At 40.6% G+C, this 57,671-nt stretch carries 48 protein-coding genes, 1 tRNA gene and 1 pseudogene (2 of these 50 running past the window's edge); 20 read left to right on the top strand and 30 right to left on the bottom strand.

The window, feature by feature from the left end:
• On the bottom strand, positions 1 to 58 hold the 5' portion of the coding sequence (locus tag ACAM37_RS10430) for an ATP-binding protein (protein WP_369626177.1). It extends 3,269 nt beyond the left edge of the window; 58 of the gene's 3,327 nt are visible here — the first part of the coding sequence; it begins with the start codon at positions 56 to 58; the stop codon falls past the left edge of the window.
• A gap of 378 nt (positions 59 to 436) precedes the next feature.
• Between ACAM37_RS10430 and cysM the strand changes: the two genes are divergently transcribed.
• From cysM to ACAM37_RS10415, 3 genes are read left to right on the top strand one after another with little or no spacing between them, the layout of a single operon-like run.
• Positions 437 to 1,360, top strand: coding sequence for a cysteine synthase CysM (gene cysM, locus ACAM37_RS10425; RefSeq protein WP_369626176.1), 924 nt, complete (start codon positions 437 to 439; stop codon positions 1,358 to 1,360).
• Between the two features lie 46 nt (positions 1,361 to 1,406).
• Complete coding sequence (locus tag ACAM37_RS10420; protein ID WP_369626175.1) at positions 1,407 to 2,276, top strand: 3'-5' exonuclease; 870 nt, start codon at positions 1,407 to 1,409, stop codon at positions 2,274 to 2,276.
• Positions 2,273 to 2,977 carry a fumarylacetoacetate hydrolase family protein gene (locus ACAM37_RS10415; protein WP_369626174.1) on the top strand — a complete coding sequence of 235 codons (705 nt, stop codon included), beginning with the start codon at positions 2,273 to 2,275 and terminating at the stop codon, positions 2,975 to 2,977. The genes ACAM37_RS10420 and ACAM37_RS10415 overlap by 4 nt, the downstream gene beginning before the upstream one ends.
• A 76-nt stretch (positions 2,978 to 3,053) precedes the next feature.
• On the opposite strand, the gene ACAM37_RS10410 is transcribed toward ACAM37_RS10415, so the two are convergent.
• Positions 3,054 to 6,020, bottom strand: coding sequence for an insulinase family protein (locus ACAM37_RS10410; protein ID WP_369626173.1), 2,967 nt, complete (start codon positions 6,018 to 6,020; stop codon positions 3,054 to 3,056).
• A 295-nt stretch (positions 6,021 to 6,315) separates the two neighbouring features.
• On the opposite strand from ACAM37_RS10410, the gene ACAM37_RS10405 reads away from it, so the two are divergent.
• Positions 6,316 to 7,329, top strand: coding sequence for an adenosine kinase (locus ACAM37_RS10405; protein ID WP_369626172.1), 1,014 nt, complete (start codon positions 6,316 to 6,318; stop codon positions 7,327 to 7,329).
• A gap of 96 nt (positions 7,330 to 7,425) precedes the next feature.
• On the opposite strand, the gene ACAM37_RS10400 is transcribed toward ACAM37_RS10405, so the two are convergent.
• From ACAM37_RS10400 to ACAM37_RS10350, 11 genes are all read right to left on the bottom strand, one after another.
• Positions 7,426 to 8,601: an isovaleryl-CoA dehydrogenase gene (locus tag ACAM37_RS10400; RefSeq protein WP_050325266.1), complete on the bottom strand. Its 1,176-nt coding sequence runs from the start codon at positions 8,599 to 8,601 to the stop codon at positions 7,426 to 7,428.
• 16 nt (positions 8,602 to 8,617) lie between these two features.
• A complete protein-coding gene (locus ACAM37_RS10395) occupies positions 8,618 to 9,550 on the bottom strand; it encodes a hydroxymethylglutaryl-CoA lyase (protein ID WP_369626171.1) in 933 nt (310 codons plus the stop codon).
• Positions 9,547 to 11,643 (bottom strand): acetyl/propionyl/methylcrotonyl-CoA carboxylase subunit alpha, encoded by a 2,097-nt coding sequence (locus ACAM37_RS10390; RefSeq protein WP_369626170.1) that lies wholly within the window; start codon positions 11,641 to 11,643, stop codon positions 9,547 to 9,549. Before ACAM37_RS10390 ends, ACAM37_RS10395 begins: the two co-directional genes overlap by 4 nt.
• Before the next feature lie 110 nt (positions 11,644 to 11,753).
• Positions 11,754 to 12,548 carry an enoyl-CoA hydratase/isomerase family protein gene (locus ACAM37_RS10385; protein WP_369626169.1) on the bottom strand — a complete coding sequence of 265 codons (795 nt, stop codon included), beginning with the start codon at positions 12,546 to 12,548 and terminating at the stop codon, positions 11,754 to 11,756.
• 103 nt (positions 12,549 to 12,651) lie between these two features.
• On the bottom strand, positions 12,652 to 14,268 hold the full coding sequence (locus tag ACAM37_RS10380; RefSeq protein WP_369626168.1) for a carboxyl transferase domain-containing protein: 1,617 nt from the start codon (positions 14,266 to 14,268) through the stop codon (positions 12,652 to 12,654).
• Positions 14,269 to 14,356: 88 nt separating this feature from the next.
• Positions 14,357 to 16,093 (bottom strand): AMP-binding protein, encoded by a 1,737-nt coding sequence (locus ACAM37_RS10375; RefSeq protein ID WP_369626167.1) that lies wholly within the window; start codon positions 16,091 to 16,093, stop codon positions 14,357 to 14,359.
• A 442-nt stretch (positions 16,094 to 16,535) separates the two neighbouring features.
• Positions 16,536 to 16,928 (bottom strand): hypothetical protein, encoded by a 393-nt coding sequence (locus ACAM37_RS10370; RefSeq protein WP_312534232.1) that lies wholly within the window; start codon positions 16,926 to 16,928, stop codon positions 16,536 to 16,538.
• Positions 16,929 to 16,960: 32 nt separating this feature from the next.
• Complete coding sequence (locus ACAM37_RS10365) at positions 16,961 to 17,326, bottom strand: SirB2 family protein (RefSeq protein WP_076775523.1); 366 nt, start codon at positions 17,324 to 17,326, stop codon at positions 16,961 to 16,963.
• A gap of 89 nt (positions 17,327 to 17,415) precedes the next feature.
• Positions 17,416 to 17,751 (bottom strand): BolA family protein, encoded by a 336-nt coding sequence (locus ACAM37_RS10360; protein ID WP_369626166.1) that lies wholly within the window; start codon positions 17,749 to 17,751, stop codon positions 17,416 to 17,418.
• A 203-nt stretch (positions 17,752 to 17,954) separates the two neighbouring features.
• On the bottom strand, positions 17,955 to 18,410 hold the full coding sequence (locus ACAM37_RS10355) for a DUF441 domain-containing protein (RefSeq protein WP_007116215.1): 456 nt from the start codon (positions 18,408 to 18,410) through the stop codon (positions 17,955 to 17,957).
• Between the two features lie 245 nt (positions 18,411 to 18,655).
• On the bottom strand, positions 18,656 to 19,459 hold the full coding sequence (locus ACAM37_RS10350) for a M48 family metallopeptidase (protein ID WP_227522705.1): 804 nt from the start codon (positions 19,457 to 19,459) through the stop codon (positions 18,656 to 18,658).
• Positions 19,460 to 19,838: 379 nt separating this feature from the next.
• On the opposite strand from ACAM37_RS10350, the gene ACAM37_RS10345 reads away from it, so the two are divergent.
• The 3 genes from ACAM37_RS10345 to ACAM37_RS10335 all read left to right on the top strand — a co-directional run bounded on the left by ACAM37_RS10345 (position 19,839) and on the right by ACAM37_RS10335 (position 22,927).
• Positions 19,839 to 19,914, top strand: a tRNA-Gly gene (locus tag ACAM37_RS10345).
• Between the two features lie 406 nt (positions 19,915 to 20,320).
• The gene (locus tag ACAM37_RS10340) at positions 20,321 to 22,399 is read left to right on the top strand and encodes an ATP-dependent helicase (protein ID WP_454800011.1); all 2,079 of its coding nucleotides are present in this window, start codon (positions 20,321 to 20,323) and stop codon (positions 22,397 to 22,399) included.
• 129 nt (positions 22,400 to 22,528) lie between these two features.
• Positions 22,529 to 22,927, top strand: a complete 399-nt coding sequence (locus ACAM37_RS10335; protein ID WP_369626165.1) for a hypothetical protein — start codon at positions 22,529 to 22,531, stop codon at positions 22,925 to 22,927.
• Between the two features lie 78 nt (positions 22,928 to 23,005).
• Here ACAM37_RS10335 and ACAM37_RS10330 read toward each other — a convergent pair whose 3' ends face one another.
• From ACAM37_RS10330 to ACAM37_RS10310, 5 genes are all read right to left on the bottom strand, one after another.
• Entirely contained in the window at positions 23,006 to 23,737 is a 732-nt protein-coding gene (locus ACAM37_RS10330; protein WP_369626164.1) for a phosphoesterase, read from the bottom strand.
• A 12-nt stretch (positions 23,738 to 23,749) separates the two neighbouring features.
• Complete coding sequence (locus tag ACAM37_RS10325; protein WP_257619685.1) at positions 23,750 to 25,231, bottom strand: RNA ligase; 1,482 nt, start codon at positions 25,229 to 25,231, stop codon at positions 23,750 to 23,752.
• Positions 25,232 to 25,760: 529 nt separating this feature from the next.
• Positions 25,761 to 27,062: a VWA domain-containing protein gene (locus ACAM37_RS10320; RefSeq protein WP_369626163.1), complete on the bottom strand. Its 1,302-nt coding sequence runs from the start codon at positions 27,060 to 27,062 to the stop codon at positions 25,761 to 25,763.
• A 465-nt stretch (positions 27,063 to 27,527) separates the two neighbouring features.
• Positions 27,528 to 29,366: an FtsK/SpoIIIE domain-containing protein gene (locus tag ACAM37_RS10315; protein ID WP_369626162.1), complete on the bottom strand. Its 1,839-nt coding sequence runs from the start codon at positions 29,364 to 29,366 to the stop codon at positions 27,528 to 27,530.
• A 52-nt stretch (positions 29,367 to 29,418) separates the two neighbouring features.
• Positions 29,419 to 29,736 carry a hypothetical protein gene (locus tag ACAM37_RS10310; protein ID WP_219331810.1) on the bottom strand — a complete coding sequence of 106 codons (318 nt, stop codon included), beginning with the start codon at positions 29,734 to 29,736 and terminating at the stop codon, positions 29,419 to 29,421.
• A 193-nt stretch (positions 29,737 to 29,929) separates the two neighbouring features.
• On the opposite strand from ACAM37_RS10310, the gene ACAM37_RS10305 reads away from it, so the two are divergent.
• Genes ACAM37_RS10305 through ACAM37_RS10295 form a run of 3 tightly spaced genes read left to right on the top strand, consistent with a single transcriptional unit; the run spans position 29,930 to position 33,175 of the window.
• On the top strand, positions 29,930 to 30,982 hold the full coding sequence (locus ACAM37_RS10305; RefSeq protein WP_219331811.1) for a helix-turn-helix transcriptional regulator: 1,053 nt from the start codon (positions 29,930 to 29,932) through the stop codon (positions 30,980 to 30,982).
• Positions 30,983 to 32,608: a PD-(D/E)XK nuclease family protein gene (locus ACAM37_RS10300; protein ID WP_219331812.1), complete on the top strand. Its 1,626-nt coding sequence runs from the start codon at positions 30,983 to 30,985 to the stop codon at positions 32,606 to 32,608.
• A 21-nt stretch (positions 32,609 to 32,629) separates the two neighbouring features.
• Positions 32,630 to 33,175, top strand: coding sequence for a hypothetical protein (locus tag ACAM37_RS10295; RefSeq protein WP_219331813.1), 546 nt, complete (start codon positions 32,630 to 32,632; stop codon positions 33,173 to 33,175).
• Positions 33,176 to 33,218: 43 nt separating this feature from the next.
• Here ACAM37_RS10295 and ACAM37_RS10290 read toward each other — a convergent pair whose 3' ends face one another.
• Both ACAM37_RS10290 and ACAM37_RS10285 read right to left on the bottom strand, forming a co-directional pair.
• Positions 33,219 to 33,464, bottom strand: coding sequence for a ribbon-helix-helix domain-containing protein (locus ACAM37_RS10290; RefSeq protein WP_219331814.1), 246 nt, complete (start codon positions 33,462 to 33,464; stop codon positions 33,219 to 33,221).
• On the bottom strand, positions 33,461 to 34,090 hold the full coding sequence (locus tag ACAM37_RS10285) for an AAA family ATPase (protein WP_219331815.1): 630 nt from the start codon (positions 34,088 to 34,090) through the stop codon (positions 33,461 to 33,463). Before ACAM37_RS10285 ends, ACAM37_RS10290 begins: the two co-directional genes overlap by 4 nt.
• Before the next feature lie 287 nt (positions 34,091 to 34,377).
• On the opposite strand from ACAM37_RS10285, the gene ACAM37_RS10280 reads away from it, so the two are divergent.
• The 9 genes from ACAM37_RS10280 to ACAM37_RS10240 all read left to right on the top strand — a co-directional run bounded on the left by ACAM37_RS10280 (position 34,378) and on the right by ACAM37_RS10240 (position 44,998).
• Positions 34,378 to 35,223: a PP2C family protein-serine/threonine phosphatase gene (locus ACAM37_RS10280; protein ID WP_369626161.1), complete on the top strand. Its 846-nt coding sequence runs from the start codon at positions 34,378 to 34,380 to the stop codon at positions 35,221 to 35,223.
• Between the two features lie 20 nt (positions 35,224 to 35,243).
• Positions 35,244 to 35,924: a hypothetical protein gene (locus ACAM37_RS10275; RefSeq protein WP_369626160.1), complete on the top strand. Its 681-nt coding sequence runs from the start codon at positions 35,244 to 35,246 to the stop codon at positions 35,922 to 35,924.
• A 68-nt stretch (positions 35,925 to 35,992) separates the two neighbouring features.
• Complete coding sequence (locus tag ACAM37_RS10270) at positions 35,993 to 36,790, top strand: hypothetical protein (protein WP_219331818.1); 798 nt, start codon at positions 35,993 to 35,995, stop codon at positions 36,788 to 36,790.
• Entirely contained in the window at positions 36,783 to 37,640 is an 858-nt protein-coding gene (locus ACAM37_RS10265) for an SIR2 family NAD-dependent protein deacylase (protein ID WP_100285274.1), read from the top strand. The genes ACAM37_RS10270 and ACAM37_RS10265 overlap by 8 nt, the downstream gene beginning before the upstream one ends.
• A gap of 56 nt (positions 37,641 to 37,696) precedes the next feature.
• Entirely contained in the window at positions 37,697 to 39,022 is a 1,326-nt protein-coding gene (locus ACAM37_RS10260; protein WP_100285273.1) for a DUF262 domain-containing protein, read from the top strand.
• Positions 39,012 to 40,994 carry a GmrSD restriction endonuclease domain-containing protein gene (locus tag ACAM37_RS10255; protein ID WP_100285272.1) on the top strand — a complete coding sequence of 661 codons (1,983 nt, stop codon included), beginning with the start codon at positions 39,012 to 39,014 and terminating at the stop codon, positions 40,992 to 40,994. The genes ACAM37_RS10260 and ACAM37_RS10255 overlap by 11 nt, the downstream gene beginning before the upstream one ends.
• 3 nt (positions 40,995 to 40,997) lie before the next feature.
• The gene (locus tag ACAM37_RS10250; protein ID WP_219332559.1) at positions 40,998 to 41,681 is read left to right on the top strand and encodes a metallophosphoesterase family protein; all 684 of its coding nucleotides are present in this window, start codon (positions 40,998 to 41,000) and stop codon (positions 41,679 to 41,681) included.
• A 16-nt stretch (positions 41,682 to 41,697) separates the two neighbouring features.
• Positions 41,698 to 42,780: a helix-turn-helix transcriptional regulator gene (locus tag ACAM37_RS10245; protein ID WP_219332560.1), complete on the top strand. Its 1,083-nt coding sequence runs from the start codon at positions 41,698 to 41,700 to the stop codon at positions 42,778 to 42,780.
• Between the two features lie 286 nt (positions 42,781 to 43,066).
• Entirely contained in the window at positions 43,067 to 44,998 is a 1,932-nt protein-coding gene (locus ACAM37_RS10240) for an acyl-CoA synthetase (RefSeq protein ID WP_369626159.1), read from the top strand.
• Between the two features lie 119 nt (positions 44,999 to 45,117).
• Here ACAM37_RS10240 and ACAM37_RS10235 read toward each other — a convergent pair whose 3' ends face one another.
• From ACAM37_RS10235 to ACAM37_RS10205, 7 genes are all read right to left on the bottom strand, one after another.
• Positions 45,118 to 45,423 (bottom strand): helix-turn-helix transcriptional regulator, encoded by a 306-nt coding sequence (locus tag ACAM37_RS10235; RefSeq protein ID WP_050325020.1) that lies wholly within the window; start codon positions 45,421 to 45,423, stop codon positions 45,118 to 45,120.
• On the bottom strand, positions 45,420 to 46,769 hold the full coding sequence (locus ACAM37_RS10230) for a type II toxin-antitoxin system HipA family toxin (RefSeq protein WP_219332439.1): 1,350 nt from the start codon (positions 46,767 to 46,769) through the stop codon (positions 45,420 to 45,422). Before ACAM37_RS10230 ends, ACAM37_RS10235 begins: the two co-directional genes overlap by 4 nt.
• 304 nt (positions 46,770 to 47,073) lie before the next feature.
• Entirely contained in the window at positions 47,074 to 48,138 is a 1,065-nt protein-coding gene (locus ACAM37_RS10225; RefSeq protein WP_472826315.1) for an IS701 family transposase, read from the bottom strand.
• 129 nt (positions 48,139 to 48,267) lie between these two features.
• Complete coding sequence (locus tag ACAM37_RS10220) at positions 48,268 to 49,557, bottom strand: type II toxin-antitoxin system HipA family toxin (protein ID WP_219332440.1); 1,290 nt, start codon at positions 49,555 to 49,557, stop codon at positions 48,268 to 48,270.
• Positions 49,554 to 49,850: a helix-turn-helix domain-containing protein gene (locus tag ACAM37_RS10215; protein WP_050326089.1), complete on the bottom strand. Its 297-nt coding sequence runs from the start codon at positions 49,848 to 49,850 to the stop codon at positions 49,554 to 49,556. The genes ACAM37_RS10220 and ACAM37_RS10215 overlap by 4 nt, the downstream gene beginning before the upstream one ends.
• Positions 49,851 to 49,931: 81 nt before the next feature.
• The gene (locus ACAM37_RS10210) at positions 49,932 to 53,513 is read right to left on the bottom strand and encodes a DEAD/DEAH box helicase (RefSeq protein WP_257619780.1); all 3,582 of its coding nucleotides are present in this window, start codon (positions 53,511 to 53,513) and stop codon (positions 49,932 to 49,934) included.
• Positions 53,514 to 53,860: 347 nt separating this feature from the next.
• A complete protein-coding gene (locus tag ACAM37_RS10205; RefSeq protein WP_219332442.1) occupies positions 53,861 to 54,811 on the bottom strand; it encodes an ATP-binding protein in 951 nt (316 codons plus the stop codon).
• Positions 54,812 to 54,841: 30 nt separating this feature from the next.
• Between ACAM37_RS10205 and ACAM37_RS10200 the strand changes: the two are divergent.
• A pseudogene (locus ACAM37_RS10200) lies at positions 54,842 to 54,946 on the top strand (IS5/IS1182 family transposase); the annotation flags it as partial.
• A 72-nt stretch (positions 54,947 to 55,018) separates the two neighbouring features.
• On the opposite strand, the gene ACAM37_RS10195 reads toward ACAM37_RS10200, so the two are convergent.
• The 3 genes from ACAM37_RS10195 to ACAM37_RS10185 all read right to left on the bottom strand — a co-directional run.
• Entirely contained in the window at positions 55,019 to 55,930 is a 912-nt protein-coding gene (locus tag ACAM37_RS10195; protein ID WP_219332443.1) for a hypothetical protein, read from the bottom strand.
• A gap of 190 nt (positions 55,931 to 56,120) precedes the next feature.
• Positions 56,121 to 57,152, bottom strand: coding sequence for an ImmA/IrrE family metallo-endopeptidase (locus ACAM37_RS10190; RefSeq protein WP_219332444.1), 1,032 nt, complete (start codon positions 57,150 to 57,152; stop codon positions 56,121 to 56,123).
• Positions 57,153 to 57,247: 95 nt separating this feature from the next.
• Positions 57,248 to 57,671 carry the 3' end of a UvrD-helicase domain-containing protein gene (locus ACAM37_RS10185; protein WP_369626157.1) on the bottom strand. The gene runs 5,054 nt beyond the window's last position, so 424 of the gene's 5,478 nt are visible here — the last part of the coding sequence; its start codon lies off the right edge, out of view; the stop codon is at positions 57,248 to 57,250.

Raw genomic sequence — 57,671 nt, 5'->3', positions numbered from 1 at the left:
CCAACAGTATCAACTGTCCATAAGCGGTGGAAAAATCCAAGTGAAATCGTTTGCTCACATTGCTAGCCTTGCATCAGCCTAATTTAGGCATCAGATTTTTTATCAGGGTTTTGGAGTATAGTATTTCATTTTATAGGATTTTAGCCAATTTTGCTTGTATAGCTAGGGTTTTTGTCGCAAGTAAATTTTTGACAAGTCTATACCCCAGCAAAAAATCGAGATAAAATCAGATGGGGTAGCGGTGGAAAAATGACTTGCGCAATAATCATGATTCGCCACTGACGGGTGATACGAATTTTGCTAAACTACGCGCGCAATCCAAAAAATTTACTGTTAAAAAAACTAATCAACGCTAGCTAATCTATAAGCTAGACTAAATGCGTCTGCGCAAAACTCGTATCATCAAAAGTTCATGGCCAAAAACTAAGGTTGTCTTATGACCCATAATAATTTCATCACTGAAAACAGCACGCTCAATGACTGCATTGGACATACCCCACTGGTCAAGCTGGCGCGATTTGCACCGCAAACCGACCAAGGCACAGCCACGCTGCTTGCCAAACTTGAAGGCAACAATCCAGCGGGCTCAGTGAAAGACCGCCCTGCCTATAACATGTTTTATCAAGCGGAACTGCGTGGCACTATCAAGCCAGGCGACACCATCATTGAGGCCACCAGTGGCAATACAGGCATCGCCCTTGCCATGGTCGCAGCAATGCGCGGCTATGCCATGACGCTGATTATGCCTAGCAACTCTACCCAAGAGCGTAAAGACGCTATGGCAGCGTATGGGGCGACACTGATTGAAGTCGATAACATGGAGTCGGCACGCGACCTTGCCCAGCAAATGCAGGCAGAAGGCAAAGGCATCGTACTCGACCAATTTAACAACCCTGACAACAAACAAGCGCATTATCTGACCACAGGTCCTGAGATTTGGCAGCAAACCAATGGCACGATTACCCACTTTATTAGCTCAATGGGGACCACAGGCACCATCATGGGCGTATCCAAATACCTAAAAGAACAAAACCCAAATGTGCAAATTGTCGGTTTACAACCCGCTGAAGGTGCTAATATCGCAGGGATTCGCCGATGGCCAGCCGCCTATTTGCCAAAGATTTTTGAGCCAAGTTTGGTGGATAGGGTGATGGACATCGAGCAGCACGATGCGGAAGTGTTTATGCGTAAGCTTGCCCGCGAAGAAGGGATTTTTGCGGGGGTATCATCAGGTGGTGCGGCGTGGGCAGCGTACCAAATCGCTAAAGAACACCCGGATGCGGTGATTGCATTTATCGTCTGTGACCGTGGCGATCGTTATCTATCAACAGGGTTGTTTGGGATTAAAGATGACGCTTAATACCCGATAACCTAAAGCATAAAGCAGAAACTAACAAGGAAGTATTATGGCTACGCCAGCGCCCATTTTAGTATTTGATATCGAAACCATACCGGATGTTGCCACAGGCAAGCGGCTATACCCTGAATTAGCTGGGTTATCGGATAACGATGCCATGACCAAGCTTATGGCACTGCGTGAGCAAGATGTTGGGCATCCTTTTATGCCCCTGCCTTTGCACCAAATCGCATGTCTTTCGGTGTTGTGGGTGGCGGGCGGCAAAATGACACTCAAATCGCTGTCGCTGGCTGACCATAGCGAAGCGCAAATGATTCAAACCTTTTTTAATGCCATTGAAAAAAATCCGTTGTTGGTGAGCTGGAATGGCAAGGGCTTTGATATACCCGTCATGGTGTATCGGGCATTGCAGCATGGCTTGACTGCCCCCAAGCTGTTTAGCCAAACCGGTGAGATGAGATACAACAACTATATTAACCGCTATCATGACCGTCATACCGATTTGATGGTAAAACTTGCCATGAATAGCACGTCGCAAAAACTCGATGTCGTCGCATCCTTATGCGGCTTTGCAGGCAAGCAAGCGTTGGACGGCTATGATGTGGTGCCTATGGTGCAAGCAGAAGCATGGGATAAGCTCACCACTTATTGCGAGAGCGATGTGCTCAATACTTGGCTGATTTTTTTGCGCTACCAACGACTGACGGGACAATTTTCAGCTGAGCAAAGTGAGCAATGGGAATCCACCACCCGAGACTATCTGCAATCGTTCACCAATCAAGACAATAGCCTGCGCCATGATAAGTTTTTGCAAGCGTGGCAACCTGCTAGCAATTTAGCCGCCGACCAACATGTTACTGATATCGCCATCACCCAGCCGCCATCTGATACCCCAACCACCCAAGTAGAATCACCATGAATACCATTTTTCCACCCAGACAAGCGGTGGCACTGCCCATCCATCAATCCGAGCAAACCTTTCCTGTCCGCCGCGTGTATTGCGTGGGGCGCAACTATGCCGACCACGCCCGAGAAATGGGCAGTGACCCAGACCGTGAGCCGCCATTTTTCTTTTGTAAAGCCAGTGACAGCGAGTCGATTATTGCGGTTCGACCCGATAGCGTTGCCCAATTGCCTTATCCGACTAAAACGCAAGCGCTACATTATGAAGTAGAATTGGTGGTTGCGATTGGCAAAGCGGGTGCCAATGTGAGTGTAGCACAGGCACATGAGCTGATTTTTGGCTATGCCGTGGGGCTCGACATGACGCGCCGCGACTTGCAAAACGCCATGAAACAAAACGGTCGCCCGTGGGAGATTGGCAAGGCGTTTGACTATTCGGCACCCATTGGCGAAATTTATCCCGTTGCTAGCGTTGCTCGGATACAACAAGCGAATATTTCACTAGCGGTGAATGGCGCGCCCAAACAACAAGGCAATATCAATCAGTTAATCTGGAATGTGGCAGAGACCATTGCCAATTTATCTGAGTTTTTTGAGCTCAAAGCAGGGGATTTGATTTTTACAGGCACGCCAGCGGGCGTCGGTGCGGTGGTCAAAGGCGATACCATCCTCGCGCAAATTGACGGACTGGGTAAAATTGAGTTGCTGGTTGTGTAAAACAGGTAGTGTAAAAGATGAAAAAAGGCGCTAATAATAGCGCCTTTTTTATTAAGATGATTAATTATTATGTTTGTTATAGCACTTTTTCAATCTGAAAACCCATGTTTTGCATGAGTTCAGCTTTATCAAACGGCGCAAGGCTTGCGCGTGTGTAAGGCTTGTCTTTAAGATAAGTTCTTGTCACCCGCTGTAAGTCATCAAGGCTGACCGCCAAGATTTTGGCACGCATCGCTTGTTGCCAGTCTTTGCCGCGACCATGCAACTCAGCAAACAGCGCCTTGACCGCTTCACCCGCAGGACTTGCGGGCTTATCCATGCCTGCCATCAATCCTAAAATCGCTTCTTCAATCCAAGCATCAGTTTTTTCGCCTGTAGTTTGCGCGAGTAACCAATCAATACTACCCAAGAAGTCATCAAACGTGGCTTGGTCACGCGGGTCACGGTAGCTATAAAACTTGAAAGAGCAAGCATTGCTATCATAGCTCGCGCCGCCGCCATACGCCCCGCCTTGCTCACGAATGGTACGATGCAGATAGTTGTTGCGTAGCACGCTTGAGAGTACCATCAAGGCAGGGGCATCGGGATGGTTGGTCGGCACGGCATCAAAGACAAGCGCATGATGAAACACATTGGTTTGCGCAAGCCACGCGATATCGCTACCGTCAGTGGTAATGGGCGATTCGATTAAGGTAGCGGTAGGCTCGTCAACAGGCGCTTGCCAGCTCTCGCTAATCGCTTGTTGCAGCGTCGGTAATATCTCTGCTTCGGCGATGATAAGCGCTTGTTTTGGTAGGGCTTTGATGTAGCGATGTAAATTGGCTAAGCGCTCTCCGAGCTTTTGCCACGCACTGCTATCTTGCTCCGCTTGCTGCAAAAATTCAGTTAAGCTATTTAATGCAGGCAAACCACCGCGCACATATTCAAGACGGGCGATTTTACTGGTGTTACGGCTCGCTGTTTGCATGGCATACGCATGACCTGCATTGGCAAGGCGCGATTGCCAGCCCATTTGTTTTTGGGTCAGTAGCTCTTCCATCCGCGCATATTCAGTAAAAATAGTGTCGTTGAGCACTTCTTTAAGCAGCTCAATCGCTTCAAATTTACGTGACAATGAGCGGGTAGCGACCACCAAGAAGCTATCCATTTTTTCGGGGTTGTCTGGCGATGTGCGCTGGCTGATTCTGACAGTCACACCGCTTGAATGACGTGCTTGCCGCGCTTGAAATGCCAAAGCATCGTGTTTGCGCGTGCCCACTTCGCTGATCAAGCTCAGATACGTTGGTAAATCTGGGTGATTGATGAGCGCTTCATGACCCTCTAGGGGTATAATCACTTGATAATAGTACAGACCGTTGGTGCCTGCTTCATATTCATACAACGTACTTGGCAGACCACTTAAAGTGATATCGCGCTTTTTACCTGTTTTAAATTGAATTTGGGCAGGAATATCCGCCAATCCCACTTTAGGTAGCAAATCCACATCATCAGGCGTAGCTTGGCGTTCGGCAAGGGCTTTGGCTTGGCTGATGAGCGCATTACGGGTGTCATCGGTCAGTGCCGCTGCGATGGTATCAAGTTTGGCTTGCTCATCCTTGGCTTGTTGCTCAGATTTGCTCGCATCAGGGATGAGTGTCAAACGCACGCGATGCGGATTGTCGAGCAAAAAGCTGCGAATCAAATCGGCGATAAAATCCGGGTTTTTTACTTGCTCACGTAGCCAGTTTAGGTTTTCATCGATATCCCACACATGCATGGGGTCGCCGTCGTGGATAGCAGTACTAAAGCCTTCTAGCATCAAATTTAGACCATATGGCATACTATCGCCACCGATATGACGTTGGTCGATTTCGATTTGGTGCAAAATGGTTTCAATCGCTTCACTGTCCACAGGCTGGTCCGCCACTTGTTTGAGTAAGTCCAAAATCCCTTGCTCAATGGCATCGCCATGCTCAGGCTCAGAGCCACGGACACCCGCATAAAACACCATCTGATAATGGCTGTCATCCAAGCCCAGTAGCGGCGTCGGGGCAGATGCCAGCGGATGGCTATCGAGATACGCCCGCAGCGGCGAACCTGCATGTTCAACCAATACGCCTTCAAGTAGTCGCATAGCCAGACGCTGCTTACCGTCTAAAATCGATGGTAATAACCATGCCATGACGTGGTGCGTTTGTTTGGGTTTCACCGTATCGACACTGTAAGTGTCGGTCACGCTGATTGGCGCGGTCAATGATTTTTCGAGTCGTGAGGCGTGTTTTTGCCCTCTAGCAAACGCTTTGCCTGCTACCGCCAATCCATCCTCATGGATACGGGCTTGGGTCTCTGCCACAGGGATATTGCCGAAGCTCATCACCACCGCATTGCTTGGGTGATAGTGACTTTGATGAAACTTGACCAAATCAGCGTGGTTAAGCTCGGTAATGGCAGCAGGCTCACCGCCAGAATTGTAGTGATAAGTGGTTGTGGGGAATAAATGACGCGCCAGCGTATGATACAACTGGTCAATCTCGCCACTCATCGCGCCTTTCATTTCATTAAACACAATGCCTTTATACTGCGGTTTGCCATCATCATCAAGCTCCACACGAATCCCTTCTTGGGCAAAATCGAGCGGATTTAAACTTGGGAAAAATGTCGCATCTAAATACACCGACAACAAGTTAAAATAATCTTGACGGTTTTGGGTGGCAAACGGATACGCCGTCCAATCTGCCGCGGTAAACGCATTCATAAACGTATTGAGCGAGCGCTTAATCATGCTAAAAAACGGGTCGCGCACGGGATATTTTTCAGAGCCACATAGACTGGTATGCTCCAAAATATGCGCCTCACCGCGGTCGGTCATCGGCTGGGTGCGAAAGCCAATCATAAAGGCATTTTCATCACTCGGGTGGGCGAGGTGATAATGAATCAACCCCGTGGCGTTATGCTCGCTCACCAGCACATCAAGCGATAGCGCATCGATGCGCTCATGAGAGCGTAGGGTAAAAGCAGGGTGCAGGGTCAAATCTAAAGTAGAGTCGTGAGAAGTTGCGGGCATGAAGTTACCTGTGTGTCATAATAATATTTGTCAGAATTTATCAGCAAAACCAACGATAAAAACAAACAGAAAGTATAGCAGTTTTGTCGGATTTATTTTGAGTTAAATGGGGTCAAAACCTGCTTTATAAAGGCAAAAAAACACAGATACTACAGATACTACAGATAATACAGCGCCACTCATTTGCCCGTGTTAGCCAATTTTCAGATATTAACTTTGACAGTTTTAATTTACAATGACACCACATTGAATTTAACTCATCTATTTTTTCCAAAATCGTTAAAAAGGAATCACAATGGCAAAAATCGTCGCCATCGGCAATGCGTTAGTTGACAGTGAATTTGTCGTCACCGATGCACAGCTTAACGCCACAGGCCTGACCAAAGGCAATATGACCCTAGCCAGTCACAGTGAGCAAGCTGACCTCATCACCTCGCTCACCACGCAAAACATCACCGCGACCAAACAAGCCGGCGGTGGCTCGGCTGCCAACAGTATCTATGCCGCAGCAAGCCTCGGTAGCGATACTTTTTACGCTTGCCGAGTAGGCGAAGACGATGCAGGGCGTTTTTATTTGGCGGATTTAAATGCCGCAGGTATCAAGACGTCTACCAAGTCATTTGCTGATGGTACTACAGGCAGTTGTATGGTGATGGTGACCCCAGATGGCGAGCGCACCATGCAAACGCATTTGGGCACTTCAGCAGAAATCAGTGAAACCGATATCGATTTTGATGCGCTAAATGATGCTGATTGGTTGTATCTTGAAGGTTATCTTGCCATGTCACCCTCAGCACAACAGGCGATTGCTCAGCTAAAACAACAAGCCAAAGCCAAAGGCGCTAAAATCGCGGTCAGTTTTGCCGACCCTGCCGTGGTCAAATTTGGTCGTGAAGGACTTGATGCGATGCTAGAAGGTGGCGTGGATGCGGTGTTTTGTAACTGCGATGAAGCGCAGCTATTTACCAACCAAAGCAGTCACTCACAAGCGGCATCAGCGTTATTGTCAGTTGCCAATATGGCAGTGGTGACTAATGGTGCAGCAGGGTCAATCATTGCAGTAAGGGACGATGTTTCACGTGAAACAAAACTGATTGATGTGGCATCGCTAGCCGTTGATCAAGTGTTAGATACCAATGGGGCAGGGGATAATTTTGCGGGCAGTTTTTTATATGCGCTATCGCACGGTCATGCGTTGGCAGATTGTGGCAAATTAGCCAGTAGCGTCGCAAGCCAAATTATTCAGCAGTTCGGACCCCGTCTCAAACCGGCGCAATACCAAGCGATTTTACAATCAACCTTAATATAGCGTATGGCTAATAAGGCGGATTTTGACAACCTATTTTGACAATCTAATAAAAAAGCCCTAGTTTTAGCTAGGGCTTTTGTTGAAAAACCTAATCAATTAGGCGGTTTCGTTGAACAGCTCACGACCAATCAGCATGCGTCGTACTTCGCTGGTACCTGCGCCAATCTCATATAGCTTGGCATCACGCCAAATACGCCCCAGTGGGTACTCATTGGTATAGCCATTGCCGCCAAAGATTTGAATACCTTCCCCTGCCATCCAAGTGGCTTTTTCCGCTGTCCACAAAATCACGCTGGCGCAATCTTTGCGTACTTGGCGCACATGGTCTGAGCCTAACATATCCAAGTTTTTGCCCACGGTGTAAAGAAAGCTGCGCCCTGCCTGTAAGGTGGTATACATGTCCGCCACTTTACCTTGAATCAACTGGAATTCACCGATGGCTTGACCAAATTGCTTGCGATCGTGGATGTAGGGAATGACGTTGTCCATGACTGCTTGCATAAGCCCGATAGGACCTGCGGCCAGTACCGCACGCTCGTAGTCCAAGCCACTCATCAATACTTTGACGCCGTTGTTAAGACCACCCAAGATGTTGTCGCTTGGCACTTCGACATTGTCAAACACCATCTCGCCTGTGTGACTGCCGCGCATACCGAGTTTGTCAAGTTTTTGCGCGGTATAAAAGCCTTTCATGCCTTTTTCTACCAAAAACGCGGTGATGCCTTTTGCCCCAAGTGCTGGCTCGGTTTTGGCATACACCACCATCACATCGGCATCCGGTCCATTGGTAATCCACATTTTTGAGCCGTTTAATACAAATACGCCACCTTTGTCTTCGGCACGTAGTTTCATGCTAGTGACGTCTGAGCCTGCACTGGGCTCACTCATGGCTAAGGCACCAATGAATTCACCGCTGATGAGCTTTGGCAAGTATTTTTGTTTTTGGGCTTCTGTACCGTTGCGTTTGATTTGGTTGATACATAGGTTGGAGTGCGCGCCATAGCTTAGCGCCACTGAGCCTGATGCGCGGCTGATTTCTTCCATGGCGACCATGTGCGCCACATAGCCCATGTCCACGCCGCCGTAAGTTTCGGGTACGGTGATGCCATGCAGCCCAAGCTCGCCCATTTTTTGCCACAAGTCCATTGGGAATTGGTCGGTGCGGTCAAGCTCGGCAGCACGCGGGGCGATTTCGGCATCGGCAAAGGCTTTGACGGTTTCGCGTAGGGCGTTGATGTCATCGCCAAGTTGGTAATCGAGTCCTAAGTTCATAGTCATTCCTTGTTGATTAACTGACTGTTAAAGATTTACGTTTATTTAAAATCGCTGTTGCCACCTTTGAGCCGTTTTGCCTGCTCAAAAACTCGCTGATTTTTTGTCCGACATCGACCAGTTTGTCGAGGTCAATGCCCGTTTCAATACCCATGCCATGTAGCAGATATACCACATCTTCAGTGGCAACATTGCCGGTTGCGCCTTTGGCATACGGACAGCCGCCAAGCCCTGCCACCGAGGTATCAAACTGCCATACACCCATTTGTAATGCCGCTAAGGTATTGCTAAGCGCTTGACCATAGGTGTCATGAAAATGTCCAGAGATATTGTCAATATCAATATAACGCAAGGCAGCATCCAACGCTTTTTGCACCTTGATAGGTGTGCCCACGCCGATGGTGTCTGCAATGCCAATATGTTCAGCGCCAATGGCAACGAGTTTTTCTGTCACATAGGCGACTTTATCGGCTGAAATATCTCCTTCATACGGGCAGCCTACGGTACAAGAGATGACACCGCGCACCTTGATACCATGCGCTTTGGCGGCGTCAGCCACCGGGGCAAATCGCTCGATACTCTCAGCGATGCTACAGTTGATATTTTTTTGGCTAAAAGCTTCACTCGCTGAGCCAAAAATCACCACTTCATAATTGGCAAATTGGTCACGGTGGGCAAGGGCGGCATCAAAGCCTTTCATATTGGGTGTCAGCACCGAATAGACCACGTCATCGCGCTTGCTAATGCCATCTAATACGGCATCATTGTCTGCCATTTGTGGTACCCACTTTGGCGACACAAAACTGGTGGCTTCAAGCTTGCGCACCCCTGCATCAATCAAGCCGTTAATCAACTCAATTTTGACATCGCTGGGTACGGCTTGCTTTTCGTTTTGTAGTCCGTCTCTTGCGCCCACGTCGATGATTTTGACAAAGTTTGGATAGTTCATGATTGGCTGCCCGTATCAAGTTTTAATAGCTCATCGCCATCGGATACCAAATCCCCTGCTTTGAACAGCAGCTCTGCCACCGTACCATCACTAGGGGCATTGATGGTATGCTCAATTTTCATCGCTTCAATCACTGCCAAGGCTTGACCTTTTTTCACTTCATCGCCCACATTGACCCGAAACGCCACCACTTGACCTGGCATGGGCGATTTTAGGCTACCGCCATCTTGGGGCTCGATGCCCACATGCGCCATGCTATCCACCAAGGTGATGGTATCGCTGGCATGATTTGAGAACACATATACTTGCTCATTATGTCGCCATGCCTGCATCTGTTGTCGTTTGCCGGCTGTTTCTCCGTCACTTAGCCATAGGGTAAAAGTATCATCGGCCGTGGCTAAATAACGAACATCGCCTTGATAGATGGGCGTGACAACGTCCGCGCCTTGTTTTTCGCCTTTGGCAATGGTGTTAATCGTTAGATGAAATGCCTGTTCCTTGGCTGGCTCGTTAACTTGGCTGATAACAGCCCGCAATGGCTTATCATGATACACCAAATCAAACGGACGCTCATAATGGCTATACGCGCGCCATGCATCGGTTTTGCTAAAGGGGTCGTGGTTTTGGGTTTGCGCTTCTTGGGCAAGCTCGTTGACAATCGCGGTAGCTACCAGCCAAGGTAGCTCACCACGCTGCTGCCCAAACAGTACGTCTTTTTCACGTTCAATCAATGCGGTATCAAGATTGGCATATTTGAACGAATCTGATTGCACCACGTGACGCAAAAACGCTACATTGTTGGGCAGACCGACAATACGGGTTTCTGCCAAGGCTTGGTCTAGTTTGGCAAGCGCTTGCTCACGGGTTGGCGCATGGACGATGAGTTTGGCAATCATCGAGTCATAGTAAGGACTGATGACATCGCCTTCGCGTACTCCATCATCCACGCGCACGTCTGACACCCTAAACTCGCTGTGAGTTGGCGTGCGGTAAACGTCTAGCGTACCTGTGGCGGGCAAGAAGTTGTTGTCTGGGTTTTCAGCATTGATACGCGCTTCAATCGCATGACCATTGATGGTCAAGTCTGCTTGTTGTTTTGGTAACGGCTCACCGCTGGCAACACGCAGTTGCCACTCGACAAGGTCCGTACCGGTAATGGCTTCGGTGACGGGGTGTTCTACTTGCAGGCGGGTATTCATTTCCATAAAGTAGAAATTCATGCCGCCAAATTTATCTTCGGGTGAAGGGTCACGTTGCTCTACGATAAATTCAACCGTACCCGCTCCCACATAATTGACCGCTTTTGCCGCCGCGATCGCCGCTGCGCCCATCGCCTCCCGCATTGCCACGCTGACATCGGGGGCAGGGGCTTCTTCGAGCACTTTTTGGTGACGACGCTGTACCGAGCAATCACGCTCAAATAAATACACATAGTTGCCGTGGCTGTCGCCAAAGACTTGAATTTCGATATGGCGGGGACGTAGGGCGTATTTTTCAATCAATACGCTGTCATTGCCAAAGCTGCTAATGGCTTCACGTTGACATGAGCCTAAGGCATCAATAAAATCTTCGGTTTTTTCAACTAACCGCATCCCTTTGCCGCCGCCACCAGAGCTGGCTTTGATTAGCACAGGGTAGCCAATTTTGTCGGCCTCGCTATGTAAAAAATCAGGGTCTTGGTTGGTGCCATGATACCCTGGAATGAGTGGTACATTGGCCGCTTCCATCAAGCGTTTGGACTCGGCTTTAAGACCCATGGCGGTGATGGCAGACGCAGGGGGACCGATAAACACCAAACCCGCATCCACGCACGCTTGGGCAAATTCGTCGTTTTCACTCAAAAACCCATAGCCAGGGTGAATCGCTTGTGCGCCTGTTTGTTTGGCAGCCTCCAAAATGCGCTCCCAACGCAGGTAGCTGTCTTTGGGCGCAGAACCGCCTATATAAATGGCTTCATCACACACGGCTACGTGCTTGGCAAAGCGGTCAGCGTCGGAGTATACCGCAACGGTACGCACACCCAGTTTTTTGGCGGTGGCTGCCACGCGGCAAGCAATCTCACCCCGATTGGCTATTAAGATTTTTGAAAACATAATCGTCCCTTTTTATTTTTTCAAGACCGCATCACCGCGAATCTAACTTGGCATACTTATAAAATTTGGCTTATAAAATCCAGCTTTTTACCTCAGTTATTTTATCTGCGTCATTCAAGCCAGCTTGGTTGACGTTTTTGCAAAAATGACTGTACGCCTTCTTTACCCTCGGCGGATGCGCGGATATCGGCAATGCCTGCAACGGTATCTTTGATTAACTGCTCATTAATCTCCGCAAATGCCACATCCTGCACCAGTTTTTTACACACTTTGACAGCATTTGGGCTAGCATTGACCAAGTGTTTGACCAAATTATCAAGGGTTTGTGTAAACTCTTCTTCATCCACCCGCTCATGGATAAAACCGATTCTTTTGGCTTCTTTGGCATCAAATACTTCAGCGGTTAAGAAGTACCGATTTGCCGCACGTGCACCCATTGCACGAATCACATACGGGCTAATGGTCGCAGGAATCAAGCCAAGTTTGACCTCGCTTAAGCAAAAATTGGCGTTTTTGACGCTAATGGCGATATCACAAGCGGCGACTAGACCCATACCACCGGCATACACATCGCCTTGAATAGCGGCAACCGTGGGTTTTGGACAGTGGTAGATGGTGGCTAGCATTTGCGCAAGCTTGCCTGCGTCCGCTAAGTTCTCATCGTGGCTATAATCCGCCATCGCGCGCATCCAGTTTAGGTCTGCCCCGGCACAGAAGGCTTTGCCATTGGCAGTAAGTATCACCGCACGCACTTCGTCTTGCTCAGCGCAAAATTGAAACACATCGGTCAGTTCTTGGATGACATCGTCATTAAAGGCATTGCGTTTGTCTGGGCGATTGAGGGTAATGGTCGCTACGTGCTGGTCAATGTCTAACAGTAGGCTGTCATAAGTCGGTAATTTCATCGTGTTTTTCCTTTTTCTTGTTGGGTAAAGTTGAAGCGTTTTTGATGCTTGCTCAATGGTGATAGAACAACCAACCAAGACTTCCGATTTTACACGCTGAAAATTACATTCTAAATACACCAAAGGTGGTGTGTTCAATCGGTGCGTTGTAGGCCGCACTTAAGCCGAGTGCCAATACTTGACGGGTATCGGCTGGGTCAATCACGCCATCATCCCACAGTCTAGCCGAGGCATAATAGGGATGACCTTGCTCATCAAATTTCTGACGCACTGGCGCTTTGAACGCTTCTTCGTCCTCGCTTGACCAGTGCTCACCTTTGGCATGGTATTGGCTGCGTTTGACCGTTGCTAATACCGACGCCGCTTGCTCGCCACCCATCACCGAGATACGCGCATTTGGCCACATCCACAAGAAACGTGGACTGTAGGCACGACCACACATACCATAGTTACCCGCGCCGAATGAGCCGCCGACAATCACGGTAAACTTCGGCACTTTGGCATTGGCAACCGCCATCACCATTTTGGCACCATGACGGGCAATCCCTTCATTTTCGTATTTGCGCCCCACCATAAAGCCTGTGATATTTTGCAGAAACACAAGCGGAATTTTACGTTTGCAGCATAGCTCGATAAAATGGGTGGCTTTTTGCGCTGACTCGCTAAATAAAATACCGTTGTTAGCGATAATACCCACTGGCATACCTTCAATATGTGCAAAACCACACACCAACGTTGTGCCAAAGCGTGCTTTAAACTCGTCAAACTCACTGCCATCGACGATACGTGCAATGATTTCACGGATATCAAAGGGCTTACGGGTGTCAGTTGGGATGATGCCGTACAATTCTTTGGCGTCGTATTTGGGGGGGCGCGGGGTTATTTGCGCGGTAGCGTGGTGGATGGGTGTTTTTTGTTGGTTTAAATTGCCGATGATGTTGCGCGCCAGTGATAACGCGTGCAAATCGTTTTGGGCAAGGTGGTCAACCACGCCTGACAGACGGGTATGCACATCGCCACCGCCTAAGTCTTCCGCGGTCACTTCTTCACCTGTGGCAGCTTTGACCAGCGGCGGTCCACCCAAAAAAATCGTCCCTTGATCTTTGACGATAATCGACTCGTCACTCATGGCGGGTACATAGGCACCACCTGCAGTACAGCTACCCATGACCACGGCGATTTGGGGAATGCCTTCGGCACTCATATTGGCTTGGTTAAAGAAGATGCGACCAAAGTGATCTTTATCTGGGAATACTTCATCTTGGTTGGGTAAGTTCGCGCCGCCAGAGTCGACCAAATAGATACATGGCAAGCGATTTTCTCGCGCGATTTCTTGCGCCCGTAAATGTTTTTTGACCGTCATCGGGTAGTAAGTGCCGCCTTTGACGGTGGCATCGTTACACACAATCATACAGTCAATACCAGCGACACGACCAATGCCAGCAATCACGCCTGCGGCAGGGATATCGGCATCATACATGCCATACGCTGCCATCGGTGAGACTTCCAAAAATGGCGTACCGGCATCTAGCAAGCGCTCGACACGTTCACGGGGCAATAACTTACCCCGAGCCACATGTTTGGCGCGGGCAGACGCTGAACCGCCCTGAGCAATGACCGCAAGTTTGGCTTTGAGGTCATCAACGATAGTTTGCATGGCAGCGGCATTGGCTTGAAACTCCGCACCATTTGGGCTTAATTTACTTTGGATAACCGTCATTGTAAATCCTAATTCTGTCAAAGGGTGCAGCTAAATTGCTATCAGATGCCCTCTGTATTTATGTTAAGTTTTTGATGAAGTTGAAAATTTAGAGTCCTAATTCTTGTGTCATCGCTTCCACGATTTTGAATTTTTGAATTTTACCCGTGACGGTCATTGGGAACTCGTCGACAAACTTCATGTAAGTCGGTACTTTATAGTGTGCGATGTGATCTTTACAAAAATCACGGATGTCTTGTTCGGTTAAGTTGCTGTCTTTTTTGGGGATAATCCAAGCGGCAAGGACTTCACCAAATTTCTTGTCGGGTACGCCCACGATTTGGACGTCACGGATTTTTGGGTGGCGATATAGGTAGTTTTCAATTTCAACAGGGTAAATGTTTTCACCACCGCGAATCACCATATCTTTACTACGTCCGACGATTTTGACATAACCTTCTTCGTCCATGGTTGCCAAGTCACCGGTATACATCCAGCCATCGACAATGGCTTCCGCCGTTTTATTGGTGTCATTCCAATAGCCGAGCATGATTGAGTAACCTTTGGTACACAGCTCACCTGTCTCACCGATGCCAAGCGTTTCGCCCGTTTCTGGGTTGACGATTTTGACTTCTAGGTTTGGCTGTACCAGACCTACGGTTGAGACTTGTTTTTCAAGTGGCGTGTGCTGGTTGGTTTGACAAGATACGGGCGATGTTTCGGTCATGCCATAGGCAATGGTGACTTCTTTCATGTGCATTTGGTCAATCACGCGGCGCATGACCTCAATCGGACAGCTTGAGCCTGCCATGATGCCGGTACGTAAAGTCGATAAGTCATAATTGGCAAAATCTGGGTGGTCAAGCTCGGCGATAAACATGGTCGGTACCCCATGCAGACCTGTACATTTTTCGTTTTGCACGGTTTCAAGTACGGTGATGGGGTCAAAGCCATCATTGGGATACACAATCGTGCCACCGTGGGTCAAAATGGCAAGGTTGCCCAGTACCATGCCAAAGCAGTGGTAGAGCGGGACAGGGATACACAAACGGTCATCGGCAGTTAAGTTCATGGCTTCACCGATGAAATAACCGTTGTTTAAAATGTTGCGGTGGGTAAGCGTCGCGCCTTTGGGCGTGCCTGTGGTACCACTGGTAAATTGGATATTGATGGGGTTATTGGGGTTAAGTTTTTTGGCACGTTCCGCCACTGCCGGATCATCGGCATCGCCTTTGGCAATCCACGCTGAGAATTTTTGCATATAGCTAAAATCCTCAGTGGACTCTGGGCTGTCAATCCAGATGACCCGTTTGAGATTGGGTAATTGCACGAGCTCTAAATTTTGGTAGCTTTGGTGACGCGCTTCAGGTGCAAGCTCTTGAAGCATCACCGCATAGTCGCTAGATCTGAAGTGGCGCATCAAGACCAGCACTTGGCAGTCGACTTTGTTGATGGCGTATTCAAGCTCAAAGATACGATAAGCGGGGTTAATGTTGACCAGTATAATACCGGCTTTGGCAGTCGCCAATTGCATGATGACCCATTCAACGTTGTTGTGTGACCAAATACCCACGCGATCGCCTTTTTGCAGACCCATACGAATCATGCTGCTGGCTAGCTGATTGACTTTACGCTGTAGTTCGCGGTAGGTGAGACGAATGTTTTGGTGCGCGGAAATTAAGGCGTCTTTATCGGGGTGTTGTTCCACCATCTGATCGAAAAAATCACCAATGGTCAATTCTATCAGTGGCGTGACCGGTCCTTTATCATAGCTTTGGGTGAGCGGGGCGTTGGCAGATTTCGCACCCATTACGATGCGTGGCAGGGTTAGCACGTCTTTGGTCATGGTAGCATCCTTACTATCGTGTTTTTTAGCGTGTTTTTCTATCGTTTTTTTGGGGGGTTTACTAAAGGTATTGACGAAAGCTAGTGAAAACTTCGTGTTTACCTGAGTAAAAATTTTTACCCACTGATTAATACCCAAGTATTCCTTGACTTAAAGTATTGTTATAACACTCATTTTAATTCATTTTTTTAAAATTTTTACCGTGTTTAACCATCAATATGTGTCATATTAATCAATAAATTATGGACTTGTCAATCTAAAACGAGACAATCTTTATCGAAATAAAAATTATCTTTAAGCTAAAAAAATATTCGATACATATTCAATAGGTATTCAATGACACTTACTACCCCTAAGCCAGCCACTGATTTGGCTCACCATAAAAAAACCCATCTCACTATGAAAGATGGGTTCTACACTCAACAGGATAAAATGGGATAAATTATTTTTCGCTATAGAGTTTGATGCCGGTAGCAAAGGGGCATTGTTTTAGGCGAGCGGCTTGTACCATCGCATCTCGTTGTCCCATAGCAATCGATAGATTATGACGGTTGCCGCCATTGATTGAGCCTAAGCCGACACTCACGGTAGGATAAATACCATGGCGATTGCCCGATACGCCAATCCCAATGCCTGAAGCTTGCAAGCCTGTGCGCTGGTTGGCATTGGCATCAATGTATTGATTGAGGCGCGTGTATTCATTGGCAAGCGCAACACAGTCATAGCTTTGGTAATTGTTGGCGGATACGTATTCAGGGGTAGGCGTGGTCATACACCCTGTCAAACCTGCCGTGGCGGCCGTCGCTAAAAGTATTGAGATAGCTAATTTTTTCATTATCCTACTCCCTTATGTTCACTGCTTTAGCCTTAAAATAGGTTGAGCGGTTTAACAAACGCCAGCGTCAAAATACCCATATAGGCAATAAAAGCAATCAACATACCTATTTTGGCTTGATTGGGCGTAGTCGTCTGGCGCGTGGCTTTGACAGTCGCCGAAATGGCAACAATGAGTAATACCATCTTGGCAATCAACCAGTGCGGCACTATACCTGCGCCAAACAATGGCATCGCCGTCACCGCGCCTGTTAAAATCACCAAGGCATACATCAGGTGTGCGCCGATTTTGGCAGATTTTGGCAAGCCTTGTCCTTTTGGTGCGGTAAATACCAACACGGCTTGCCACAAGAATAAGGCAATTAAAATCAATGCCATCAGCATATGTGCGTGTTTCATACATCAACCTTTTTTATAATAATATAGCGTAAATTAACTCAAGAGGTCTGTGGTTTTAGCTTATGTTGACACTCTTTTTTATCTGTATATTACCCTGCGTTTTGTCCTGCGCAATTGGGACTTTCAGGAGATTGTCCAACCGCTTGCCATTCTGTTTGTGTATAAGCATGAATTGAAAACGCGTGAATTTGCCCACCGCCTTGTGACAGTAACGCATGGATAAGTCCATACACCAACTGATGACGCTGTACCAAGCGTTTGCCTGCAAATGCCTCACTGACAATGGTCAGTTTAAAATGGGTTTCTTTGCCCTCAAAATAGCCAGCATGGCGCATTGACTCGTTTTCTAGCTGATAGACACTGGGCTGTAACGTTTGCAAACGCGCTGTCACGGCATCGGCAATCGGGGTAGCAAGTTGACTCATGTCGTCCTCGGTTCACTGATTTTATTCATCAAAAATGGGAAGTCAATGACAAACCTAATTGGTCACCACTTACCGCATTTTAGCCATTTTAGCACAGTTTTAAGGTAGCCTAATCTATCAAATTGGTGCGACTGGCAAAAATAATCTTGTGTTAATACCGCTCAAATTTTCTCTATGTTTGATAACTCACTAGCTTCTATGGCTCACTTGGACCAATATAGCAAGGATAAAATACCCGCGGCAATTAACGGACCCACCGCCACCCCGCGAAACAATACCACCCCTGCTACTGTGCCAATCATCAGCCCCGTGACCACGTTGGGGTCAACTTTCATTAAATTCACCCCTCTTGCGCCCAGCCAAGTCACCAGCAATCCCACGGCGATGGCCAATAATGAGCGCCAACTGGCAAAAGATGTCATCAAGGCTTTGCTACTGACTTGCTCGGAGGCGATAGGCGCAATGACCGCAATGGTGAGCAGCAAAATACCCAAGTTGAGTCCATATTGTTGAATATAAGAAAAGATAGGTTGGTTGTTGGGTAAAAATTTGATGATAATTAGCGCAGTCGCACTGACCCAAATCGTGGGATTGTGCACAAAAATACCGCAGCCCAAAATGACGAACAAGACTAGCAAATTAATATCAAGCTGATTCATGGATTTACCCTATAGCTGTGACCAAACGCTTATTATGCCACTGACAATGCCGCTGTGCTGTTGAGATATTTAAAAAACTTCAATCAATCGGTTTTTTGACAACTTGTTAGGCTTGCTAGATAAATTGATGGACAATTATTGTGGATAAGCAAATTTTTAATCAATCCTTTATTTTGATCACTAAATTTGCTCACTAAAAAAGCCAATATCAGCTAGATATTGGCTTGTAAAATACAAAGTTAAAATTAACGGTAACGGCTTTGTTGGTACAACGGCATCACACGTGGCAATAATGATTGAATGGTGGCAATACGTGTTGAGCTCACTGGGTGGGTACTTAAAAACTGAGGTGGCTCGCCGCGACCGCCCGCACTCTGCATTTTACGCCATAGGCTAACTGCTGCATTAGGGTCGTAACCTGCCCGTGCCATCAACTCTAGCCCCATCAAATCAGCTTCCGTTTCTTGAGTACGGCTATTGGGACGGGAAATACCCAAATCCCCAGCTAAGCCTGCTAACTGCGCCTGACCTTGAGATAAACCTAATACACTTGCGGCAATACCAATCCCTGTTTGGGTCGCCACGTCACGCGATAGACGCTCACGGGTATGCTCACGCAATGCATGCGCCATCTCATGACCCATAATCGCAGCAATCTCAGCATCGGTTAGATTCAAGCGATCGATAATACCTGAGTAAAAGACAATTTTACCGCCGGGTAATACGTGTGCATTGAGCTCATTACTTTTAATGACATGCACTTCCCAAGACCATTGTCTTGCATCGCTGCGATAGGCACCTGTCTGCGCAATCAGACGCTGAGAAATTTTCTGTAAACGCGCCAACTGTGCCGGATTGGTATCAAGCAGACCTTTGGCACGGGCGGCGGCAATTTCTTGTTGAAAAGCTTGTTTGGAAAGTTGTTGCACCTGCTGATCGGATACTACCAACAACTGATTACGGTCGACGCCAATTGCACCCGTATCAGTGGTGGTCGAGCAACCGGTGGCACCTACCGCAATGACCGATGCCGCCAAACTTGACCTCATGAGTTTTTGTGAAATTTTCATCTTATCGTTATCTCCAAATACAGCAAAAAAAACCAAGAAAAATAGGAAGTTTAGACGCATTATAGCGAAGTCGTTAAAAAACAATCTGCTGAGATTTGCAGTAATTGCGTAACGATAGATACATAGTGTGTTTCAGAGTGTGATGAAACAGGCTAATAATTATGGTTAGGAAGGGAAAAGGTCATACGAAAATAGGCAGCTAAAAAAGCTACTTTGCATTAAAAAAATAGTTAAAATTAAAAAAACGCATTTTTTTAAATTTTTTTTGCAAAAATGCTTGACGCAGTGTCAAAAATCCTTATAATACGCATCCACAACGACGCAACAAACATTAAAAATTGCTAGTTGACCACCTAATGCGGGAATAGCTCAGTTGGTAGAGCACGACCTTGCCAAGGTCGGGGTCGCGAGTTCGAATCTCGTTTCCCGCTCCAAATTCAAGAAAGCCTAACTTAATAGTTAGGCTTTTTTATTTTCTATAAATCCGCCTGTATCAAGGCTTTCAAGCTTTGTGGCCCTTTTTTTAATAAAAATGCTTTGTTAATTTAACTAATCAATTTTTTGCAAAATTTTAGACCGTGACCAAAACGTGACCATTTTGTGACCACGCATTTTTTACAAATTTTTAAACTGACCCCGACCGTGAATTTGGATGTTTAATGAAATTCAATACTTTTTTAAATAAATATAAATAACACATACTTATTAAATAGAACAAAAATCCAATACGAATACGCCTTCAACTGTCATTTATTAATCTAACATCTTGAGAATATAATTAGACAACCTCTATATAGTTTGCTAGCCTAAACCAATGCTCATTAGCCAATTTCCTTTACTATGACCATCAATAACTTGCTTGAAGAACTTAACCCCGCCCAGCGCAAAGCTGCCACCACCAATGCTCAAAACACTTTGGTGTTGGCAGGAGCAGGCAGTGGTAAAACTAAGACAATTGTCGCCCGTGCCGCTTATTTGATTGATAAAGGTGTGCCAGCCAATGAAATCCAAATCGTCACCTTTACTCGCCGTGCTGCTAGTGAGATTGTCACCCGTGTCGAAAGTCATTTAGGATTGCAAGCAGAAGGACTGCGCGCGTCCACCTTCCATACCTTTTGTCTAAGTATTTTACGCAGATATCCCAAGGTCTTCGATCTAAAGGGCTTTAATGTCATCGACCGTGATGACCAAATCATGATGTTCAAACTGCTACGCGGTAAGTTCGAAGATAAACGTGCCAAAGAGGCAGCAGCAAAAGCTAGCCAAACATCGACGGGGAAAACCATTACCTTTCAACGTAAAAAAACCGCTCAAACCATTAGCGAAATACTACCTAAGCCCAAAGAGCTTGTTGATTTATATTCTTACTCGCGTAATACTCAAATCTCACTTAAAGACGCGCTATACAAGCAGCTGCCAGATTTTCAGCCTGCATATGAGGAAATCAAAACAGTTATGAAAGGCTATGAAGCGCAAAAGCAAGAACGTCATTATCTCGACTATGATGATATCTTGGAGTATGTCGCACGCTACTTAAATGCCGATGATTGGCTCCTTGAACGGGTCACTGAAAATACCAAGTATCTGCTCGTCGATGAGATGCAAGATACCAATCCATTGCAGTGGTTACTACTGCAGCCTTTTATTGGACGCACGCAGTTGTTTTGTGTCGGTGATGATGCCCAGTCGATTTATGGCTTTCGTGGGGCAGACTTTGAAAATATTCATAGCTTTAAACAGCGTGTGCCTGATGCCGAAGTGCTCACACTCGATTTAAACTACCGCTCAACTCAAGAAATCTTGGATTTGTCCAACTGGCTACTGGATCGAAGTGAGCTTGATTATAAAAAACGGCTTACCGCGCATCGCGGTGAAGGCATTAAGCCAGTTTTACACAGCTTTGGTAATGAGTTTGATGAAGCCCGATTTATCGTCAGTGACTTAAAAAAACGCTATGACAAAGGTGCGCCATGGCATCATCATATGATTTTGCTACGTTCTGCGTTTTCTGGTCGCCAAGTGGAAAGCGCACTCATTGCTGCAAATATTCCCTATGTGTTTATTGGCGGTACTAAACTCCTGGAAGCGGCGCATGTTAAAGACTTAATCAGTATGCTGCGGGTAACGGTCAACCATCTTGATGAACTGGCTTGGATTCGCTTTTTAACGCTTTGGGATGGCATTGGCGATGCTGGGGCAGGGAAGCTCGTTAATGGGTTTTTAACCTTACCAGACTTGAATGCTTGCATTGAGGTGCTTGATAAGAAAAGCAAAGTACCAAAACCTGCCCTTGACGCGCTTAGAGAACTATCAAACCTTCAAGAATTACCTGAAAAAAGCATTGATATTGCCTTTGATGCATTGAGTGATCAATTGCAAAAAAACTATGAGAAAAAAGACTGGGACAGCCGCGCCAGAGATTTTGATTTAATCAAACAACTTGCCATGCGACATGGCACATTAGCTGACTTTATCGAGGCTTATATTTTAGATCCAATATCCCATAGTGAAGTGAGTAAACAAGATAATGATGATTTAGTCACGCTCATTACCATTCATTCCGCCAAAGGGGCTGAGCGTGAAGTCTGCTATATCGTCAATGCGTCTGTGGGACAATATCCGCATATACGAGCTCAAGATAGCTTTGAGGAAGTGGAAGAAGAACGCCGTGTGCTATATGTAGCGATGACGCGGGCAAAAGATGAACTGATTATCACACGGCAAAACTTAAATACCTGGGCGACCAGTCGTGTCGATGGGCAAAACCGTACCATTGAAAGTTATTTTTTGAGTGAAGTACCGACTAATTTGTTGCCAAATTATAGTGGCTTTAATTCATTTGGTGGGTTTAGAGCTGATACTTCATTTCATCAACCGCTGAAGAAAAAACCTAAAATCGGGATTGATTTTGATGATTAAGATTTTTTAAGCCTTTTAACAAATTCAGATATGCCGTTTTAAGGGTTAACTTTACTCTCACTATAACAAGTATTTTAACCAATAATTGTTTATAATTAGATTTAAAATTAATGAAATGGAAGTTAGCTTATGAATGTCAAATTTGCGTTATTCGCAGGATTGTTGTTAAGCGTGCAAGCATTTGCTTTAGATAATACAGCCAATCAAGCAAAGCCTACCAATGATGTGCCAACCCAAGCCGATATTCAGCGCCTATTTGATGAGGAAGTTAAAGCCATCAATCGCAATATGATTATCAATAACCCGATGTACTCAGGTGATTATCATACTGATATGCTCACACAGCAAATGTTAGGCTCGATGCAGTATAAAGCTAAAATCAACAAAGCCGTGTGTCAGCCTACTGATAAGCCAAATACCTATGACTGCTTAGTGCATACCACGTCAAATGTGATGGGTTATCAAAGCATTAATAAAAGCGCAATCACCGTCAAACGCATTGGCGGTGAATTGGTCTTGGTTAAATAAAGCTAGGGCAGAATTTTTCAAACGATTGGTCATTTAAAAAACTATTTCGTATTTAGCATCTATTAGCAAGTTGGTTTGTTAACTATTCTGCATTAATTTTTGTCGAATTAATGGTGAAATATTTTGTACCAATTGCTGATATTCATCATCTACTTTGACTTGACCAAAGGTCGGACTACTAGCCAAAATACTTGGAATTGCCAGGTGATTTAGCGGGGTGTCATCTTTAAAATGGTCAAGTTTTGGTAAATCTTCTAGATAACTGACCACGTCATCTAAGGTCAACAATTTGCCGTGTAAATCAAACCCAACATTTAAAATACGGCCACCAATATCCGCCATACGATCATGAATATGACCATGCAGATGATAGTAGCCTTTGTGACAACCATCCCATTCAGCAATCGGATAATGAAACAATACTAAAGTTTTACCGAGTTCTTTAAGTTGCAGTTTTAGATAACTTTGAGCCGAATATAGCAATGGATGACCATCGTGCTTTGATGTGGTCAAAAACTTGTCTAGGTGGTCTTGAATAATATCATCGTGGTTACCAAAAATTAAATGATGACGACCGTTTAGCTGCGATAATACCTTGTTGATGTGACGCAGGTTGTGTGAAAACGTTAAATCACCCAAGTTATATACGTCATCATCTACGCCCACGGTATCGTTCCACATCTCAATCATGTATTGATCAAGCGTATCAATGTCGCCCTGATAGCTAGGCTGGGGGCGAGTGTGAGGACAAAATTTTGCAATATTTCGATGTGAAAAATGCAAATCTGAAGTAAAAAAAATGTTACTCATTTTGCGTTCTCTTTATTCTAATTTTTCTAAAAATTGTTGGACAAAAGCGATTTTCTGTAATTCATCAAGCTGATTAAACGTATCTTGATGTGCTTTGATATGATCAATCAGTGGATAATATTCTTCATCCACTTGCTGCTTACTTAATTTACTGCCCAAATTTTTTTCTTGGCTACGTCCAAAAAATTTCGACACCAGATAATAAGGTGACTTTAATTTAAATAATAAATCTTTCGTTTGGCTATCAAACACCATAAAACCTTCGTGTTTAACGGTTTTTAATAGGGTTTTTAACTCACCAAAACGGACGTTTTTTAGCGTAGTAGGACGTTTTAAACCAAACTTTTTACCAATTTCATCCAACTGCTGCTCACTAAATAAGTTGCCTGTTGCCACATCCCTTATACCAATCAGTGTTTCACCAAACGCTTCAGGAATAATATGAATGTCGCTTGGGTCAGTAATCTCAAATAAAAAGGTATGATTAGCAAACTGTTTAAATACAGGTTCATATTTCGTGCAATGCTCACGCGTCATGAGCGCAAAACTGCTATCAAGTGATCCAGTAGTCGAATATAGCACTTGTCGATCAAAGCTAGCACCAGCACTTGGGTGATTATTATCGAGTTTAACATAAGTGCATACACCCAAAAATCCGTTTACCTTAACCACGGCGTCGACCAATCGATCGTCACTCATCGCAATGGGATAGGAACTATTTTTAGCAATACGTTCAGAATAGTTAAATACCTTGTTAAATGGTCGCACAATAATACGGTTATGCTTATCAATCACAAGTCCGCGCATTTCTAACAAAGCATTATCAAAGCTGTTTTCATAAAATACCTTACGCGCGTATTTTAAAACGAACAGATCTGGATAGTTTTTACTTTGTTTTTTGACGAAATTTTTGCGTGCAAAGGTCAAATAGTCATCGGTGACAAACGTCTGTTGTACCTCGTCAAATGGCAATTTACCATGATTAAATACATGCATTTTGTCAACTAACTGTTGAGTTAACGCATCAATTGGCTTAATGGCAGGAACATGGATTTCGTCACGTAATTTGCTGTTATTCAAATTGATATAAGCCGTCAACACATCTGCTTGTTTGACGTTATGCGTGTTTTCAAAAAAATTGTGTAAACGGTAAATTTCAACCTCAAAGCCAAACTTTTTCGCCATCTTAATCAAATGGATACAAGCTGAACCTTTTTGATTTGTGTTTGAATTGACAATTAATATATCTTGGTTAGGGTGCTGTTGCCCTTGCTTAAGCATATTTTTAAATGTCGCAAGATTTTGACGTTGGGCTTTATCCACCAAATCACCTGACCAACGATACATACCATTTTCATCAGTGAGTAATAGGTCATTTTCTAAATGGACGATGGTTGCATTGGGATACGCTTGAGCAAATTTGCTTTGCTGCTGTCTGGCAAACGTGGTTTTCCCAGAGCCTTGATGGCCACGGATTAAAATAAATTTTTGCATAACTAGCCCCTTATTCATTGCATCTTTATAACTGCGGTTAAACAATGAAAATTAAGATTGAAAAATGCAAAATTTAGACAAAATAAAGACATGGACTAGAACATAAAGGCTAGTCAATACGTGATTTGGTCAAATTTTACATGTACAAACCGAACAATTTTGTGAGAAAAATTGTGGTTTTGGCGGGGTCGTAGCTCAGGATTGTTACGCTATCACGCTTTTATAGCGAACAAATGTAGGATCACTATTAACAAAAGTAGATAAAGTTTTTGTTAATTTCTAGATTTTAGTTTAGTTGGTTATTCATTGTCAAGTTAATCGTATCTGTATTGATTTAAAACAAGGAACTTATGTTGTGCTTAAATCATTGTAACTTAACAAAACATAGAGCTTGACACGTTAGAAGTGTCTTACATTGTATGGCATAAATATAGATACAGTATGACACCATAAGAAAAACCGTAATACGTACATCTTAATTCGTTCAATAAAAAAAGGACTGACTTTCAGTCCTTTTTTATTACCAAGTTCAATTGCGTATCACCCCTTTAACCTTGGCCTCATTTAACCAACTGGGGAACTCTTCTAATAGCAGTTCATACAAGCGCTCATCGCTGATACTGGTAATACGATCTAACGCGAAAAAATTGCAATTATCAACAATACGACCTGTCATATCATCGAGTTTTTCAAGCACCCCATAATTGCGACCGCCAATCCCAACAAACTGCCAAAAAATGGGTAGCATCGCTGCCTGCGTTAAAACCTTTTGCATTTGCCGGCCACTGCCCACACCACCGTCAGAAATAAATAACACATACACAGGGACACCATCGTTAAACTGCTGATAATAATTAATCACTGCTTCAATCGCTGGTATTTCTTCATTGATTCTTGCGCCTACCTGCCAATTGCGCCAACCGCGCTTGGTTGTTTCAATAAATTGATTGACATTGCTTAAGGTCACATCATCAAGCTGCGTGGTATATTGAGCAAATGCCCAACATTCAAAGCTGCCATCATTGTCAAAGTTAATTGCCAGTGGCATAAGGCGATCAACCACTTTTTGCACATCGCCATTATGATATTGATGGTTCATTGAGCCTGAAGCATCTAGCACTAAAGCCACACGTACTTGTACATCAAGTAGGTTTTTCTTTTCTAGTTGTACCAGTGACTTTTTGGTTAGGTCAATGATACTGGCATTACCTGTTTTCTCCGCCTTTTCTAGCGAAATTTTCTTTTTTAAATCAATTTTAGATAATGGTGGGGTAATTGGCGCAGTTGGTGCGGCTTGGATAGGCGCTTCTTCAGCCACTTCACCACCAAAGTGCTTAATTAAGGCTGCCAATCCACCATTAAAACCTTGTCCAACGGCACTCATACGCCAGATATTGTCTTTCTTATATAGCTCAAGTGCCATTAACGCCTTTTCTTGTTGAAACATACCACCGTCAATTGGAAAGCTTGCTACCGTTTGCTGCTGAGATTGCAAGTCGATTGTCATGGCTGGTAACTGCGCCATGGTTTGATGGCCATCAATGGTTAAGGTTAATACCAAGCGCTCAATTTGCGGATTTAAAGTCGCTAGGTTGACATCAAAGCTGACTTGTTGACTATTATTTTGGCTAAGCTTTAGGCTGCCACAGGGGCTTTGGGGTTGGTTGTAAAATATCATGTAAGCTTCGTTGCTAAGCTTACCTTGATTGTCTAAACCAAACAGTGCAATGTCTAAGTTTAAATTGATTGGTGGGGTAGTTGTTAAGCTAAAAATTAACTGATTGGCTAATACATCTGATAATTTAAGTTTTTGTCCACGGATAAGTTGCATCTCTAAATCCTTGTCGATAGTTATTGTTTATTGTTATGTTATAGGCACAAGGTTACATAAATTTTATTATGAGTGGGTGACATGCATAAAAATGGCGCATGTTGGCAGCATAACTGCGCTACAAGAGTAGCTTACAGATCAAGTCCTTGGCTAAGCCACACTGCATTAAATATAAAAGTATTATCCAAATTTGTAAATAAATTTAATGGCTATGGCTCATTGTTATTACCCTTCGCCAAACAATAAAAAGAAATTTTTGAAATGAAACTTATTTAGAACTACTCTATAACTATTAAGGTTTTATTTTGGCACCATTTAGTGACACTTATGGCTAAGTTTTAAATTAGTTTAGTAGTGAACTGCTCTTATTTAAATCTTATTTTGCTATGATTTGAAAACTAAAATTTTACAAACAATCATTTATACAATTTTAACTTTCAATCTTGTAAGCATTTACAATGCCACTCATCTCCCAATTTTATTCACACTACTTACAATCCCTTCTGACTCCATTCTATCGATTAAACGAGCGGCACGGTTATAGCCTATACTAAATCTACGCTGAACACTCGATGTTGAAACGTTGCCTGCCTCTCGGATAAAACTAATAACTTCATCATAAAGTGGGTCGGGTTGCGATGGGTTATAAAGCTCTTTGGGTATTTCCTGCATATACGATTCAATCAGCTCATTGATTTCCTGTGATTGCGTATTCACATAATTTTGCTTTGCATCAACTTGCCATTTTTCGCAAGCTTGATTGATTTCAAATTGTGTTGCAAAAATTGGTTGTAGATATTTTGGTTCACTGCTGTCAGAACGTATAAACAGTATATCCTCCTCAGTTAGTAGTTCTGCATCCAAATTATCTAAAATTGTTCGTGAATCAACTTTAGTATTGACTTCAAAGCTAAGCCGAGTTGGGATATTGGCTCTTAGTAATTCTGTAATCACATCATAAGTAGGTTGATCAGTTAATAAAATCAAATGAATTCCCGCTGCACAGGCTTTCTGCGCAATGTTGATTATCATTTTTTCATTGAATAATGTGTCATGTGATATTAGTTCTTTTAATTCACTAATGATAATCACAATTCTTGGTAAAGGTTGAAGCAATGCTGCAATCTGCTCGCTATCGATATTAAGATTATCACTAACTCGGTAACGAGCCAATAACTTACTAAATTCGTTTGCCTTTTCCATTTTTTGATTAAAGGCTGTTAAGTTTCTTGTTTTAGTTAGGCCCATTAATTGATAGCGTCGCTCCATTTCCAACTGACACCAAGCCAAGTTTCGAGTTGCATTTTCCCTATTACTAATTGGGGCTATCAAATGTGGTAAGTTTTGATAATCCGTAAACACGGGTTTTTCACTGTCAATGAGCATAAGCCTAACTTGCTCAGGGCTATATTGCACCAATATACTGACCATTAAGGTGTGCAACATTTTGTTGGTCGTATCTTTTGAACGGCCTGTCATAAGTAAATGTGGCGCTTTAGTAAGATTTAAATAAGTTGCCTGTTTTGGGTATTGATAGCCCATAAATAGATGAATGGCATTATTATCAAATGTAGATGGTTTACTGGCTAGTAGCGAGAGCAAGCTCACATCCCATTGCTCTTTGGACAATGGTAATTGGTTTTGTGATTTTTTTGACGACAGCTTTGACCCGTTATTGTCATACCAAAAAGCGAATGTCGCAATATCACAGCGATTATCCCTAGCTGTAAATGAAATACCATAAAAAATACTGCTTTGCTCTGCGATAAATGTTTCCATTGCCTTGCTAATCTTTTCTTGATCGTTAAAGTTGAAGTTATCAGCAGTTGTTATATTCATAATAATTGCTGTATATTTTGGTGATATATCCGGTACAAACTGAAATTTATTAGCATACCTAGACAAATCATTCAAATTATCATTGGTAGTGCGATAAGAAATGAATCTTGCGGTATTGGTATTCTCATAACAAAGTAAAAAATCATTTTTATCAATACGTATAAAATTCTCATCGCTGGTTACATGGTTGATTGTTGCTACCAAAATATCAACATCATCAGGTTCACACCACATAATTCTGTCAGCGAGCTTTAAACTGTCGTCATTCATGTCATCTTTATTAGTCACGATACCAACTAATAATTCAGCACCGACTTGTTGTTTAAAATCTAGTAATTTTTCGCTATCAAAGTGAGCATTTACAGTAAAAAAAGCAAAATGTGCTTCAACTCCGTTAAAGTTACTATCTTGTTGGTATAAGATGGCAGTCACAGGTAGGTCAGTCTTTGGGTAATAGTTAGTCATTAAGTTGTCCATGATTGGCAATCCTGTAGTCGCTGTGACAATAACAAATAATTTATTTAAGTACCCAGCTGTGGATAAGATCGTATTCTTCTTGTTCACAGCTAAAGCGTTTTGATATGACGCGGCTTTTCTTGCCCACAGGGGGTAAGCTGTAATCCCAAAATTCCACTTCTAAAATGGCAAATCCTTCATCATCTAAGGCAATTAAAGTAAAACAAAACTTATCATCGCCATAGCCACATTCTTCATTTCTCTCAATTGGCTCTTCAAAGACCACCTTACATTTGAGACTTAACTGATAGCCATCAAATTTTTCAGGGTGCATGGGGAACTCTTTCCAGTCGACATCGGTAATGGTAAATCGTTTCATATTTATATCCAGCATTGATTAATATTAGAAAAGTATAACAATGATATTGGACATCAGATGTCCGATTAGTTAGTTATAATCGGTCTATGATGTTTAAAAAAAATTTTAAAGTTGTTTTAACGTCATTAAATTTTTGGATCGTTATGCTATGATTTTCTTAAACTAGCGTCCAGTTAATGGTTTGAGACGATTTATGAAATCACAGATAGAAAGACTATTTGCCTTGTATCAAGCGTTGCCTAGGATAGAATCTCAAGCAAAAACTTTAATCGAATTAGCAAATCTTGAAAATGTCATCCAAGCTTATGAGTTGCAAGGTGAACCTAATGATTCTCAAAGACGCCAAATACAGCGTGATTTGGATAGTCTGAGCGATGCATTAAAACAAGCATTAAAATCAGAAATAGATAAAAAGCCAAAAAAGTATTATTTACCGGCGTCAGCGAATATGGATAAAACTGATAGCAGCACAGCAATGCTACTGTTATTGGCAGAAAGTTTTCTTAAAAAAGTTGCGCCAAAAGATTTGCTTGAGAATGCTAAATGGTTGTTTGATGGTGCTAATAATCAATTAGAAGCAAGTAAAAAAGTCAAAAACTGGCGAAAGCGTATTTACTTCAAACCACTTCAAGATGAGTTTAAAGGTATTAAGCCAGAAGATGAATTAACGATCTATCAAGCATTACAGCAAGATGAACCATTGAAAATTATTTATCACAGCCAACAGCATGATGAAGAACGTGAATATCGAGCTTATCCTGTCAAGATTGTGATTGAGCCGAATTGTCGTTTACTGATACTTGAAAATCCTAGGCATAAGGACACGATGACTTTTTTATTTCATCGTATTAAACACGCGGAAATTATTAAAAATTTCAATGATTTACCAGATAGAGTAAATTTAAATTTAGATAAGATTGAACAGGAATTACCTAAGCATACGGAATCAATGTTTAGTCGTCAGCAATTGGATTTAACGCTTCAAGTTGCACAGCATGAACGATATATCATTGAAGATGCACCAGTCTTCGCTGATTACGAAAAATCACAGGTTTCTATTGAAGATGATGAAGTTGAATTTAGCATATCAAAAGTATTCGTTTCATACTCTGTGCTTAATTATTTGATTGCGCATGCAGATTCAATTTATGTAGCTGAGCCTGAAGAGCTGCGAGACCGAGTGGTTGAGCAGTTAGAAAATGGTCTTTATAGGTATGGTTATTTTGAAGAAATGGAGAAGGAGTAAATGAGTGCAATTGATTGGATTGAGCGTGAAGATGGTAGTGAATCTTTTGTAAAGGATTTGAAAGTGACCCTACGCGATGGAAAGTTTATTATTATTTTCCATGAATTTGATAATGAAACTCGCGTTAAAATTGAGGGAAAAATTATTCTGGATAAGGTAACTGATTTCCAGCAAAAAAATGGAGTAATCACTTATATAACCAATAATGGAAGGCCTGAATCTTATCCATTTACAATTTCTGGTCAATTTTCTGATAAAAATTATGATGAGTTTAAAGGCGATTGGCTTGAAGAAAGAGTTTTATACTCAGTTACTATTAGTTTGGATGAAATAGAAATGCCTATTGAAGATTCAAAAAATGAAAAATCTTTAGATATTTCTAAGGCAAAAAAGTTGCTTGCCACCTTTGCCCAAATAAATGCATCACTGCCACAAGATACGGTTGATGGTGAAGATAGCGATAATATTGATCCATTATCAGAGATAACTTTGGATTTAGATAAAGCAAAACAACTGATTCAAGATTTCAAAAAGCTTGAAAAACCGCCTCAGCGAAAAAAAGCTTTTTTAGAAATTATAGGGCTGAGTCATTTAGAAACGGTAAGCTCTAAAGTATTAGCTTTTTTCCTAAATACTTACGAAGTACATGATCTCAAAGACTTATGTGTACAAGCCCTATATGATTGTATTTTAGGTAGAACCAAGAGTGATAATGAACCAGCAATTTCTACTCTAAGTGTTGAACGTGAAGTCAGCACTGAGGAAAATTCAAGAATTGATATTATTATCGACACTTATGATGACTTGATTATTATTGAGAACAAATTATTTCATTCAGTTAATAATCCATTTGAAAGTTATGTGAATTATGGCAAGTTAAGGCGAGGAGAGAGAAACGGACATTACATTATTTTAGGTATTCATAAACCTGAAACATTACCAGAGCATTTTAAATTTATTAGTCACTTTGACCTAGCTGATGCAATTAGAAATCGTTTAAGTGATTATTTGATAGATGCAGACCAACATTATCTAACTTTACTGATCGATTATTTGCATGCTTTAGATAACTTTAATCCAAACTCAAGGATAGGAAAAATGGAACAAGCAATCGTTAATTTTTTTGGTAATAGCCATTCACAATTAGAAGAAATTATGAATGCAAGTTGGCATTTTATCGATTATGCCGAATTAAAAGTTCAAGCAATGAAATCTTTATTAGAAGAGAATAATTTAGATATTTTTATAAACGAACATCGTAATGAGGCATGCTTTGAATGGCTAGGATATACTGCGTACACCGAAATTATTTCTAAAGCTGAATTAGCTTTAAAAAATGGCATTAGCTTTGATTTTTGTTTGGGCTGTTATTCAAAAGGGATTAACTTACACATAGAATTTAACAAAAATCTTATTGGACGTGGAGCACCCAAAGACTGTAATCAACGTCTAAAAAATATTTTAAATGACCTAGAAATCCAATATGATACGACAGATGACTGGGATGATGATGCAGAATTTGTTTATATAAAAAAATTCAATTGGAATGAAAATCCAGAGATAGTTGTTTCCCAATTAATTTCTGTCATAGAAAAACTCAAAAAATTTATTGATAGTCACAATTGAAGTAATGTAAGGACAAAGACTATGTTTAATTTAATTACTAATGATCAAGAAATTCAAACTGCTATTGAAAAATTTCAAAAAAGGATCAAAGAGTTAGCAATTGAATCAAAAACACAAGAATGGGTATTTCCTAGTGGTGGACAAGCAAGCTATCAAACCTATACTCTAAATATCAAAAAAGGCAAAATTAAAGTAGCTTTTGCGGGTGATTGGGGTAGCCGTGAAGCTCATTTATTTACTATTGAAACTGATGAACCCAAATTAACTCCAAATCTTGAAATTAATATCCCTTATAGCAGTAACGCCAATGTAGCTGGCGTATTTCTCCAAGAAAATGACCGATTGGCGCTAGCTCATAGAGGAATCATAAATGCTTTCAGAGGAAGAATTCCAAAGGAAATCACTATGGAGCAATTTAAAGACAAAGTCGTCTCGACCGCTTCGAGTTCAAATGTAATTTTTATTTCTTATCTTGATGCAGATGACTTTATTGATAAAATTGCTTCTTTCGTTTCAAGTGTATTAGATTTTAAAGAACAATATAAAAACAAACATCTTGATGATTAAACTTAGTTTTGTAATGCTAATTTAGAACTAAAAAGGTTCTAATTTAGTTATCTTTTAATGCCAATTGCTTAAGTGCATAGCGAATAATGCCACTATGTGTCTGACCATATTTATCTGCTAGCTCAACCAACAAATTATACTCATACTCATTTAAAGGCAAGGTATGTGACTTAAATTTTCGGGGCGCCTTGGGATCTAATTTTGGTGCTTGATCAACTTGATTCGCAGTTACGCCATTGACAAAATCATCTTCTGTTAAAGTGGTTGCTTGGGTACGACGTTTAATCATAGCGCTAACTCCTTCATTAAGGCATCAAACTCAGTACGGGCTTTGGCGTTAGTTGCTTCTATTACGCCTTTACCTTCGGCAAGCACATCACGATAGATTTTACGCTCGTGAATAATGGTTGTTAGCGGTTTTAACAGTGGAAAATCACTTAAGTATTCTTTGGCTTGAAAAACTTCTTTATTCGCACGGTTGGTCGGTGCTAGGGTTAATATCCCAAAACACTGCAGTTGTTCGTTAAAGCTAAGCGCCTGATCGATTACTTCGGTTAAATGAGGTAGGGTATCTAAATCCAGCTGTGATGGTTTAAACGGCACGATGAGTTTATCCGCTACGAGCATAGCAGTCCGTAGCTCTTTACTGTCATGTCCTGCCACATCCACCACGACATAAGCATAGCGCTGATTTAAGTCTTTAAGCGTGCTTTTAATATCACCGTATCGCTGTACACAATGCACCTTAGCTAAACTAGTTTCATCCCGATCTCTCACCCAATTTGCGGCGCTTTGCTGGGGATCAGCATCCACTAAGACCACATCTTTGCCAAGATTTGCTAAGCTACAAGCAATGTTAATGGCGATTGTAGACTTACCACAGCCACCTTTTTGACTACCTAACAAAATAATCATAACGACCCTAATTTACTATCAATTTAGAACTAAATGGTAACTTATTTAATGGTTAACTAGTTTTTTATTAGTGTTGATTATAGTGTATTCAGAATTGAAGTCAATCATGTGTATTTGGCAGTTGTTTGTAGCAAGAATTAATTAAAAAGGATGCAGGTAAGTTTTTTATATATTTCGTTGATTATAAAATCTGCCGAAACACGAACTATATAGAATAAATAAACCTAGAATATATTTTTCTAACCTGCTTAATATAATTGAGCCAAGCTCTTTGTGAGGATTGTAGTATGTCAAATTTATTTGCCACAGTTTGTGCAATGACCTTTCAAGGTAATGCTAGTAATGGATTACAGCAAGATGCATTTTTCTTTGTCGATGATTATTATCAAGAAGTGCTTGGCATCACACCTGTGCACCGATGTGATGGCGCCTTTTGTGTTGCGGTATCCGATGGTGTCTCACAGTCCGATTTTTCGCAAGTTGCTAGTCTAACTACCATGAAAGCGGTCAAACAATTGTGGCAAACTTACCTAGATAATCCAAATCAATCGGCTGTCATGGATATTTTAAAAATCTATAACAAAGTGGCAACCTTGCCAAAACGTTATTATGGGGCATCCGCGACGTTTGCTTTGGTCTATCGAACGTTTGCAAAGGACAACCAGTCCAACTCATCTGTGGTTATCAAACATATCGGTGATAGTCGTGTCTATCATTTTTCAGCTATAACAAGAACATGGCGATGCATCACTCGTGATCATAATTTGCTGAATCAACTGGTAGATGAACAAGCCGCAATGGAAAACCGCCAAGCCGACTTTGGCGAATATAACCAAAACGGTATGGCAAGTCCTATGTATGCGTTAACTGATTGTTTGATTGCTGATAGTGATTTAGACAACAATCCAATGCCTGCTTTTGAGAATCAAACGTTGGCGGTGTCATCTGACGATTGCTTAGTGGTATGTACCGATGGCGTACATGACTTAGTGCCTTGCGATAAATGGCAAAGTATCGATAAGCATACCGATTTACAAGCATGGCTTAAACAGTTACGTAAGCAGATTTATGCCTCTAAAGGGCGTGCGTATGATAACGCAACGGCAGTTTTAATAAGGTTTGATGAGCATTAAAGCGAAAAGGCGTATGTGAAATGGAAGATAATTCGTCAGTATTTGATAGTGACATTGTAAAAGTCGATAAATATGAACCGCATAAAATTGCCAATGGCAAAAATGAAGTCACTTTTTTTGTGGCGAGTGATGAAATTGATTTCGCAGATTTGCAGCGCTATCGGATACAGGCGCAAACGGATTATTTGATTGCGATTAGCACCACGAATAAATATTATGACTGCCTAGGACTTGCGGATAACGTTATCTCGTGTTCAACAGATGAAGTGCCTTTAGTTATGCAAGCATTTCAACGACTACATAGCGGTAGTGGCTTTATAGGTATGGATTGGAACGAAGTAAAATGGGCAATTTCTAGTGGCAGAAATATTGAATTTTTACATGGTATGGCAAGTGGTGAAAATTGTGTGGCTTTAGCATGTGAACAGCTTATCCCAAAATTAAAGAACCTATCATCTAACTATCCGATAACAAATATGATGATTAATATATATGCAGATATTAGTTTTGGTTGTGAGCAGCAAGATTTTATTATCAAACAAATAGATAAAAATTTAATGGTTAAAGATGCAACTACATTTTACCAATTAAGTTTTTTTGATGAGTTTGCCGACTGGAAATCAGGTGAGAGAGGTTGTTGTGTTTGTATGTTCTTGATTTATGATGATAAATCTAATGATAGTCTAATCAAGCATATCTGACGTGCTAAAACATAAAGAATTTTAAAGAAAGTTAACTCACTAAACCATTTAAAGAACAGGAAATCATTATGCTTGAATATTTAGATTTTGCTTCGTTTACTGAAAGAAACAATGGCAAGAAATGGGAACACAAATTATATGAGCCTAACAAATTAGCGGATAGTTTCAATCTCATTACCTACTTCATTGCCAATGACGATGTTGATGCCGAACAAGTACAGCAATATCGAGAAGCTACAGGAACTGACCTTCTAATTGCTCTAAATACCACTGGTAAGAGGTACGACTGCTTAGCAATTGCAGACAACATTATTTATTGTGGCTCAGATGAAATAGAGTTAGCAATTTATGGCCTATCTTTTATGAAGGTGTATGGTAATTTTATCGGTATAGATTGGTATGACGTGAAAACGGCACTTTCTTATGGAAAAAGTATTCAATTTCTACATAGTTCTGCAATTGGTGAAAATTGTATAGCCGTTGCTTGCGAGCAGTTAATAGAACAATTTAAGGCTTGCGATTCCAAATATATATTAAAAAGTATGATGATTAATACTTTTACAGATAGTAGTTTCAATGTTGACCAACAAGAAGTCATTTGCACTCAAGTGGAAGAAAATATTGATGTTGATGAGGCTAATATTTTTTATCAAGTTAATTTTTTTCAGGAATTTGATGCTTGGAAAGAGGGTGAGCAGGGTTGTTGTATTTGTATGTTCTTGGTTTATTCTGATGAAGAAAATGATATCGCCCCAGTGATTATAGAACACGATATACCAAAGCAACCAGCTAAGCCAAGTCAAAAAGAAGACAATGCGATTCAAGCGTATCTCAGACGACAATGGCAAAGGAATAAAAATGGATAATAAAAGCAAATTAATCGATTTTGCCGAACACCTTAAACAAGCTGATGGCTTGCTTATCACCGCGGGGGCAGGAATGGGCGTGGATTCAGGGTTACCAGACTTTCGTGGCGACAATGGATTTTGGACAGCCTATCCGCCCTTTCAAAGACTTGGCAAAAGCTTTATTGATGTCGCAACACCGCAACTTTTTTATACCGAACCAAAGCTAGCATGGGGATTTTATGGATTACGTCTTAATCAGTATCGTGAAGTAATTCCACATAATGGCTTTCATTTGCTAAAACAGTGGACAGAAACTTTGCCAAATCTCAAGCATGGCTCATTTGTGTTTACCAGTAATGTCGATGGTGAGTTCCAAAAGGTCGGATTTGACGATGATAAGGTTTTTGAATGTCATGGCTCAATTCATTGGTTACAATGCTTGGATAATTGTACCCGTGATATCTGGTCAGCCGATGATTTTAACCCAGTAGTCGATGAAGAATATTGCCAGCTAATCAATGATTTTCCAACCTGTCCACACTGTGGTGGTATGGCGCGCCCCAATATCTTGATGTTTGATGACTGGAAATGGCAAGAACAACATCAATCACCCAAAGAATATCAACTCGAACAATGGCTGTTTAATGTCAAAAAATTGGCGATTATCGAACTGGGAGCAGGGACAGCTATTCCTACGGTTCGTAAGTTTGGGGAAAGATTAGTATGTTACCCGATTAATGAATCGGTGAGTTTTTTGCGTGTCAATTTGCGAGAACCGCATGTGCCTGATAAGGCTAACTGTTTTGGGATTAGTATGGGGGCGTTGGTGGCTTTGAATAACATACAAGAAGCAATGTACAAAAGTTAAATTTTACATCGATATAATATGCGAATTTAAAAAAAGTTTAATCAAGGAAAATATGAATGCTAGATAAACAGAAGCCAAACTACGAGATTAAGACAATAGTAGAGATTTTTAAACAGGGAAATTTAACTATTCCAGAATATCAACGTCCCTACAAATGGACGGTCAAAAATACCAATCAACTCATTGATGACATCCTACTACATCAAGAAAAGTCCAAATACCGTCTAGGTACCATGGTTGTCCATGATAATAATAGTGAGTTAGAAATTGTTGATGGGCAACAACGTTTTATAACGATACTATTAATTGCGAAAGTTCTATCTGATGGTAACTTTCTTGATAAGGATATTAGCTATTTTTTAACCCATTTGAAATTTAGCAATACCATTTCGCATAAAAACATCGCCAAAAACTACCAAGCAGTTATTAGCCGAGCTAGTGATATTGTAAATGAAAAATTTGCCAAATTTTTTTCAGAGCAATGCGAGATGGTGCAAATTGTTCTAAAAAGCGAATCAGAAGCTTTTCAATTTTTTGATTCACAAAACGCTCGTGGCAAAGACTTAGAGCCTCATGACCTTCTAAAAGCCTTTCATTTGCGAGAAATGAATGACAGCGAATCAAGTGAAAAAATCGCTGTGGTTAGCCAATGGGAAGATATCAAATCAGAAGACTTAGCTGAACTGTTCGCTCTATATTTATACCCTATTCGGCAATGGTCAAAACGTCAATCAGCACGCTATTTTAGTAAGTCTGATATCGACATTTTCAAAGGCATTAATCTTAAGAAATCACCAGCTTATCCCTACGCTCAAATATTAAGAATGCTGGAATCTTTTACCCAACATTATAAAAATTCACCTGATAGGTTGTTTGACAATCAAGAAGTCAACTTTCCATTCCAACTTTCTCAAACCATGATTGATGGTCGGCATTTTTTTGATATGGTGAGCTATTATCAAAATAGCAAAAATAAGCTTTTTAATAGATTAAAAGAAAATGAGCAAACGAATCGAATAATTAGCACTTTAGATAATCAAGAATACAAATATAGAACAGGTGACAAGTATGTCAGACGGTTATTTGATAGTGCAGTATTCTGTTATTGGGATAAGTTTGGGCTAATAGAGATTGAAAAAGCCGTTAAAGTTATATTTTTATGGGCTTATCAAATTCGTTTAACCCAACAATCTGTTTTTATTGAGTCTATCGATAATCACGCTAGAAAAGACCTTATGTTATTTAACAAAATTTATGAAGCAACCCATCCAAAAGAAATCACTCAGTTGTTAGTTAACTTTAAAATTGAATCAAAAGCTAAAAACAGTGAATCAATCATAAATTTAGCCAAAGAATTTCAAGGAATAAAAAATGAAAAATAACGATTTAAGCTTACTTAATTTGCAAGATTTGTTCGAAAGTAATTACGTCATACCCATTTATCAACGTGATTACACTTGGACAGAAAAAGAAATTAATCAAATGCTTGATGATATCTTTAGCGTCATGAACAGCAATGCTAACTATTACATAGGCACATTGATTGTTTACCCACGTAAAAATGGTCATCAGGTGATTTATGAAACGATTGATGGGCAACAACGTGTTACCACGTTGATGATTTTAATGACATACCTTTTTAAAAATGAGAAATTTGTAGAATATTCAAAAGATAAAAGCATCTTTTGGAATCCATCAGAATTAATTTCACATTTAGATTTTGACAGTCGTGAACGCTCGACTAAAAGCTTAAACTCATTAGTAAATGGTGAAAAGGGTGATGCGGTCGATAATATCACTCAAGCATATGACATCATTCATAAGTTTTTATCAAAAAAATCTGAAGCGGATAAGCAGCAATTTATAAATTATCTGATGAACTCCGTTAAAATTTTGCGTGTAGAAGTGCCAGAAGACACCGATTTGAATCATTATTTTGAGATTATGAATAGCCGTGGTGAACAGCTTGAAAAACATGAAATTCTCAAATCCCGCCTTTTAAATATAATCAAAGATGATAAACCCGCTTATCAACTGTTTGCAAATATTTGGGAAGCTTGTGCCAACATGGAACGATATGTTCAATATGGCTTTGATAATACTGTTCGACAACAAATATTTGGTAATGATTGGAATAGGCTGTCGGCACAAAACTTCGATGATTTAACCCAATGCCTTAAAGAAAAATTTGAAAACATTAAAGATGAAAACCTTAATAGTGAAACTAATAATATTTCTTTGGCAAGTATTTTAGAAAACCCAAATATTTTTATTCAAAAAGATGAAGAAAATAAGAATAAAGAAAAGCCTGACAGATTTAATCCTGTAATTAATTTTCCAAATTTTTTGTTGATTGTGCTTAGAATTATGACCCAAGATTCTAACATTCGTCTGGATGACAAATTCTTATTAGACAAAGATATTTTTACAGCTCATATAAATACATCAGAAAAAACCAAAGCATTTGGCTATTTATTACTAAAAACCAAATTTTTATTTGATAAGTTTGTGATTAAGCGGGAATACTTTGAAAATCGTAATCAATGGAGTCTTAAAAAACTTAATTGGTACAATGAGCGTTCACAGTCTTATATAAACACAGTAAGCATTTCAGATAGCGATGAAAACCTTGAATTAAATAAGTCATTAATAATGATTCAAGCCATGTTTCATGTATCAAACCCAAGTCAGACCTATAAAAACTGGCTCTTGGCTTTACTTAATCATTTAAATAGTATAGATATCCAATCTGACTGTCAAACAGGTCAAGAACTCTATCAGCACCTTGAAAAACTTGCTAAATGTTTTATGGTCTATCGGTATTTATCGTCAACAAAGTTAGAATTTGATGAGATTATCGCAAAATCGGAAGAGAGCGTAGATTTCAATACTCATGAAATAGATAAATCAAATTTGAATAATGGGACACAGGTTGAAAACTTTATTTTTAACTATTTGGATTTTATTTTGTGGAAGGATGAAAGTTTTTATAAAGCTATTTTAATTGACAATGGTGATGATAAAAGTATTTTTGAAAAAATTAAAAACTTTGAGTTTACCTTTAGAAGCTCTGTTGAGCATTATTATCCCCAAACACCTTTTGAAAATCATGACCTGTTAGATTCCAATATATTAAATAGTTTTGGCAATCTTTGTTTAATATCAAATAGCTTAAATTCAAGACTGAATAATTTTAGCCCAGAAGCTAAAAAGGACCATTTTAAAGCAAGTAATATTGCTGAAAGTATTAAACAGTCAATTATGATGAGTTATCCAAAGTGGACTAGTGACGAAATTAATGAACATGGTGCTGACATGGTCAAATTAATTACCGAAAGTTTGCTTAGAAATTAACCTATGCCCAAAACCTACGCCATTGGCGACATACACGGCTGCAACCAACAGCTCATTGCCTTGCTATCCGCCCTAGATATCCAATCCAATGACACGCTGATTTTCTTAGGCGATGTCATCGATAGGGGAGCAGATAGTAAAGGCGTGCTTGATACTATCATGCAATATCAGATTCTTTGTCATGTTATTTTGATAAAGGGCAACCACGAAGAAATGATGCTAGGTGCAGTATACGAGCGAGAATATCTCAAATACTGGCTAAAATTTGGCGGTATCGAAACCCTACAATCTTTTGGCGTAACCATTGATTTGCAAGGGCTACTGCAAATTCCTTATGTTTACTACAAACTGTTAAAAACGAGTCTGCCTTATTACCAAACAGATGATTTTATCTTTACCCATGCCACGCCCTTGCCACACCTACCAATGGATAAACAAACCGATGACAGTTTACGCTGGCGATTTATTCCGCACGATGGACAAGAAGATCACATCTCAGGCAAAACCATCATTTGCGGACATTCAGCACAAAAAAACGGCAAAGTTTACCATCAAAATGGCTTAATTTGTGTCGATACCTTCGCACATGGCGGTGGTTATCTGACAGCGATTGAAGTTAGTCAAATAAGGATTTATCAAGTCGATTTAAATGGCAATGTGCAACATTTTGATTTAGCCAAACTTTAGCATTTTAGGAAAAATAATGCCTAGTATCATGGAAAAAAACCGTGGCGAACGCTTAATTCTGCTATATCAAAATTTACCCAAAGGCGAAAAAAATGCCAAAACCTTAAGCGAGCTTCTAGCCATTTTTAACCCTATAGGCGAAAAAGCACAGAGCCGAGCCAAACTGCTAGAAAAAGACTTAATTTCTTTATATTTACTGTTTGGCGATAACTCAATTTGCCGTATTCCCACTTGGTCAGAAGGCTCAATCGCAGGCAAGACGCCAAAATACTACCTTCACCCCAACTTTACCTTAGACAGCTATGATAACGAAAACCTATTCTTTTGGGAAATGCTCGATAAATTTACTACCAACTATTTACCGAAAGATATTCACAACACCCTAACTACCAAAATCGCCAACGTCAAAAATCATCAAAATCTGCAATATCAAATCAGTCAGCTTGGGCAATGGAAAAACCACCTATTCACGATACCAAGTTTATTGCAAGCGCCTAAATATGACGAACATATTCTCAAAACCATCCATCAAGCGATCATCGATGGTAGAAGAGTAAAAATAAATTATCTAGCAAAATGGGCAAATGAGCCTGTTACACGGTGGGTTTATCCAAGGGGATTAATATTTATTGATAATATGATTTACCTAACTGCTTTTTACAAAGTAGAGGAAAATATATCAACCCCTGAAAAAGTGTATTTAGATGCCAACCGAAATTACGCCATCATACGCATCCAATCCGTACAGATTTTAGAAGAACCGATACCAAGTTGGGTAAAAGATTTAAGTTTGGAAGAATTAAGTCGAAAGGGCATGCTTGAAACCCATCTAACGCAGCGAGGAAAGCCAATTAAATTAAAGCTTAAAATTAATCATATGGCTGCCCAACATCTGACCGAGCGACCGCTATCAAACGATCAGACTTTAGAAAAAATGGATGAAAAAAACTTGTTACTTACAGCGACCGTGATGAATACCGTAAGGCTAGAGGATTGGCTGATCAGTATGTCGCATATGTCAGAAGTTATTGAGCCTGTTAAGCTTAGAGAAATTATTATTGATAGATTGACGGATGGATTAAATCAATATGATAAATAAAACTCTGAATAGATAGGCATCGATTAAATTTAATCTAGTGCTATATTGATATTGATTAGGAACTAAATTAGAACCAAATTACCGTTAGTCTTTCAAAATTAACATGCTGTTTTATGTCATTCAAGAATAGCAATTATAACTACCCAGTTTATCTGTAAAATCGACTAGTCATAGAAAATGTATACGAAAAACTATCAGAATATTTAACTAACTTACCTTATTATTTTGACAGACACTTTCACCCCAGTGTAACACTTGATTTAACCATAAAAAGGACTTTGACCCCATGAACCAGCAAATAAAAAATCAGCACGACCTTAAACAGTATGAACAAAATTTTCCTTTAAACCTGCCTAGCAGCACCTATCAGATGCTATGTGATAGCGAGGCTCAGTTTGGCGATAAAAAAGCCCTTACTTTTGTGTTAAATGCTACGCAGTATCAAAACAGCACAAGCTATAGCTATCGGGATTTATTGGCTTATATACGTCAAACCGCCAATATGCTTTATTCGTTGGGCGCGGATAAAGATACGGTCATTGCGATTTTATTGCCAAATTTACCCGAAACCCATTTTTGTATCTGGGGCGGTGAGGCAACGGGTATTATTTTTCCGATTAACCCATTGCTTGAACCTTCTGTGATTGCCGGCTTATTAAATGAAGTCAAAGCCACGCTACTCATCACGCTTGCGCCATTACCCAATCAAGATAATAAGCCGCAGCTTTGGGACAAGGCGGTAGCGGTTGCAAAGCTTACCCCAAGTTTGCAGCATATGATTGGGGTGACGATGGCTCATCATTTCGCCCATCAACTTAATATAACCCTGCCAGATGCAAGTAAAGAATTTGTACAGCAATTACCAGAGAGGGTAACCTATCATGACTTTTACACTGGGATTGCAAGCCAGCCCAAAGATAGATTAATTAACCCCCGTACCATTGTGCCTGAGGATCTGTCTTCATTCTTTGGAACCGGTGGTACAACTGGCATGCCCAAAATCGCCATGCGTAATCATAAAAATGAAGTCGCCAATGTCTTACAGGCACGGGCATTGTTTGGTGATGACATGCTAAATCAGGGCAATGTCGTGCTGTGCGGACTACCCCTATTTCACGTCAATGCCGTCATGGTTACAGGATTATTACCGTTATCGATGGGGGGTGAAATTTTGCTAGTTTCGCCAGAGGGCTATCGCGGCGATGGGATTATGGCAAGCTTTTGGGCGATTATTGCGCATTATCGCGTGAATTTTTTCAGTGGTGTACCCACGCTTTTTGCTGGATTATTAAATCTACCAGTTGGCGACCATGATATTGCTAGTTTAAAGCACTGTTTGTGTGGCGCAGCCCCGATGCCGATAGAAGTATTTAAGCAATTTGAAAAACAAACAGGGGTACAAATCATTGAAGCGTACGGTATGACGGAAGGTAATTGTGGTAGTTCAGCCAACCCAAGATTTGGGGAGAAGAAAATTGGTTCAATAGGGCTACGTTTCCCGTATCAGCCTATGCAAGTGATGATGCTTGATGATAATGGCAAGTTTGTGCGAGTCGCTAACACAGGCGAGGTGGGCAATATTTGTATTCGCGGCGATAATGTGTTTGTCGGCTATTATTTGGCGCAGCAAAATCAAGGAATTTGGGTAACTGACTCTGACAATCAAACTTGGTTTAATTCCGGCGATTTGGGCTATCAAGATGCAGACGGCTACTTTTTCTTGACGGGTAGAAAAAAAGAGTTAATTATCCGAGGGGGACACAATATTGACCCAAAAATGATCGAAGAGGTGGTTTATCAATATGACGGAGTAGCCGGCTGTGCTGCCATTGGTAAGCCTGATAGCTATACAGGCGAGTTACCTGTTTTATTCGTTGCCCCTAAGCCGGGTGTCAGCTTAGATATTGACAAACTGATGCAATTTTGCCAACAAAACATCGGTGAAAAAGCGGCAATTCCTAAAACCATCTACTTGATTGATGCATTACCCTTAACCGCCGTGGGTAAAGTATTTAAACCTGCACTAAAACGTCAAACAACCTTGATGGCTGTCAATGAGTTACTGCAACAACACCATATCAATGCTACCGTCAGCAGCAAAGATGATTCTACTTATGGGTTTATTGTGCTAGTCAAGCTAGATGGCGATGCGTCACATCAACCACAAGCCAAAAACGTGCTGGATCAATTGGCGATTCATTGGCAGTGGGATGAATAGGTTTTTAACTGATCAAAGCAATAACCTGATATGGTACAAGATGAGCAGTAATAGCTATAGGCTTACTTTACCGCATAGGATAAAAAGGACAGATATTCAGTCCTTTTTATAAAAAGTGTTCAACGATATCCCAATTTAAGCACTAAGTCAAATGGCCGGAAAATCTGATTAATCGTATTGACGCTGTAATTGCCATTGTCATTTTCCACGTCAGAAATCGTTTTACGAGAGACCTTGACTAATGTTGCAAACGCATCTTGCTTGACCCCTAGTACATCAATACGGAGTTTCTTTAGCAGTTCACCTTGTGTCAATTGACCTTGCATAAATTGCTGAATCACTTGGTCACGAGCCTGCGTTCGACTTAATCCTTGTAAGTCGGGTGGGGCATCAGAGGCTCGCTGACGATTTAGTAAGTTACTCATAGCAATCTCCAGTCTTGTAAGCGTTTTGGCAAATAATCAAATGCAATTGCTGGATGCGATAAGATTTTTTCACTGACGCCTCGTTGTTGCAATCGATTCGTTAGATCGACCAATTTCTCGGCAGTTTGCTTAAGTTCTTTGAGTAAAATTGAAGGCTCTATCAAATCGGACAAACTCTTACAGATAGCGATAAAGTCGTAACGACCACCCAATTCTAGGGTTTGACCGTTATCATTCTGCCAAATTATACTGCGAGCGATGCCTTCGGGGTCAGCTTTCATGGGGGCAAAATCATAAATAGGGCTTAGCCAAATAGTGGTCTCATCTCGCAAAAATGCCGTATTCCGCCCATGATTGTCACTATTGCCAAAGGCGATATTAAGTAAATCTCGCTTGACCCATTCTATAACAAATGCCGTTTTATCAAACTTAAAGCCCTCTGTGGTCATATTTGACCTATCAATGATATTGATTAACGCTCTTATCGTTTGCCCATGATAAAGCCGAGTAGCAGGATGTTGCTTAAGCATAGCATACACCGATTCCATCGCTAGTCGTTGGGTTTTGCGTTGCTCGTTTTGCCTCACATCAAAACGTGGTAACCATAAAGACGGATAACGCTCACCCTCGATGAGTCGCATTTGCGTTGTTTCAATAGTATCAAAGCCTAGACTGGCTAATTCTTGATAATAGTGATATTCCGCTCGTAAGATATCACAGTCAATTTCACTGCGAGACCCTCTTGGAAATTTCACCAAATAATAGCTATCTTGAGTATGGGCAGAATTTTTGGCTAACTGTTGATGGTCAATCCATACTTTGTCATTTGATGTGAGTCGCAATACCAATTTAGGGGCTTCACCGCCTGCCCCTGTCGCACCGCCTGCAATGGCGCCCATTTGATTGGCATAATCCAAAAAGTCGGCATGACGATTCACCACTTCTTTAATGTCAAAGAGACGATTTTCACCGATTGGTAAATTTTCGACGGCTTGTTTTATGCGAAGATGCCCAATAGGTGCGATAGTAGCAGCTTCAAGTAAACGAAAATTCTTCTCTGCCTCTGATAAATGCGTTAGTCCAAGATAATTTAACCAATATCTGCGCCCTGCACCTGCAGGAATAATATCGTCTAACATAGGAAGCCAACCATTATCAATACGATAGCCAAACAGTTCGACAGGGTAATTAATCGAAAAAGCGTGCCAATTATCAGCAAGATAATGCTGAAAGCTATAATCACCTAAATAAGCAATTTCAATTAGATTAAATTCATTAAAGACTAACTCAGCGATGTCCTGCCATTGCTGATCTAAAAAAGCCTGTAAGGTTAACGTATTGTTCATAATTTAATTAATGAGTGATATATTGCTTATTATATGGATATCCGCTTATTTATGAAAGATATATGTTACGTAATGTACAAAATTATGTGTCGGTCATAATCATATCTTGCTAAATAACCTAAAACACAGTCATACAAGCAAATCGTTAGCACACGAACTTCTATAATTCATTATTTCTAATTTCTGACGTGATAAACCAGTTTCGGCTGATAAGTCGATACCATCGACACTCAATCATGATATGTCGAAAAATCGCATAAAAATCGACATATTCGAACAATATGTTTAAATTTAATCACTGAAGTTACGCACCGCTAATAGCCTTAAGCTGGGCAAAAGCCGACTGATTAGCGGAGACGAGTAACTTTAAACGCAAAGCGAAATGATTTAACTTGGTTTTGATTTTCAAACACTCAAGCTTAAACACCGCATACGTGGCTAAAAACATATGATTAAACCGAGCCCTTTGGCTATGAGCAGGCGACTTACCCAAATTGGCATTTTGCTTTAACGACTTATGATACACTTCAACCTGCCATCGTTTTTGATAGCCGTTGATAAATTTATCCTTGTCGCATTGCAAATCTGAGCATACCAGATATAACACCCCTGTAGAATCGTCCTTGTTTGTAAAGACTCGGCGTAATAACAAGACTTCATCATGATAGTCATTTAAAAAGCCGTGAACAGGGGTATTATCGGGTAGATTAGATTCATCAATACGTACAAAGTTACCTTTTTCTCTATCATCCGGGGTTAAAGCCACCAAGCGATTTGACTTTAACGCAAAGATGAAATGCTTGTTAGCTTTACGAATATGTTTGAATGTCGCTTTGGCTGAAAACCAAGAATCGGCTAATACATAGTCGAATTTGACTTGGTTTTTGATTGCCCTATCAAACATATCAAGCAGTCGCTGATTTTTGGTTTTATCACTTTTACGTTTAACGTTGCCTTTGTCATCGGTAAAGACATTGGATTTGGTAATGATGTCAAAGCTTAAGGGTATGTCGATATCTTTGCGATGATACAGACAGTTAAGCAGGTTAATGCCTTTAACATTTTTGTTTTGAGTGTGGTCGTAGTGCCAGCAGTTGATGTCGTCGACGCTTGTGTGCGGTTTGGGCTGTATGGTATCATCAAAGATGAGATAGCCGATGGCATTGGGTGTGGCATTTTCATGCTGTCTTAGCATGGGTTTAATCAGTTGCCATTGTTCTTTGGCGGCGAGTGTTTCACTGTTTAGAAAGCGGGTGATGCTGTCATGGTAGATGCTCCCTTGTAGTAGATTGGCAAGTCCTGTGGCGGTGGTTTGCCCAAAACTTGCAATGAGGTAGTCGCTGTAGAGTTCTATCATGTCTTTGTTCATTTGTTTACTCTCGCTGACTGCTTTTTTTGTTATGATAACGCTTTTTTAAAGGGCTGCGTAACTTCAGTTAATCAGAAAATCGACATAACGTCATAAAATGCCTTCATTGTGACAAATTACCAAGATTTTTTAAATTCGAAAGTCAGTTTGTAGCTGTCGCCAGTGTTCAAGCAGTAACTGCTTTTGGCTATCTAACATTGGTAATTCATGAAGCTTGTCTCGCCACAATGATCTTGCAATATCTATCACTTCCAAAAGCTCTGGTTTCACCACTCGCCAAGGGATATCCGCTTTTCTCGCCCAATACTCAAAATCAGCTAAATTAATCTGATACCAATTTTTAGACTTTCCAAGATTTAACGCCAAGCTAGTCTCATTGGGAATATAGGCTTTGGTAAATACAATGTCATAAGCAGGTGACAGCAGTAAGTGATAGCGGTCAGGATATATCACACTCCAATTTTTGAGATGTGCATCGCCATTACCCAGTAAGATATTTACGAGTAGTCGTCTAGCCAACTGTTTAATATCTGCAAGTCCGTCTTCGCTATATTGATACAGAATTTTAGCGATTTGAGTATAGCTACCGCCTTCGTATTTATCATGGGCGTATTTGCCAAGGATTTGAGCAAAATCTTCACTATGAGTGCGGTTTACGTGAGAACTGCTGGCATCTTTTTGACGGTCAAAACGTTCAATCGCATAGGCATAAGACTCATTGGGTAAATTAATCTTTGGCAAGTTTTCTAATTGTTCTAATCGTACCAGTTGAATATTTGGGATATCAACGCCTGCTATCTGCGCCAGTATCATCATGCTGTATTCATTTTCAGCAACACTTGAATGAATGATTGAGGGCGTTTTGATAATCCAGTCACCCAAATCAGAGGTATTCTGGGTATTCGGCAAAGTAAATCGTCCCCCTTGGTGTGACATGGAAAATTTCATCTGTACCCCAGCTAATGAAAAATTCGCATTAAGAGGTAACTGGTCTGGTGGTACTATTAACCGTGGAGAAGCGCTTATATGATTAGCGTCAAAAATATAGCCAGGAACATCATCAATCTCAAGGCTCTCAACCACCAATGCGCCAGGCAAGTCATGTCCTAAGTAGGCCAGTAGATCAAATTCATTGTCTGAATGAATCTTCAGTCCTTGAGTTAGTAAGCTGCGCAAAGCCCCTTCAGGCAATAAATTGGATAATATAGGATTGAGCTTTTGCCGATGTACCCATTGCTGTGTCAATCTTTTATCAGCGTAGGGGAAATCGGGACGAGTTGTTAAGCTCATGGTAGGACGGTTTTCATCCATGACAAATGCTTGTGCAAAGGTCAGCACATTCTTGCAATTGTCATAGCCTGCCAAGTAACCAATGAGATGACCATGCAAAGAAAGCTTTAGGACACGGACTTTCATCAAGCATCATCCCCTAATAAACCTTGCCAAGGGTTATCAATCAAGCTTTGGATCTCTGGTTGATTGTCCTTATCCTCATTCAAAATTGCCAGTATTTGGCGTTTTTTTTCATTTGGAATAAGCATCAATTCACTATTAAGTCCCTTTGCAATCAGCTCAAGCGTATCTAGTCTTGGGTTACCTTTCGACTCGATCTGCTGATATTGTTGGCGTGATAGACCGATTCTGGCATGCATATCTTTTTGCTTGAAGCCCAACTCAATTCGGCGTCGTTTAATATCATCTAATAATTTCATCTAAAATTACCAAAATTAAAGAAACATATTAATTTCTTTTTATTTGCAAAGCAATTTATATATTGTTTGATAATATTGGTATTACACAAATTTCTCAAATAGGCTTAATAGTTCATCTTCGCTCAGTTTGATGTCGCCCTCATGGTCGGTGCTTAGAATAGACTGTGCAAGTTCGGCTTTATGTTTTTGCATATTTAAGATTTTCTCTTCAATGCTTTGATTGGTAATCAGCTTATAGACAAACACAGGCTTGTCTTGTCCAATTCGCCATGCCCTATCAGACGCTTGATCTTCTGCGGCAGGATTCCACCATGGGTCATAATGAATAACTGTATCGGCAGCGGTGAGATTTAATCCTACGCCGCCTGCTTTTAGACTAATTAAAAACACAGGCACTTGCCCAGACTGGAACGCCTCGATAGCTTCGATACGTTTTTTGGTTTGTCCTGTCAATTTGCTAAAGGCGATTTTTTGCTCATTGAGCCGTTGTTCAATCAAGGCGAGCATACTGGTAAACTGCGAGAAAATAAGAATTTTACGACCTTCTGCCACCATGTCACTGACGGTTTCAATCAAATACTCCAGTTTGGCAGATTGGGCAGCTTTATATTTTTGGCTTTTTTTGTCAGTGGGTAAATTGTCCAAATTTAATAAACTGGGGTGACAGCAGACTTGACGCAGTTTTAGCAAGGCTTCCAAAATCTGAATCTGACTGCGTTTAAAACCTTGTTCGGCAATGATTTTTTTGATGTTTTTCTGCATGGTCGCCCGCACCGCTTCATACAGCTTGGATTGTTCATCATTCATGTCGATATTGACTTCGATGGTGGTTTTGGGTGGCAACTCTTTGGCAACGTCGGTTTTAAGACGGCGTAAAATAAAAGGCTTGGTGCGATTGACCAGTTTTTGGCGTTTTTGTTTATCGCCTTTTTTCTCGATAGGGTGGCGGTAATGTTTATTAAACACGTCTTGGCTACCCAAAAATCCTGGCATAAGAAAGTAAAACAATGACCACAGTTCGCCCAGATGGTTTTCCATCGGTGTGCCTGTCAAGCACAGGCGATGTTTGGCGGTAAGGGAGCGTAGCACTTGGGCGGCTTTGCTGTGGGGATTTTTGATATTTTGGGCTTCATCAAGGATGATTTGATGAAATTGTTGGGCTTTTAAGGTATCTTCATCTCGCACCACAAGCGGGTAGGTGGTTAGCACGATGTCATGGGCGTTGATTTTTTCAAATTTTTCATGGCGATTTGCCCCATGTAGTAGCAAGACTGACAACTCAGGGGTGAATTTTCTGGCTTCTTTTTGCCAGTTGTGCATGAGCGAGGTCGGAGCAACGATTAACACGGGACTATTTTCAAGCCGTCCCGCTTGTTTTTCCATCAGTACATGAGCCAAAGTTTGGGCGGTTTTACCCAGTCCCATATCATCTGCCAAAATACCGCCATGCTCGGTCTGTGCCAAAAACTGCAACCAAGCCAACCCTTGTTGTTGATAAGGTCTTAATTCACCGTGAAAGCCTTGTGGCGTGGGCAAATTAGACTGATAACCTGCTTTGAGTGTTTCGCTAAAAGTTTTAAGTTTTTCTGGCATTTGCCAAGCCATACCGAGCGTATGTTCAAGGTCAAACAAAGCTTGAGCATCGTATCTATCAATTTTTCGCTCATCTTGTGATAACAGATGGGTTAAATTTTGCAAAATCGGTATAATGTCTTTCAAAGCCACCGCCAATGCAGTGCGACCATTGTCCAGGTTAATGGCGAATAGATGATTTTTATCAAATAGTTGCTCGATATCTGGGTGCATCAGATAGGGATATTGCTCAAGCAAATACGCCACGATATTTAACAAATCATATCGATGCCCATCGCTATCGCTGACCGTTGCTCCCACTTCAAACCAATGATTGCCATCATCACTGTTTTCGCCTGTCAAAGGCTCAACAAGCAATTCTAGATTTTGGGAAAGGTCAGCGTTAATTGGGCTATCGGCTAAATGCTCGACTTGCCAACCAATTTGAGCAAGTTTATCCACAGGTAAAAGTGCGTTAAGAGCTTCATCAAGTTCAATGGTAGCTTGATATTCAGTTGGCTGATGATTGCTATTTAATGTCCATTTAAATGTTTTAAATAGTTTTTTTAACGCCTTAACTGCCAACCGTTCAGTTTTTAAGTCACGATATTGACAGATTCGCTGACCATTTTTTTGGTCGAAAAACATCTTAGTGGGCTGGCGATAGCCTGCTTGGATTTCACCTGCTTGATAACCAAAACTAAGCTCTGCTTTGACGTATTGTTTGGAAAATTTGTAATTGTGCCAGTCGTATTTTTTGGTTTGCGTTATCAAAATGACATCGCTGGCATCCCCAAAACGGATAATCGGCTGTGGTGTATCATGGGCTTCTTCGATAGGTTGTGTGTTTGAAGATTTAGGTAATATTTGCGTTATTTGATGGCTGGACAAAACTTCTTCTACATCATTTGCCATTTCTTTAGGAATCACAGGCATAGTCAGCAATCGATACAATACGTCATTTGGCATATCACCGATTGTCTCCGCATTGACCAAGCCGATTTGGCGTTTTACTCGGTTTATAAAGGTCAAAGGCTGGGTAAACAGTATATCAAAATCGTCGATTTGCCCAAACCCATAGCGATGCTGGTCTTTATCAAGCAAATTAAATTGAAGTTTTTCGCCCTGTTGTTGGCTGTGTTGTAGCCACTGGATTTCTAGGGTTAAACTCTCGTCTGTCCAAGTGATAGGGTGAAACTGTTCTGTCTTCCAGTCATTATCCCATTTGGATTTATCGTACAAAATTTTATCTTTAATAAGCTGTTGTAATAACTCAAGCGGTAGTTCATTCGCTATCATAAAATGCTGAGCAAAAGCCGCTCGGTCTTGGGCTTTGACATGGTCATAAATTTGGGTAAATAAAGCTTTGGTAGTAATAGGAGTTGAATAGCTGTAGTAAAGATTGCTGTATTGCGTATAGGTTTTTGCCTCACGAATTTCGCCTGATTTGATACGTCGAACTTTGATAAGTTCTAGCTGCAGCTGACCAAATTTTTGCTCAAGCAGATAAACAAAGGGTGATGGCTCTTGGGTGGTGCTTTTCGGCGTCTTGCGAATGTCCAACGTGATTAATGATTGGCGTAGATTTTTAAGCCAAAGTTTGGCTTCGTCATGTTGTTTGCTATTATGAACATTTGGGCTGTTAAAATTAGTAATAGGCGGTGCATTTAAACGTTTGGCTAATGCATCGGTGATATCTTGATACTCTGTTGGATTATCAAACTGAGCAATCTTTTGCATTAACTCTTGCATAAATTCTTGATTCTGAATCAAAAACTTCTTCATTGGGTCATTTTTTTCGTCTTCTTGGTCTCGAAAAAGCCGTGCTAAAGCTGCTCCATGCTTACAAAAACTGCCGACAGGGCAGGTACAATCACTTTGGGTGATACGCTGGCTGGCTTTATGATAGGCAATTTGGGTATGGTATTTTTTCGTGCCTTTAATATCGGCTTGTAATTGCGTAGTTTGGGTAGTTTCAATTTGCTCAAGCGTGCTAAGGTCGATTTTGCTGACATATTCAAGGCTACGACTAATCGTTTGGCTATTAAATTTATACAATAAATTGGCAAGAGTGGTGATGGATTTTGGCATAGGACTGAATATTTTAAGATGTAAATAAATAGGCAAGCATTTTTAATTAAAGTAATAGTAGAAAGGATTCGAAATTTTATCTTTATTAGCTGTCATGCCACTAATAATACTTTTCATTGAGTAAATTAACTACAATTATCAAATTTTAGGTCGCTAGAATAAGACATATAGACGATGTGTTAGAAGGCTTTACTAATGAGTCTGCTTTTACCCATAAATCAGGTTTAAAATCAAGTCGGTGCTTAAAACAGCTTTTTTTTCAACTTCTACACATGAGGTTAAAATACAACCTAAAACAAATTACTTTAGCATTATTTTAGAACTAAAAAGAAACTAGGTTAGAACTACTATGAAACTTGAATTATTTTTCTTTTAATTACCGCTTTAAATAAATTATTTTCCCTATCATCAATAAGCTCAATTTCTGGATAAGCCTTATAAGCGCGCAGAATGCCACTACCTAATCCTCGATAAGGCAATAACTTACTGGCAAATGAAGCCAAAATTGGATTACGAATATTGGAGTTTCCCATCTTAATATTCTCAATGGTCAGATTATTTGGCAGATGACCAGGACTAATAATCTCAACTCTATCACTAAAAACTAATAAGCGAATCGGGGCAGAGACAAAATAATCACGGTGGATTAGGGCATTAGCAATTAACTCTTCAAAAACAATTTTAGGAATTTCAGGTTCGCCAATTGAATTAAAACCTTGATCATTTTGCAGATAACGGATGTTCATCATACAAAAACTTAGAGCTTGAGCAAACATCTCTGACAACTTACCTGCAATATCTCGACTATCGATGTACTGGTCATCCGTAATATCTGTCCCGTAAAAAGCCACGGCTTTAATTAGAAATACAGGGGGTTTTATTTGCGGTCTTTTAGCAAACAATAAAGCGCCTGCATAATTGAGTTGACACTCAGTAGAGATATTGCTAGCAACCATTAAATTCATATTCTCAAGCAGTTGGGTAGGGGTTAATGACTGTTCGTCTAAACTCTCACCATATTCATTTTCAAAAAACTGTGAAAAAACCGTCATATCTACATCTTTGATAGAGGTATTGGCTACAGGTAATTCATCGGCATAGATGAGAGCAGTCTGCTGAAAAATACGCTGTAATTCTTCTCTTGCAGTCACTTTACGTTTATCCGCACCACTTCTCACGTAAACATGCAAATTTTTATCCATATAAGGTTTGCTAATCCCTTCAGGAATATGAACTAACATAACCCTGCCATCAGGAAAGTTGAAATTTTGTGTCGCTCGGGCAATGGGTGGTCGCATATGTTCAGTACTAGCATTCGAAACCAATTGATTAATACGTTTCGCAGTATTGCCACAAGATATGAGAAACTAGCTCGTAATTTTGAGTCGGTGATTTACCTTGCTTGCATCATAATTCATGCTAAAGTCAATTAGGGACACAACCTAGCCAGAAAGGTATGAGCTAACATAATAAAGGGATAAATCACCTGATTTATCCCTTTTTAGCTATGCTACTTGTAGCCTATTGAAAATAAATGGTGCAACTGAACGTCTAAAATACTCAAGACTTTCAGGATTATTTGCAATAAAGTTTACTGCATCATCTTTATGAAGAAATTTATATTCAGGAAATTTAAATAGGTCATCATTAGTAACGTATCTTTTTCCGTTTTTTCTTGTTTTAACAATACTTAGATTACGTTTAATAGCATCTTCTTTATAGGCAGGAATGACAACATTGGTCAAAAAGTATTTAAAATTATAAGTGACTTTTTCAGTTAATAATTTTTCTGGAACTAAGATAATATATTGTTCAGTCAAAGTTAATGGGTCAACTATATGCGGTAAGTCAAAGTAGTCAGACTTCCAACATTTGCTCTTAGAGCAATAGTAACTCAATTGCTCATCCGTCTTTTTCATGGGAATGCTTAGTTTTTTACATTGGTCTTGAGTAAATTCAATAAATCCTTTTCTACCAATACTCAAAACTATATCAGATACTCTATCTTTAGCCACCCCTTCGCATACAATCATAAAATCTTCAATATTAGAAACATTTTGAAGTGCAATCACATTTGAGGCAAACAAAGAGTCAACTATGACACTAGAAAGTGTCTTACCAGTTCCATTACCATTAATTTTATCGCAAGAATAACCTAAACCTGTGCCTTTGGTTTCACCGAAATGAGCACATAATTCATTAGCTGCTACTCTGTTACCACTTTTCACAACAACAAGTAATTCTGTTATAAAAGTAGCAACCGTTTTCTTAATCTCATTAATAAAACGATTATTCTTAAGATGAACAAAATAATAAGGGTCAATAAATAACCGAGTATCATTTGTAATATCTAGGTCAAAAAACTCAAAGCCATTTTGAGGTCGGCTCAATCCCATCTCATGCGAAAATAGTTTCATATAACTATCCTTTTTAATTTACGTTTAAAGTTTAAAAAGGTACAGCCCAAAATTACACAAAATTAATTGCATAATTTTCTAGTATTAGCTAATATAGAAACCTTGCAAAAGATTATACTTACTAGCTAATAATTGGCTTGTACGTGTATTCAAGGGATAACTACTGCAAATAGTTATCCCTTTTTAATTTCTATCCACTCAAAGTTTTCACTCCTGTGCTATAGAAATCTTTATATAACATCTGGAACATTTCTGATGTTAAATTCAATTCAAGTAATAAGTCATCATATGCTAAACTACTGAATGCTTCATAAATTCTCTTTGGTTCTTCGATTTCAATAGGAAAAGGTTCTACTCTCCTAAAACCGTGCATCGCCATTTGTTTCCAAAGATTAGTAGATTGATTAGGTGTTATCGTACCTAAAGTCTTAGCTCTAAAAATTAACGCTGCCATTGATACTTTCCATTCTTTTTTAAGAGCAGCATAATCATTTAATCGGGTAGTCTTTAATTTATCTTTCAATGCTTCGGTAGGCATCAATAACTCAGCTGCAAAATCATTAGCCTCGTCTTCCATTTCTTTAGTACAAATTGGCTCACTAGAATGCTTCAAATAATGACATAGCTCGTGGGCTAAACTAAATCTATACCTATCACCAGGTTGATTTTTATTAATAAAAATACCTTTATATCCTTCGATAGACTTTGAGGTTACACCATCAACTTGTGCCTCCTCAAAGTCACACAGAAAAATATCAATACCCATATTTTCTATATGTAAAGTTAAATCATCGATGGGTCGATTATCAACTTGCCATTCAGTTCGTATAGTTTTAGCTAATTCCGATGAAGAAAGAGATTCATAGTAACTAAAATCAATCGATTTATTAGGAAAATAATTTTTTATAAAATTTTGATGACTAGTCTTTATTATTATTTCAGATAAAATCTTATTTACCTTACTTATAGGTACACTAGCTTGCTTCCTATAGCCATGAAAACTTAGAGCTGAAACATTAGCATTTTTTGATTCATAAAACTTAGTAGTAAATCCTAAATGACTCACTAGCTTACTCATTGTCTCATCAGATGGAATAAGCTGCCCTTTCTCAATTTTCGATAGAGAAGATTGAGCAATATCTACTAGACTCGCCAAATCTTTTTGACTAAGTCCATGATATTGTCTAGCAAGTGTAAGATTTTCGTAATTAAAGTCTATCATGATAAATATATTATCATGTAATTCATAGTTGTCAATAATATATCGTGATTTTTAACCAAAAAATATTCCTAAATATATCTTGTTAAAAAATTATATTAAATATGATATCTAAAAATTACAAACGGTACTATCAGATAATGGGAAGTTTCTATACCATGATACTGATGCTTTTCATACCAACTCATATCTCGTTGATAGAAGCGAGTGGTAGTAAAACCTACTAGTTCAATATTCATATTGCCTAACTTAGTGGTTAAATTGCTTGAAAACTGGCAAATAAGCTGATTACCTGGTGAATAGAAACCCGATGTCATTTTATGCTTATTCCAGTCTTTGATAATAAATCGACTAAATACATCATTTGATTTGCCCCAGCCATCTTTAACAAAAACCTGAGTGACAAAATCTCGCCCTTCTTCAATTACCAAGGCTTTTGGTGTCAATACAATTTCTTCCAGTTGTAAGAATCGGTGAAAACATAAATGGTCTGGTTTACTCACCTTTGGTATTTCAAGTTTA

The organism is Moraxella sp. K23, from assembly GCF_041154765.1.
GTDB classification, from domain to species: domain Bacteria; phylum Pseudomonadota; class Gammaproteobacteria; order Pseudomonadales; family Moraxellaceae; genus Faucicola; species Faucicola tetraodonis.
The sequence above is the reverse complement of the archived record's forward strand: the minus strand, read 5'-3'. Positions and strand labels throughout refer to the sequence as shown.

Bases quoted from the DNA above. Each gene is read 5' to 3' on its own strand.
- ACAM37_RS10330 (WP_369626164.1), bottom strand. From the start codon at position 23,737: ATGAGTAACATTTTTTTTACTTCAGATTTGCATTTTTCACATCGAAAT.
- ACAM37_RS10280 (WP_369626161.1), top strand. From the start codon at position 34,378: ATGTCAAATTTATTTGCCACAGTTTGTGCAATGACCTTTCAAGGTAAT.
- ACAM37_RS10245 (WP_219332560.1), top strand. From the start codon at position 41,698: ATGCCTAGTATCATGGAAAAAAACCGTGGCGAACGCTTAATTCTGCTA.
- ACAM37_RS10385 (WP_369626169.1), bottom strand. From the start codon at position 12,548: ATGAAATTACCGACTTATGACAGCCTACTGTTAGACATTGACCAGCAC.
- cysM (WP_369626176.1), top strand. From the start codon at position 437: ATGACCCATAATAATTTCATCACTGAAAACAGCACGCTCAATGACTGC.
- ACAM37_RS10360 (WP_369626166.1), bottom strand. From the start codon at position 17,751: ATGAGTCAACTTGCTACCCCGATTGCCGATGCCGTGACAGCGCGTTTG.
- ACAM37_RS10275 (WP_369626160.1), top strand. From the start codon at position 35,244: ATGGAAGATAATTCGTCAGTATTTGATAGTGACATTGTAAAAGTCGAT.
- ACAM37_RS10190 (WP_219332444.1), bottom strand. From the start codon at position 57,152: ATGATAGACTTTAATTACGAAAATCTTACACTTGCTAGACAATATCAT.
- ACAM37_RS10225 (WP_472826315.1), bottom strand. From the start codon at position 48,138: ATGAACAAAGACATGATAGAACTCTACAGCGACTACCTCATTGCAAGT.
- ACAM37_RS10365 (WP_076775523.1), bottom strand. From the start codon at position 17,326: ATGAAACACGCACATATGCTGATGGCATTGATTTTAATTGCCTTATTC.
- ACAM37_RS10195 (WP_219332443.1), bottom strand. From the start codon at position 55,930: ATGAAACTATTTTCGCATGAGATGGGATTGAGCCGACCTCAAAATGGC.
- ACAM37_RS10235 (WP_050325020.1), bottom strand. From the start codon at position 45,423: ATGAGTAACTTACTAAATCGTCAGCGAGCCTCTGATGCCCCACCCGAC.
- ACAM37_RS10415 (WP_369626174.1), top strand. From the start codon at position 2,273: ATGAATACCATTTTTCCACCCAGACAAGCGGTGGCACTGCCCATCCAT.
- ACAM37_RS10320 (WP_369626163.1), bottom strand. From the start codon at position 27,062: ATGCAACTTATCCGTGGACAAAAACTTAAATTATCAGATGTATTAGCC.
- ACAM37_RS10285 (WP_219331815.1), bottom strand. From the start codon at position 34,090: ATGATTATTTTGTTAGGTAGTCAAAAAGGTGGCTGTGGTAAGTCTACA.
- ACAM37_RS10375 (WP_369626167.1), bottom strand. From the start codon at position 16,093: ATGACCAAAGACGTGCTAACCCTGCCACGCATCGTAATGGGTGCGAAA.
- ACAM37_RS10250 (WP_219332559.1), top strand. From the start codon at position 40,998: ATGCCCAAAACCTACGCCATTGGCGACATACACGGCTGCAACCAACAG.
- ACAM37_RS10405 (WP_369626172.1), top strand. From the start codon at position 6,316: ATGGCAAAAATCGTCGCCATCGGCAATGCGTTAGTTGACAGTGAATTT.
- ACAM37_RS10230 (WP_219332439.1), bottom strand. From the start codon at position 46,769: ATGAACAATACGTTAACCTTACAGGCTTTTTTAGATCAGCAATGGCAG.
- ACAM37_RS10295 (WP_219331813.1), top strand. From the start codon at position 32,630: ATGTTTAATTTAATTACTAATGATCAAGAAATTCAAACTGCTATTGAA.
- ACAM37_RS10420 (WP_369626175.1), top strand. From the start codon at position 1,407: ATGGCTACGCCAGCGCCCATTTTAGTATTTGATATCGAAACCATACCG.
- ACAM37_RS10300 (WP_219331812.1), top strand. From the start codon at position 30,983: ATGAGTGCAATTGATTGGATTGAGCGTGAAGATGGTAGTGAATCTTTT.
- ACAM37_RS10215 (WP_050326089.1), bottom strand. From the start codon at position 49,850: ATGAAATTATTAGATGATATTAAACGACGCCGAATTGAGTTGGGCTTC.
- ACAM37_RS10310 (WP_219331810.1), bottom strand. From the start codon at position 29,736: ATGAAACGATTTACCATTACCGATGTCGACTGGAAAGAGTTCCCCATG.
- ACAM37_RS10325 (WP_257619685.1), bottom strand. From the start codon at position 25,231: ATGCAAAAATTTATTTTAATCCGTGGCCATCAAGGCTCTGGGAAAACC.
- ACAM37_RS10340 (WP_454800011.1), top strand. From the start codon at position 20,321: ATGACCATCAATAACTTGCTTGAAGAACTTAACCCCGCCCAGCGCAAA.
- ACAM37_RS10370 (WP_312534232.1), bottom strand. From the start codon at position 16,928: ATGAAAAAATTAGCTATCTCAATACTTTTAGCGACGGCCGCCACGGCA.
- ACAM37_RS10350 (WP_227522705.1), bottom strand. From the start codon at position 19,459: ATGAGGTCAAGTTTGGCGGCATCGGTCATTGCGGTAGGTGCCACCGGT.
- ACAM37_RS10210 (WP_257619780.1), bottom strand. From the start codon at position 53,513: ATGCCAAAATCCATCACCACTCTTGCCAATTTATTGTATAAATTTAAT.
- ACAM37_RS10335 (WP_369626165.1), top strand. From the start codon at position 22,529: ATGAATGTCAAATTTGCGTTATTCGCAGGATTGTTGTTAAGCGTGCAA.
- ACAM37_RS10390 (WP_369626170.1), bottom strand. From the start codon at position 11,643: ATGTTTTCAAAAATCTTAATAGCCAATCGGGGTGAGATTGCTTGCCGC.
- ACAM37_RS10255 (WP_100285272.1), top strand. From the start codon at position 39,012: ATGAAAAATAACGATTTAAGCTTACTTAATTTGCAAGATTTGTTCGAA.
- ACAM37_RS10260 (WP_100285273.1), top strand. From the start codon at position 37,697: ATGCTAGATAAACAGAAGCCAAACTACGAGATTAAGACAATAGTAGAG.
- ACAM37_RS10290 (WP_219331814.1), bottom strand. From the start codon at position 33,464: ATGATTAAACGTCGTACCCAAGCAACCACTTTAACAGAAGATGATTTT.
- ACAM37_RS10315 (WP_369626162.1), bottom strand. From the start codon at position 29,366: ATGACTAACTATTACCCAAAGACTGACCTACCTGTGACTGCCATCTTA.
- ACAM37_RS10410 (WP_369626173.1), bottom strand. From the start codon at position 6,020: ATGCCCGCAACTTCTCACGACTCTACTTTAGATTTGACCCTGCACCCT.
- ACAM37_RS10305 (WP_219331811.1), top strand. From the start codon at position 29,930: ATGAAATCACAGATAGAAAGACTATTTGCCTTGTATCAAGCGTTGCCT.
- ACAM37_RS10205 (WP_219332442.1), bottom strand. From the start codon at position 54,811: ATGCGACCACCCATTGCCCGAGCGACACAAAATTTCAACTTTCCTGAT.
- ACAM37_RS10395 (WP_369626171.1), bottom strand. From the start codon at position 9,550: ATGAACTATCCAAACTTTGTCAAAATCATCGACGTGGGCGCAAGAGAC.
- ACAM37_RS10240 (WP_369626159.1), top strand. From the start codon at position 43,067: ATGAACCAGCAAATAAAAAATCAGCACGACCTTAAACAGTATGAACAA.
- ACAM37_RS10265 (WP_100285274.1), top strand. From the start codon at position 36,783: ATGGATAATAAAAGCAAATTAATCGATTTTGCCGAACACCTTAAACAA.
- ACAM37_RS10380 (WP_369626168.1), bottom strand. From the start codon at position 14,268: ATGACGGTTATCCAAAGTAAATTAAGCCCAAATGGTGCGGAGTTTCAA.
- ACAM37_RS10270 (WP_219331818.1), top strand. From the start codon at position 35,993: ATGCTTGAATATTTAGATTTTGCTTCGTTTACTGAAAGAAACAATGGC.
- ACAM37_RS10400 (WP_050325266.1), bottom strand. From the start codon at position 8,601: ATGAACTTAGGACTCGATTACCAACTTGGCGATGACATCAACGCCCTA.
- ACAM37_RS10355 (WP_007116215.1), bottom strand. From the start codon at position 18,410: ATGAATCAGCTTGATATTAATTTGCTAGTCTTGTTCGTCATTTTGGGC.